Source organism: Pseudomonas sp. NPDC088885 (genome assembly GCF_044750025.1).
Taxonomy (GTDB): domain Bacteria; phylum Pseudomonadota; class Gammaproteobacteria; order Pseudomonadales; family Pseudomonadaceae; genus Aquipseudomonas; species Aquipseudomonas rustica.
In genome coordinates, this window is the sequence record NZ_JBIVJB010000015.1 from 1 (window position 1) to 55,972 (window position 55,972).

Genomic DNA, 55,972 nt, shown 5'->3' on the forward strand with positions numbered 1-55,972 from the left:
TGAACGCGGCGCTAAACGCGTAGCAAGCCTGGAAAAGGTGTAAACGATGTCCCCGGTCTAATGTGTAAAGGATGTACCGGTCTCTACAGTGAGGGGCTTTTGATCCTGATAATTCACTTTGCGCCCTCGCCCGCTTCTGGTATTTGATTAACGCTTTCCCACCGATAAAAGGATGTCGGCATGAGCTATCGCACACTCGGGCACTCGGGGTTGCAGGTGTCCACCCTCACCCTCGGCACGATGATGTTTGGCGAGCAAACCAGCGCCGAGGATTCGCTGCGCATCATCGACAAGGCCTGGGATCAGGGAATCAATTTCATCGACACCGCCGACGTCTACACCAACGGTCGTTCCGAAGAAATCGTCGGTGAAGCCATTGCCCGTCATCGCCATGACTGGGTGCTGGCGACCAAGGTCGGTTTCGGCCCGGTGGACGGCGTGCCGAACCGCAGCGGTTTGAGCCGCAAACATATTTTCAATGGAATTGATGCGAGCCTGACGCGGCTCGGCACCGACTACCTTGACATCTATTACCTGCACCGCGAAGACCACAACACGCCGCTGGAAGTGACCGTGTCAGCGATTGGCGATCTGATTCGTCAGGGCAAAATTCGCTACTGGGGCCTGTCGAACTACCGTGGGTGGCGGATTGCCGAGGTGATTCGCATCGCCGACCAACTCGGCGTCGATCGCCCGGTGATCAGCCAACCGCTGTACAACATCGTCAATCGTCAGGCCGAAACCGAACAGATCACTGCCGCGCAAACTTACGGCCTCGGCGTGGTGCCTTACAGCCCGCTCGCCCGTGGCGTGCTCAGCGGCAAGTACGCACCGGACGTAACGCCAGACGCCAACAGCCGCGCCGGGCGTCAGGACAAACGCATTCTGGAAACCGAATGGCGCGTGGAATCGTTGCGTATTGCTCAACAAATTCAGCAGTACACAGAACAGCGTGGCGTCGGCATGGTTGAGTTTGCGATTGCCTGGGTGTTGAACAACAGTGCGGTGACCTCGGCGATTGTCGGGCCTCGGACTGAAGAGCAATGGGATGCGTACACCAAGGCGCAGGCGGTGAAGATTACGGCCGAGGATGAAGCATTTATCGATTCGCTGGTGACACCGGGACATGCGTCGACGCCGGGCTTCAACGATGTGAGCCATTTTGTGTCTGGCCGCAAACCGCATCAGGCCTAAAAAATACACTTGGCTTCAACACAAATCCAATGTGGGAGCGGGCTTGCTCGCGAAAGCGGTGTATCAGGCAACCAAGATATTAATCTTGTCGACGCATTCGCGAGCAAGCCCGCTCCCACAGGTTCTATGCTTACACTCAAGATGTGGGAAATATTGAGCGCTTGCGCAATATTCAGCACAAAAACCACGTATCCTTCGCGCCCCGTTTGATCACCCACCCGCGAGGACAGTTTGTCTAAAGGTATCGCTTTATCGGTTTCGGCCTCGGTGCTGTTTGCCGTCATGTATTACTACACCTCGCTGCTCACCCCGTTGAGTGGCGTGGAAATCTTTGGCTGGCGGATGCTGCTCACTGTGCCGTGCATGACCGTGTTCATGCTGGTGTCCGGTGAATGGCGGCGGGTGGTGGAGCTGGTTCGGCTGATGGCCGCGAAGCCAAAGTTGATCGCCGGACTGATCGTCTCGGCCGCCCTGCTCGGCGTGCAACTGTGGCTGTTCATGTGGGCGCCGCTCAACGGCTACAGCCTCGATGTCTCGCTGGGCTACTTCCTGCTGCCGCTGGCGATGGTGCTGACCGGGCGAATTGCCTACGGCGAAAGTCTGTCTTACCTGCAAAAGATTGCGGTGTTCTTCGCCAGTCTCGGCGTGTTGAACGAGTTGTATCAGGTCGGCGGGTTTTCCTGGGCGACGCTGGTGGTCGTGATCGGCTATCCGCTGTACTTCGTGCTGCGCAAATACCTGAAGACCGATCACCTCGGCGGTTTGTGGGTCGACATGACGCTCATGCTGCCAATTGCCTACTGGTTTGTGCAGGGTGGCGAGCAAGGTTTCGGCGTGTTCGATCAATACCCGGGGCTGATGTGGCTGATTCCGCTGCTCGGTTTGATCAGTGCCTCGGCGTTGGTGGTGTACATCATTGCCAGCCGTTTGCTGCCGTTCAGTCTGTTTGGATTGTTGAGTTACGTTGAGCCGGTGTTGTTGCTCGGCGTGGCGTTGTTGCTGGGTGAGAGCATCAAGTCAGGGGAATGGCTGACGTACATTCCGATCTGGCTGGCGGTGATTGTGCTGGTGTTCGAAGGGTTTAAACACCTGATGCGTCAACGCCGTCCCTGAGCCCTGCACAGTTCAAAATGTGGGAGCGGGCTTGCTCGCGAAAGCGTCGTGTCAGTCGCCATTTAGTTCAACAGGCACGCCCCCTTCGCGAGCAAGCCCGCTCCCACAATGGATTTGTGCGAATCAAAAAAAAATCCCGGCCCTGCATCTCTGCAGGCCGGGATTTCTCATTTTGTCAGCGGATTACTCAGTCGCAAGCACACCACGACGCACCTGGTCACGCTCGATCGATTCGAACAGCGCCTTGAAGTTGCCCTCGCCGAAACCATCATCGCCTTTACGCTGGATGAATTCGAAGAACACCGGGCCCATCAGGGTTTCCGAGAAGATCTGTAGCAACAGACGCTTGTCGCCCGACTCGGACGAACCGTCCAGCAGGATGCCGCGCGATTGCAGTTCATCGACTGGCTCGCCGTGGTTCGGCAGGCGGCCTTCGAGCATTTCGTAATAGGTTTCCGGCGGCGCAGTCATGAAACGCATGCCGATTTTCTTCAGGCGATCCCAGGTGTCCACGAGGTTATCGCTGAGGAACGCCACGTGCTGAATGCCCTCGCCGTTGAACTGCATCAGGAACTCTTCGATCTGGCCGGCGCCCTTGGACGATTCTTCGTTCAGCGGGATGCGGATCATACCGTCCGGCGCGGTCATCGCTTTCGAGGTCAGGCCGGTGTATTCGCCCTTGATGTCGAAATAACGGATCTCACGGAAGTTGAACAGCTTCTCGTAGAAGTTCGCCCAGTAAGCCATGCGACCGCGATACACGTTGTGCGTCAGGTGATCGATGATCTTCAGGCCAGCGCCCACCGGGTTGCGGTCAACGCCTTCGATAAACACGAAGTCGATGTCGTAGATCGAGCTGCCTTCGCCAAAACGGTCGATCAGGTACAGCGGCGCGCCGCCAATGCCTTTGATCGCTGGCAGGTTCAGCTCCATCGGGCCGGTTTCGATGTGGATCGGCTGAGCGCCGAGTTCCAGTGCGCGGTTGTAGGCTTTTTGCGAGTCTTTAACGCGGAACGCCATGCCGCAAACAGACGGGCCGTGCTCGGCCGCGAAGTACGAAGCAACGCTGTTGGGTTCGTTGTTGAGGATCAGGTTGATCGCGCCCTGACGGTACAGGTGCACGTTTTTCGAGCGGTGGGTGGCGACTTTGGTGAAGCCCATGATCTCGAAGATCGGCTCCAGCGTGCCTGGCACCGGTGAAGCGAGCTCGATGAATTCAAAGCCCATCAGACCCATTGGGTTTTCGTATAAATCTGTCATGGTGACGCCTCATCATTTCTTATCAATTAACCAGGGTTATTTGTCAGTCATGCGAGGTCGGTGGGTGGCGCACAGGAGATGCCGCGCACACTGCGGGCGAGGAAGTCACCGTAGATCAGTTGAAACCCGAATATCTTCATTGTCGACCCAAGGCTCTTGCGGGCGAGGCTTCTGCTGCCAGAAGACGATTATTATTGTATGCGTAACCCGATTCTACACAGCGTAAATGGGCTTGTCTGCCCTCCCTATAAAATCCGCTTTTTTGCGCCCGGCGCAAGGGGTTTGTTGCACAGGTAAATGCCCGTCAGGATCAACGCGCCGCCCAGGTACATGGCCAGTGTCAGCTGTTCGCCGAGCAGCAGCGCGCCGAGGATCACAGCGGTCAACGGATTGAGGGCAATAAACACCCCAGAGCGCGTTGCGCCGATTTTACGGATGCCGTCGTAGTAGCCAATGTACGCCAAAGCCGAACCGAGCACGCCGAGGTAGATCAGGCTTAGCCATTGCGCGGTGCCAAGATCGACCAGCGCCGTCCAGCTCAATTCGCCACGAAACGCAGCCAGCGTCCACAGCATGACGGTGCCGATCAGGATCGAATACGTCACGGTTTGAACCGGGCCCAGCGTCTGGTTCAGTTCGCGTGAAAACAGCGAATAAACGCCCCAGCCTGCCACACAGCCGAGAATCAACAGATCACCGATCCACGCATCCGCCGTGGCTGCCAACAGCTGCGGGTTGCGACTGACGATAACTATCCCCGCACCGGCAATGCACATCGCAATGCCGGCCACTTTCAACCGACCCAAACGCTCTTTGAACAACAGCCACGATGCCAGGCCAATCACCGCCGGGTTCAACGCGACGATTAACGATGCGCGCGACGCGTTGATGTAGTGCAGGCCATAAAAGAAACACAGGTTGTAAAAGAAGATCCCGAAGAAACCCAGCAGCGTCAGTTGCAGCCATTGCCGGAGCGTTGGCCGCGCCAGCGGAACTCTCGTTAGCCATACAAAACCAAGCAATGCCGCGCTGGCGAGCAGGAATCGCAGGCTGGCAGCAAACATCGGGCTGAGACTGCCGGCGAGGAAACGCCCGGCGACAAATGTTCCGCCCCAGACCATCGTGACCGCAGCCAAAGTCAGATAGACAGAAATATCAGAGGTTTGCGGATGATATTGCTCAAACGTTTTCATGTCGCACCAACAGTAGAAGTCATCAGATGAAGTATCATTGGATCGATTCGTCATCATCGTAAAATGAGTAATCACTCATGACCCTCACACAATTGGAAATCTTCTCGCTGGTGGCTGAACTGCGCGGCTTTACACTTGCTGCAAATCGTTTGGGCATCTCGCAGTCAGCGGTGTCCCACGCGCTGAAATCCCTCGAGCAAGAATTGGGTGTCGAACTGTTGCGCCGGCATCAGTCGCAAGTCGAACTCAGCGATATCGGCGAACAGCTCTTACTGCGAGCGCGGGCCATGCTCGGGCTGGCCAACACCCTGCGCCAGGAAGCGGCCGATGCGCGCGGCATGCGAACCGGCACATTACGCATCGGGTCGTTCGGGCCGACTTCGTCGATCAAATTGTTGCCAGACATTCTGCGGCGCTTCCGCGAAAAGCATCCGGGCATCGAGGTGCATATAGATGAAGGGCCGGATCGACAGGTTATTCAGTGGCTGGAAGAACGGCGCATCGACATTGGTTTCGTGGTGCTGCCCGAGGAACGTTTCGATACGTTTGCCTTGATCGACGACCAGATGGTCGCCCTGCTCCCCGCCCACCATCCTTTAGCTGCGCGTTCAGAGTTGAGCTTGAAAGAGCTTTGCAATGACCCGTTCGTGCTGACCGAAGCCGGTTCTTCGGAGTTGGTTTCGCGGCTGTTCAACGCCGCTCGCCTGCAACCGAATATTCGCTACCGTTGCTCGCAATTGCTCAGCACCCTCGACACGGTCAGCCGCGGCGACGCAATCACCGTGGTGGCCCAAGGCTCGTTGCCGGAGCAGGAAAATGGCGGCTACGTGCAGATCCCGTTGTCACCCAAGGTTACGCGGCAAGTTGGCGTCGCCGTGCTGGATCAGCGTCAGTCTTCGCCGGCGACATTGGCCTTTATTGAGTTGGCAACACATATGCATCACCGATGAGCGGCGCAAGCGCAATCCGCCATCTATCATCCCTTCTGCCTGATCTCTTTTTCGGCGGCGCACGGTTGCCCGGCCTACATTCAAGAGCTCCACTTTTACGCGACAGGAAGCGCCCATGCCGTTAACCGTCAGACACCGCCGCAAACGCAGCACGCGCCTTATCGTGACGCTGCTCAGCGGTTTGCTTCCCGTGATTCTGGGCAGCGTGATTCTTTACATGCAGGCCGAACGCACGTTGCAACAGAGCACGGCGCACACGGCCGAAGAAGCGTTGCGTCAGTTTGACCTGATGCTTGATAACACTGCGCAAGCGGCGCGACAGCTGCTGCCATTGGCCGGGCAACCGTGCAAGTCGGTCACGCTGGCGTTGCGCGAGCAAGTCACCCGCCGGCCTTTCGTGCGCTCGACTAATCTGGTGTGGGACGACAATCTTTATTGCAGTTCGCTGTTCGGTGAGTTCAGTGAACCCGTCAATGCGGGCGATTACGCGCAGGGCAAATTGTGGTTGATGAATGGCAACCCGGTGACGCCCAACACCGCCCTGCTGATTTATCGCCTCAGTGAGGGGCGCGGTGGTGCTTTGACCACCCTCGATGGTTACCACTTGAGCAATGTGCTGCGCCTCATTGGTCGGGACACGTTGTTGTTGCTGCAAGTCGGCGATAACTGGCTGTCCGCCGACGGCAAAACCCATCAGGGCGCACTGCCGGAATTGCCGGTCGCGCAAAGCATGCGTGACTCTGCTCACTATGCTTTCAGTGTGAGTGCAGGATTCCCCGAGGGTGAAACCTGGCGTTACATGAGTGATGAATATCCACCGTTGTTCAGTTTGCTGATCTTTTTCGGCGTGGTCTCTGGCGCGATTGGCCACATCGTGCAGAAGCGCTCGACCTCGCCTAGCCACGAAATGTTACGTGCGCTGGAGGCCGGTGAGTTCATTCCGTACTTTCAACCCGTGGTGTATGGCGACAGTAAAAAATGGACCGGCACAGAAGTGCTGATGCGCTGGAACCATCCCAAAGAGGGGCTGGTGCGGCCTGATCTGTTTATTCCGTTCGCCGAGCATTCCGGACTGATCGTGCCGATGACCCGTGCGCTAATGCAGCAGACTGCCGCCCTCCTCGGCCCTTTATCGTCGACGTTTGTCGCGCCATTTCACATTGGCATCAACATCACCGCCAATCATTGCCAGGATCTGGAACTGGTCGAGGATTGCCGCGAGTTTCTTTCGGCATTCACTGCGGGCAGCATCACGCTCGTGCTGGAGTTGACCGAGCGCGAACTGATCGAGCCCACCGATATCACTCGTCAGCTGTTCGAGCAATTGCACACTTTGGGGGTGAAGATCGCCATTGATGACTTCGGTACCGGGCACTCGAGCCTCGGTTACCTGCGCAAATTCAATGTCGACTACCTGAAGATCGATCAGAGCTTCGTCGCCATGATCGGTATTGATGCGCTGTCGCGGCATATTCTCGATTTCATCATCGAACTCTCTGCCAAGCTCGATCTGGGTATTGTTGCCGAAGGCGTCGAAACGCAAGCGCAGGCCGATTACCTGACCGCACATAACGTTAACTTCCAGCAGGGCTATCTGTACGGCAAACCCATGCCGGCTGCCGACTTCATTAGTGCATTAACTCATCATTAACTAAATGGGCTTAAGCCGGGTGCGCCGACCGCGCGCACCAAATTGATACAAAAGATCGCTGTTGTTACATGAAGACAACAGCAGGATTTACTCTTGACGCATTAACAACTACAATTTTTGTTGCCTGTGCAGAATTGGCAGGTGAGCCATTATCACCGAGTCGCTACAAGGCTCTTGGCTTATAGCTTTGTTTGCGGTTGGTATCAGCCAAATACATTATTGGAGTAAAGATATTGTCCAGACTCGCTGAATTTCGTGCAGCTGAAAAGGCCCTTCAGGACCAGCTCAAGCAGCTGGAGTCGCTGAAGAACGATGCCGGGCTCAAGAAAGAAATCGAATTCGAAGAAAAGCTCCAGGGGCTGATGAAAACCTACGGCAAAGGCCTGAAGGACATCATCTCCATTCTCGATCCGAACCCGTCAAAATCCGGCCTGCAAACCTCCGCAGCCCCTAAGACCCGCCGTGCACGCGTGGTCAAGGTTTATCAGAACCCGCACACCGGCGAACTGATCGAGACCAAGGGCGGCAACCACCGCGGCCTGAAAGCCTGGAAAGAACAATACGGTGCAGCCACCGTTGATTCCTGGTTGCGCGGTTAATCTCACGCCAACACAAAAGCCCTGCAGAAGCAGGGCTTTTTTTTTGACGATATCTAACAAATGCAACGAATGTCGCCAAGCAAGTTGCGATTGACGTGTAACGCGCACGAGTCAATTGCATCTATTGTTTCTTGGCTGAATGTTGCGAACGCTGCCGGAATCAAACTTTCGGCTTAATGCCTTTGGGTATCTAGCACAGAACGGCGAATTAAAGTTTCAGGCTGTTTCGAGCCGCCGCTATTTCCTCAGCGCTTGCCTTATAAACCTCAGCCTGCCCCGCGTAAGAAAGAACATAAGCCTTGTCCGCATCGACCGCCGCGACCAAAGTTTGCGACAGCACATGACGACCGTTTTCAGTCACCGTACAAGTCGTTTCAAGTGCACTCAACGAGCCTAGATTCGCTGGATGCACGCGGTTGCAAACACTTTGATAGCCGCTCTGAAAAAAGTCCTTCTGTATCGACTTGCGCATTTCCAGCAACACGCCCTGCAGGTTGACCTGATGACCGCTCTCGACTGGCGTCATGGTCAGCTCCATCACCATCACCTGATTGCCGTCGGCGTCATTTTTGACTGCGCGCTGACGTAAAACCTGCGGCGCGGCGTCCGTCAGCGTTTGCACCTCCCAGCCCGCGGGCCAGGTGATGCTCGGCGCATCGGCCAATGCTGCAGCGCTGATCAAGGCTACGCCGAAGAAAACCAACAGGGATTTGCACGGTCGGATCATTACCAAAGGCACTCAAAGGTTGAACCACAAAGTCTGAGGCTCGCCCGCACACAGGGCAAGCCCGCGCTTTGGGTTTGGCGATGCCGTTTGGCATGCGTATCATTGCGCCCATTCACTCGCCCATTGTTATTGGAGGGCCCATGAGCCTGCACGAACTGAACACTTTCCCCGGCGTCACCGCCACGCCAGACAGCGCAACCCGCAACTTCGTTTTTAACCACACCATGCTGCGTGTGAAAGACATCACCAAGTCTTTGGACTTTTATACCCGCGTGCTGGGTTTCTCGCTGGTTGAAAAGCGCGATTTCCCGGAAGCCGAGTTCAGCCTGTACTTCCTCGCACTGGTCGATAAAGCCCAGATCCCGGCTGACGCAGCTGCTCGCACCGAGTGGATGAAGTCGATTCCGGGCATTCTGGAGCTGACGCACAACCATGGCACTGAAAACGATGCCGATTTCGCTTACCACAACGGCAACACCGATCCGCGTGGCTTTGGCCACATCTGCATTTCGGTGCCGGATATCGTCGCTGCTTGTGCACGGTTTGAAGAGCTGGGTTGTGATTTCCAGAAACGTTTGACCGATGGCCGCATGAAGAGCCTGGCGTTTATCAAGGATCCGGACGGTTACTGGGTTGAGATCATTCAGCCTGCGCCGATGTAATCACTGAAAATGCTGACAAGCCCCTCACCCTAACCCTCTCCCAAAGGGAGAGGGAACTGATTGGGGGATATTAAAGGGATACGCCGACTTGAACGATTGGTGTTGAATTCATAATCGACTTGGTCTTTCAAGTCGATGCACCACTTCAGACACCTCGGTCGGCCCCCTCTCCCTCGGGAGAGGGCTGGGGTGAGGGGCCAGATTTCACGCATAACAAAAAACCCCATGATCACTCATGGGGTTTTTTATTTCAGGCCTGACAGCTTACGCCGGCGCCGAAGTCCGGATCAGGTGATCAAACGCGCTCAACGAAGCCTTCGCGCCCTCGCCCACCGCAATCACGATCTGCTTGTACGGTACAGTCGTCACGTCACCCGCTGCAAAGATTCCCGGAATAGAAGTCTCACCACGGTTATCGACAATGATCTCGCCACGCGGGGACAACTCGATGGTGCCTTTGAGCCAATCAGTGTTCGGCAACAAACCGATCTGCACAAAGATCCCTTCCAGTTCGACCGTGCGCAGTTCATCACTGTTGCGATCCTTGTAGCGCAAGCCGTTGACCTTCTGCCCGTCGCCCGTCACTTCAGTGGTTTGCGCACTGGTGATCACGGTGACGTTCTTCAGGCTGTGCAATTTGCGCTGCAATACCGCATCGGCGCGCAACTGGACGTCGAACTCCAGCAGTGTGACGTGAGCAACGATACCGGCCAGGTCGATCGCCGCTTCAACGCCGGAGTTACCGCCGCCAATCACCGCGACACGCTTGCCTTTGAACAGCGGGCCGTCGCAGTGCGGGCAGTACGCCACGCCTTTGTTGCGGTAATCCTGCTCACCGGGCACGTTCATTTCACGCCACCGCGCACCGGTCGCCAGAATCACGCTCTTGGCTTTGAGGGTCGCGCCGCTGGCGAAGTGGACTTCATGCAGCTCGCCGTTTTTGCCAGGGATCAGCTTGTCGGCACGCTGCAGGTTCATGATGTCGACGTCGTATTGTTTGACGTGTTCTTCCAGCGCCGTGGCCAGTTTCGGCCCTTCGGTTTCCTGTACGGAAATGAAGTTCTCGATGGCCATGGTGTCGAGCACCTGACCGCCGAAGCGCTCAGCGGCGACGCCGGTGCGGATGCCTTTACGAGCGGCATAAATCGCTGCCGAAGCACCGGCCGGGCCACCGCCGACGACCAACACATCAAAAGCTTCTTTGGCGCTGATTTTTTCGGCCTGACGTTCAATGGCACCGGTGTCGAGTTTGGCGAGAATCTCCTCCAGGCCCATGCGGCCCTGGCCGAAGTTTTCGCCGTTCAAGTAGATACTCGGCACGGCCATGATCTTGCGATCGTTGACTTCATCCTGGAACAACGCGCCGTCGATGGCGACGTGGCGGATGTTCGGGTTGAGCACGGCCATCAGGTTCAGCGCCTGAACAACGTCCGGGCAGTTCTGGCAGGACAGCGAGAAGTAAGTCTCGAAGCTGAACTCGCCTTTAAGCGAGCGAATCTGCTCGATCACTTCAACGCTGGCCTTCGATGGATGGCCGCCGACTTGCAGCAGGGCCAGCACCAGCGAAGTGAATTCGTGGCCCATCGGGATGCCGGCGAAACGCAGACTGATGTCGGCGCCCGGGCGGTTGATCGAGAACGATGGCTTGCGTGCATCTTCACCGCTGTCGATCAAAGTAATCTGGCTCGAAAGACTGGCGACGTCTTTCAGCAGTTCCAGCATTTCACGGGATTTCGCACCGTCGTCGAGGGAAGCAACGATCTCGATCGGCTGGGTGACCCGTTCCAGGTACGATTTCAACTGGGCTTTAAGATTGGCGTCCAACATACGGGCGATTTCCTTTATTTGAGGCGAAAAAAAGCCCGAGCGAATTTCGCCCGGGCATTTTTTGGGGCGGTGCAGCGTACTTAAGAAGGTGCGGCGTACCGCCCTGAGTTGCGTGTCACAGACTTAGATCTTGCCGACCAGGTCCAGGGACGGAGCCAGAGTGGCCTCGCCTTCTTTCCACTTGGCTGGGCAAACTTCGCCTGGGTGAGCAGCAACGTATTGAGCAGCCTTGATTTTGCGCAGCAGCTCGGAAGCGTCACGGCCAACGCCGCCATCGTTCAGTTCAACGATTTTGATTTGGCCTTCAGGGTTGATCACGAAGGTGCCACGGTCAGCCAGGCCAACTTCTTCGATCAGCACGTCGAAGTTGCGGGAAATGGCGTGGGTCGGGTCGCCGATCATGGTGTATTCGATTTTGCCGATGGCTGGCGAAGTGTTGTGCCAGGCAGCGTGAGCAAAGTGGGTGTCGGTGGAAACGCTGTAGATTTCTACGCCCAGTTTCTGGAAGGCAGCGTAGTTGTCAGCCAGGTCTTCCAGCTCGGTTGGGCAAACGAAGGTGAAGTCGGCTGGGTAGAAGAACACGACCGACCACTTGCCCTTCAGGTCAGCGTCCGACACTTGAACGAAGTCGCCGTTTTTGAACGCGGTAGCTTTGAACGGTTTTACTTGGCTGTTGATGATAGGCATTGATGACTCTCCGTCAGGGTTGTGAATTCGATGGGAGAATCCTAACTACTCGCTCGACGGATGGCTCATTGGCAAACCTGATGCTGCTGATATGTTTTGGCTATTAGGCAACTGTATTAATAGAAGAAATGGATATCTAGGCGGGCACATCGGAAATCCGCGCCATTCCTTGAAACGGGCTGACTTCGACATAGCGCATCGCAGACTTCATGTCCTTCCAGCCGACGTAGCTCATTAACGATTTCAAATCCCAACCACTTTGATGCGCCCAAGTGGCGAAGCCGCGCCGCAGGGAATGGCTGGTGTAGTTTTCGGCAGCGATCCCGGCACGCTGCAAGGCCTGACGCAGTAAAGGGATGATGCTGTTGGCATGCAGGCCCTCCTCGTTCAGATTGCCCCAGCGATCGATGCTGCGAAAAACCGGGCCGCGCACCAGCGCTGCTTCGGTGATCCAGTCGATGTAGGCCTGAACCGGGCACAGCTTTAACAGCGCCGGCGCTTGATAGGTCTGCCCGAGGTTTTCCCGATCGCCCTTACTGCGCGGCAGGTAAAGGGTGATGCCTTTGCCTGCGTGCGCTTGCACATGCTCAATCTGCAAGCGGCACAGCTCATCGCTGCGGAAGCCCCGCCAGAATCCCAGAAGAATCAGGGCGCGGTCGCGGTAAGCCTTGAGCAGCGCCGGGCGATCCTGCTGTTCTTTGGCGGTTTGCACTTCGTGCTCCAGCCAATCGATGACGCGCTGCAAATCCTGCAACTGCAACGGCTCGGCCTGCTTCTCCTGTGCCGGGTGCAGGGCGCGAATGCCTTTGAACACCTTGCGCACCACCGGCGCTTTGGTCGGATCAGCAAAGCCCTGGCTGTTATGCCACTGCGCCAACGCTGACAGACGCAGCTTAAGCGTGTTGATCGATAACTCCCCGGCATGCGCCACCAGATACCGCGCGACGCTATCAGCCGTGGCTGGCAGGAAACCGCCCCACTTCACTTCGAAATGTTCAATGGCTGCGCGATAGCTTCGGCGCGTGTTGTCACGGGTGGCGGCTTGCAGATAGCGATCCAGATCGCTCATGGGCTGTTTTCTCGCTGGCGTACTGATTCAAGGATGCAGATGTGCATTTTGCCGCCTGACACTGGGTAATACCAGTATATCCCGCGTCTTTAATATCAATGATTTAACTTTATTTTCAGCATGGTACACTGCGTACTTAGGTGGCATGTACCACAGTATGAAACCGTAGGAGTTCACATGGCCCGTGGCGGCATTACCAAAGCACTGGTGCAGATCGCGCGCACAGCGATTCTGGCTCGCGGAGAACACCCGAGCATCGATGCAGTACGCATTGAAATGGGCAACACCGGCTCGAAAACCACGATCCATCGCTATTTGAAAGAGCTGGATGATGGCGCTCAGCCGACTGAAGCATCAGCAGAACCCATCGACGATGAGCTGACCGCCCTCGTCTCCCGCCTCGCTCAGCGCCTGAAAGAACAGGCGCAAGAGCCCATCGAACAAGCTCGCGAGCAGTTCGAGGAACAGCGCGAGGCATTGGAAGCGGAGTTGAAGCAGGTTCGTCAGGCGCTGGAAAAAATCGAGCATGAACACGACATTCAAGGCGCAGCGCTCGCGCGCGAATCCGAAGCGCTGAACAACACGCGCTCGATGCTGCAGACCGAACAAACCCGTAATGCCGGTTTGAATCAGGCCTTGGCAGACTTTGAATTGCGCCTGCAGGACAAGGACGAGCAGATTCGCTCGCTGGAAGAAAAGCACCTGCATGCTCGCGACGCACTTGAGCATTACCGCAACGCCACCAGAGAGCAGCGCGAGCAGGAACAGAGCCGCCACGAAAGTCAGGTGCAGCAGATTCAGGCAGAACTGCGCCAAGCACAGCAAAGCGCACTGGTGCGTCAGGACGAGATCACGCAACTGCATCGCGACAACGAGCGCCTGCTCACGGAAAACCGTGGCACCCAGCGCGAATTGAGCCTTACACAGGATCAGCTCAAGCAAAGCAATCAGCGTCAGGATCAGTTACTGGAACAAGCGACGCGCGTGGACAGCGAACGCACCCTCCTCCAGGAACGTTTGCGCGTGGCCACACTGGAAAGTCAGACACTCAAACAGAACGTCGAAGAGCAGGCGCTCCTCAATCAGTCACTGGAAAAGCAATTAAGCAAAACGCAGGCGAGCCTGGAAGAAAGCCAGCGCCTGGCGGCTACCGTTGCGGCAGCGCCAGACTCGGCCAAACCGAAGGACGCTTAAGCGCCGACCGGTGTACGCATGGTGACAAACTCTTCGGCGGCCGTCGGATGTACCCCGATCGTGTCGTCGAAGTCGCGCTTGGTCGCGCCTGCCTTCAGCGCAATCGCCAAGCCTTGGACAATTTCGCCAGCGTCCGGGCCGACCATGTGGCAGCCGAGAACTTTGTCGGTCTTGCCGTCCACCACCAGCTTCATCAGCGTTTTCTCCTGACATTCAGTCAAGGTCAGCTTCATCGGGCGGAAGCGGCTTTCGAACACCACAACATCGTGGCCAGCCTCGCGCGCTTCCTCTTCGGTCAACCCGACCGTGCCAATGTTCGGCAGGCTGAACACCGCCGTCGGGATCATCTTGTAATCCACCGGACGATATTGTTCAGGCTTGAAGAGACGACGCGCTACAGCCATGCCTTCCGCCAATGCCACTGGCGTCAGCTGCACTCGACCAATAACGTCGCCGAGGGCCAGAATTGACGGCTCAGTAGTCTGGTACTGATCATCGACTTTGATGAAGCCTTTGTCGGTGAGCTGCACATCGGTGTTTTCCAGTCCGAGATTGTCGAGCATCGGACGGCGACCGGTCGCATAGAAAATGCAATCCGCCTCCAACTCGCGACCATCCTTGAGGGTGGCTTTGAGGCTGCCATCGGCCTGTTTATCGATGCGCGCGATGTCGGCATTGAATTGCAGATCCAGACCGCGCTTGGTCAGCTCTTCCTGCAAATGTTTGCGCACCGAACCATCGAAACCGCGCAGGAACAGATCACCGCGATACAGCAGCGTCGTGTTCGCGCCGAGGCCGTGAAAAATCCCGGCGAACTCGACCGCGATGTAACCACCACCCACCACTAGCACACGCTTAGGCAGCTCTTTGAGAAAGAACGCCTCGTTGGAGCCGATCGCATGTTCGTGCCCTGGAATCTGCGGAATCTGCGGCCAGCCGCCGGTGGCGATCAGAATGTTTTTCGCGGTAAAGCGTTCGCCATTGACCTCGACTTCATGAGGCCCAACGATCTTGGCGTGCGCCTCATGCAAGGTCACACCGCTGTTGACCAGCAAGTTACGATAAATGCCATTGAGGCGATTGATCTCGCGATCCTTGTTGGCGATCAGCGTCGCCCAATCGAAGTTCGCTTCGCCAAGGCTCCAGCCAAAACCGGATGCTTGCTCAAAGTCTTCAGCGAAATGCGCGCCGTACACCAACAGCTTTTTCGGCACACAGCCGACGTTGACGCAGGTACCGCCCAGATAACGGCTCTCGGCCACCGCCACTTTCGCGCCGAAACCGGCAGCAAAACGCGCAGCGCGCACACCGCCGGAACCGGCACCAATCACATAAAGGTCAAAATCGTAGGCCATTTCTATCTCCTCGGCAGGCGACCAGCATACCTGCCGACGCTCATTGAGCAAGTTTCCAACGGATTTGCCCTGCATTAGCAACGCCAAGACTCCTCCACCGCCTTAGCTTCAGCTATCCGCAAGGTGCGCCAGGTGATCAGCATCGCAACGAGCGCCAAGCCGAAAGCGGCCCATGACACCAGCCCCACACCACCTTCAAACGCCAACGCCGCTTGCAACATCAGCACTTGCGCTTGCTCAGCGGATAACCCGGCGGCGACAGAAAATGCGCCGGAGAGCGTCTCGCTCGCCAACATAAACTGAATGTCGTTCAAGAAGGCCGGCAGTTGCAAAGCGCCGCGGTAGTAGGCCGTGACCAGACCACCAAGCAGAGTAGTGCCCAGCACCACGCCCACTTCATACGCGGTTTCACTGATTGCAGAGGCTGCGCCCGCCTTCGCCGGCGGCGCGGCAGACAAAATCACATCGTTGGTCACTGTCGTAATCGCGCCCACCCCGATATTTAGCAAGGCGAACGCTGCCACCCATACCGCCAGACTGCCGCCCATGCTCGCCACCAGCAGAAACGCCGCGCCGACAAATCCAGTCAGAATCGGAATCAGGACATGCACGGGCACACGTTTCGCAATCGGCACGACAGCCATCCCGACGATGATCGCCATGATTTGCCCGGGCACGAGCGCCAGACTCGCACCCAGCGGCGACATCTGCAGAACGATCTGCAAGTACTGAGTGGTGAAGAAAACAAAACCTACAAGAAAAGCGAGGCTCATCAGATTGATCAGAATTGAGCTGCTGAAAGCGCCATTGCGAAACAGGCTCAAGTCCATCAACGGCTCAGCAAGGCGCGACTGACGCCACACGAACATCCAGCCTGCTAACAGTCCAATCAGAAACGTGATCAACACGACCTCGTCGATACCGTCACTGGCGCCACGCTTGACGCTGTAAACAATAGCTCCCAACGCGACCATCGATTGCACGATGCTCACTGGATCCAGCGGCCCTGACGCATCCCGCTCCGACTCAGGCAGAAACAGCGGCCCCGAAACCAATAACGGTATCAGCACAGGCACCGCCAATAGAAAAATGGCACCCCAATCAAAGAACTCCAGCAGCACCCCGCCGACCAAAGGCCCTAACGCCGAACCCACCGTCAACGTCGTCGCCCAGATCGCCACGGCCAGTCGGCGCTCTTCGCGATCTTCAAATACCCAGCGTATCAACGCCAAAGTCGAGGGCATCAGCATTGCGCCGAAAATCCCCATACAGGCACGCCCGATGATCAGTTGCATGGCTGTTTCGGAATAGGCAGTCAAAACAGAAACGACAGCAAAACCAAAGGATCCCGCGAGCAGTAATTTTCGATGCCCGATCCGGTCACCCAAGCTGCCCATCGACACCAGCAAACCTGCCAGCACCAACGAGTAGGCATCGATCATCCACAGTTGCTGACAAGCGGTTGGGTGCAACGCTTCGGCGATTTTTGGCAGTGCGAATCCCAACACCGTGTTGTCAACGGTCACCAGCAACACTGGCAGCATCAGAACGGCAAGACTCAACCAGCGCGCTTTACTTGCAGGCTTTTCTATCAACACCACGGGCAACTCTCCTTATTGCCAAAAATGGTTCCACGGCAATGCCCTGAAACGCCTCTCCTGCACTCATCCCTGGCAAGAGCCCGTCAGTTCAGCAGTGAATACACCTTCTGACAAACGCTCATTTGTTTCAGTTTGCATCCCAAGAACAAGGTCAGAGACCGTGTCTTTTTTCGGCACAAAAAAAACGCCCCGAACCAGTCGGGGCGTTTTTTGGCCTTCACACAAATGACATCGTGCGAAGGTGCTACAAACGGATCAAGCGCTCTTAGTAAGCCTTGCCAGTCTTGTAGAAGTTCTCGAAGCAGAAGTTGGTCGCTTCGATGTAGCCTTCAGCACCACCGCAGTCGAAACGCTTGCCTTTGAACTTGTAGGCCATGACGCAGCCGTTCTGGGCTTGTTTCATCAGGGCGTCGGTGATCTGGATCTCGCCGCCTTTGCCTGGCTCGGTTTGTTCGATCAGGTCGAAGATGTCCGGGGTCAGGATGTAACGACCAATGATCGCCAGGTTCGACGGAGCGTCTTCCGGCTTTGGCTTCTCGACCATGCTGTGAACGCGGTAAATGTCATCGCGGATCATCTCGCCAGCGATTACGCCGTATTTGCTGGTTTCCTGCGGATCGACTTCCTGGATGGCGATGATCGAGCAGCGGAACTGCTTGTACAGTTTGACCATCTGGGTCAGGACGCCGTCGCCATCAAGGTTGACGCACAGGTCGTCCGCCAGTACCACGGCGAACGGTTCGTCACCGATCAGCGGACGGCCAGTCAGGATCGCGTGGCCCAGACCTTTCATTTCGGTTTGACGGGTGTAGGAGAACGAGCACTCGTCGAGCAGCTTGCGGATACCAACCAGGTATTTCTCTTTGTCGGTGCCTTTGATCTGGTTTTCCAGCTCGTAGCTGATGTCGAAGTGGTCTTCCAGAGCGCGTTTGCCACGACCGGTGACGATGGAGATTTCCGTCAGACCAGCGTCCAGAGCTTCTTCAACGCCGTACTGGATCAGTGGCTTGTTTACCACCGGCAGCATTTCTTTAGGCATGGCTTTAGTCGCTGGCAGGAAGCGAGTACCGTAACCGGCTGCTGGGAACAAGCATTTCTTGATCATATAAGTCCTTGAAAAGGCTGTGTGTACGAGTTTCGGCGCAGTCTAATCAGACGGCGTGCACCTTACAATGCCCCGCGCTGGCTAACCGATGCCATCATAGAGAAATATTCTGGCGGATAGTTCCGCTGGCATCATCGAGCAGCGAAATCAGCGTAGCTCAAAGAATCTACCACCATACGCGCATCATCACCCAGCGCCAGCATTTGCCGGTATCATGGCGACTTTGAAACAGCGAACGAGACAGATAGATGGCCGAACCAAAAATCATCAACGGGTACACCGTCGGCAAGGGCAAAGATGGCCAATGGCACATTACTGCCACCAATGGCGAGGATGTTTCCGGGCCGCTACCTACCGAAACAATGGCGATTGAGGTGGCCTCGGTGCTCGACTACACCCCTCCTGCGCCTAAGCGTCGCGGCAAAAATCAAGACTGATTGACCGCGTTACGCCATAAGCCCTGCCAATACGCAGGGCTTTTTTGTGTCCACGTGCAAACAAGTGGCCAATCGCTATAACCTTTTCACGCCGGCGCTGTCAGAGCGTCTAGTCCCCCTACTCGCTGAAGACGACACCTATGAACATAAACAAATTTTTGCCGCTGATTGCAGTACTGGCATTGGCTGGCTGCGCCACCTCTGAGCCGACGTACCTGAAAACCGGTGAACAGGGCTTGACCATCGATTGCTCTGGCGAAGCCAATTCCTGGGCCACCTGCTATGAAAAGGCTGACGCCTCCTGCGCCGGCACCGGCTACCGCATCGTTGGCACCGACGGAACACCACAACCTAAAGAGAGCGACAAAACGCTGGGCGTTGACGTCGGCAACTACAAAACCCGCAGCGTCGTGGTGGTCTGCAAATAATCGCTACATGTGGATTTCAGCGAACTTGATCCCGAGGCCGCGCACGACTTCGATCAAGTCATCGAGTTTGCTGAACGATTCGACTTCGTCGTTATCGTCGACCAGAAAATAGCTGCGACCGGCGCTTTTCTTGAAAAAGACAATCCATTCACCCGAGTTCGCCGGGTTCTGGATGACATGGGTGGCAGAGATAAGGCCCTCTGCATGGCGCTCCCGCACTTGCTCTCGCTTCATCGCGACTCCAGAAATGAAAATGCCGCCACAGCATGACTGTGGCGGCATTGATGCTGATGACGGTTAGTCTATCAGCCAGAGATGCAGGCGTTGGCCGCGTTACGCACATCGCGAGGGCGTACCGGCACATTGGACATGCGCTCGTGCAGCTTGATGCTGCTGCCGCCGGAGCGGTCTTCGATGTCAAACACTGCTGCTGCACCCGTCGACAATTTGCCCGGAACGATCACCTGGACGCCGTCCTTTTTCGGCTGCACCTGCAGCGCACCACGGCTGTCAGCCAGCTTTTCCGCCAGGCACTGCGCATACTCATGGGGCTTCTTGCCAGAGATCACGCTCATGGTCGGCAGCGTTTCGTTGATTTCAGAAACATTCGCGCAACCACCCAAAGCCAAAACCAACGGCAGACACACCACACCCCACTTCATACAAATCCTCCTTTAAAGACCGTCCGACAGCACAAATGCCGTTTTTCTCCGAGGTCTTCTGCATTTAACCTGCATCCAATCGCGAATATCTGTTCAAAATTGTCAAACCAACGCCCGACGGCCAGATAATAACCCGTGCGGGCTGATAAACTGCGCCCAATCGACAAGCTATCGTTTTGATTTTGTAGAAAAAGCCCTTCTGGAGGCGCCCATGAAATTTATTCACCAGCGCGAGCACCTCAACGAAGACGACATCGTCGTCATCCAGTGCTCGCAAACCTGCAACATCCGTCTGATGAACGACGCCAACTTCCGCAGCTTCAAGAACGGCGGTCGTCACACCTACCACGGCGGCGCTTTCGACACGTTTCCGGCCCGCATCACCGCACCGAGCACCGGTTTCTGGAACATCACCATCGACACCGTCAACCGTCGGCCGATCAGCGTGACCCGCAAGCCGACCCTGACGCACTCGATCAAGATCATCCGCCGCTCCAGCACCAAACTGAGCTGAGCCGATCCCGCCAACGCACACAGGTAAGCATGAACGTGGCCCAAACGACCAAATACGTCATCAAGTACAAACTCAATGGCGAACGCCGCTTTGAGTTCGCGCAGTTGGAAAACGGCACCGCCGAAGAAGCCAAGGCTGCACTCGATGCCCTGCATGGCAGCGAAGATGTGATCAGCGAAATCAGCGTCAGCAAAGCGTTGTAAGGCGCCGCTGCGAATTCGACCGCAAGCGGCGGAGTGTTCTGCCGCAGGGATGTGTCTAGCCTGATCACCTCGACTTTGCGTCCAGGAATCAGCATGCCAATGTCCCCTGCCCGACTGAATTCGCTCGACTGGTCAGCGCTGGAGCAGCAACTGGATCAGGATGGTTTTGTCATCATCCGCTCCCTGCTGCTTGGCCAGACGTGTGATCGTTTGAGTGACTTGTACCCGCAGACCGAACCGTTCCGTTCGCAGGTCATCATGGCCCGCCACGGCTTCGGTCGCGGCGAATATAAATACTTCCGCTATCCATTGCCCACAGCCGTAGAACGGCTGCGCACAGCGTTGTATCCGTATCTCGCGCCGCTCGCGAATCGCTGGCAAGCGCGCATGAATCTGCCCGAGCGTTTTCCGACGACTCACGCTGACTTTATTCAGCAATGTCACGCCGCCGAACAGACGCGCCCTACTCCGCTGTTACTGCGCTATGGCCCGCAGGACTACAATTGTCTGCATCAGGACGTGTACGGCGAACGGTTATTTCCGCTGCAAGTGGCGATTCTTCTGTCAGAGCCTGGCGAAGATTTCACCGGCGGCGAGTTTGTTTTGACCGAACAGCGACCACGCATGCAATCACGCGTACACGTCATGGATCTGAAAAAAGGCGACGCCTTGATCTTCGCGGTGAACCAACGACCGGTCAAAGGCGTACGCGGCGACTATCGGGTGACCATGCGTCACGGCGTCAGTCGCCTGCACAGTGGAAATCGGCATACCCTAGGCATCATCTTTCACGACGCATTGTGAACACCATGCAACCGAGCAACTTCGACCTGTTCGCTGACAACGAACCGCAACAACAGCCTCGCGCAGACCAGATCGGTGAACAATCGTGGGTGCTGAGGGGGTTTGCGCTGCCTGTTGTCGATCAACTTCTACCGGCACTTCAAAACGTACTTGAAGCAGCGCCATTGCGAAGCATGATGACGCCGGGTGGATTCAGCATGTCCGTCGGTACCAGCAGTTGTGGCGCTTTGGGCTGGATCACCGATCGCAGTGGCTACCGTTACTCCAGCGTCGACCCGCTCAGTGGAGCGCCATGGCCATCAATGCCAGAGGCCTTCGCTGAATTGGCCCATTCAGCCGCCACCCAAGCCGGTTTTCCTGATTTTGTGGCAGATTCCTGCCTGATCAATCGCTATATCCCCGGCGCCAAGATGTCTTTGCATCAGGACAAAGACGAAAATGCCTACGCCGCGCCGATCGTTTCTCTGTCACTGGGTTTGCCAGCCATGTTTCTGTTCGGCGGTTTTGCCCGCAGCGACAAGACCCAACGTGTTCCGTTGCTGCACGGCGACATGGTGATTTGGGGCGGCGTCGATCGGCTGCGCTTTCATGGCGTGTTACCGATCAAACAGGGTCGTCATCCGCAACTCGGTGAGCAGCGGATCAACCTGACCTTTCGCGTAGCCGGATAAGCTTAAAAGTTTGACCGCAAGGCCCGGAGTGTTGTCCTCGCCGGCGCTGGATAACCTGAATCAAACAGGCCAACGGATTAACCTTCATGAAAACGCTTTCGACCCACCTCAACATCGAAAACGATCCACGCTGGGCCGCCGTGGTTGCCCGCGACCCACGGGCGGACGGGCAGTTTGTCTACGCAGTGAAAACCACCGGAATCTATTGCCGCCCGAGTAGCCTGGCGCGCCTTCCAAAACCACAGAATGTGGAGTTTTTCGACAACGCTGCCGAGGCTGAAGCGGCGGGTTATCGGCCGAGTAAGCGCGCCGGTAAAGATCAGACGGAGGTCAACGCTCAACACGCGAAAACGGTGGCGCTAGCCTGTCGACAGATTGAGTCGTCTGAAACGTTACCGACGCTGAATGACCTCGCGGAAACAGCAGGCTTGAGTCCGTTTCATTTCCACCGCGTGTTCAAAGCTTCTACCGGACTCACCCCGAAAGGTTACGCCGCCGCGCATCGCTCGCGCAGGGTGCGTGAACGCTTGGCGGACGGCGGCTCGGTGACCGATGCGCTGTATGACGCGGGCTTCAACTCCAACAGTCGTTTCTATGAATCAGCCGATCAGGTGCTCGGCATGAAGCCCGGTGATTACCGCGCGGCCGGGCAGAACAACGATATCCGCTTCGCTGTCGGCGAATGCTCGCTCGGGGCGATTCTGGTGGCGCAAAGTGATCGCGGGGTTTGCGCGATTCTGCTGGGGGACGATCCGCACCAATTGGTGTGTGATTTGCAGGATCAGTTTCGCCGCGCCAATCTGATTGGTGCCGATAGCGATTTTGAGCAGTTGATCGCAAAAGTCGTGGGGTTTATTGAAGCGCCGGCCATTGGCCTCGACTTGCCGCTGGACGTCAGAGGCACGGCGTTTCAGGAGCGCGTCTGGCAAGCGCTGCGGGAAATCCCTGCGGGCAGCACTGCCAGTTATTCCGAGATTGCTCAACGTATCGGCGCACCAACGTCGATGCGCGCGGTGGCTCAGGCCTGTGGTGCGAACCGGTTGGCGGTAGCGATCCCCTGTCACCGTGTGGTGCGCAGCGACGGCAACCTCTCCGGTTACCGTTGGGGCGTCGAACGTAAGCGCCTGTTACTGGATCGCGAAACGCAGGCCTAGCGTCGGCTGATTCTCAGCGATTGACGTCGACCACCACCCGGCCACGAATGCGCCCGGCAAGCAACTCAGGCGCAGCATTAATCGCCTCGCTTAAAGCGATTTCATGGCTGATCAGGGGCAACAAGGCGAAATCCAGATCCTTGGCCAGATGCTCCCAAGCCTGCACGCGACGGGCCTTGGGTTGCGTCACGCTGTTGACGCCCGCGAGGGTCACGCCGCGCAAAATGAACGGTGCAACCGAGCCCGGGAAGTCCATGCCCTGCGCCAATCCACACGCGGCAACGGTGCCTTCGGAACGCGTACTGGCGCAGGCGTTGGCCAATGTATGGCTGCCGACCGAATCAATCACCGCCGCCCAGCGCTCCTTCGCCAATGGCTTACCCGGCTCGGACAGGGTTGCACGATCGATGATTTCGCTGGCGCCGAGTTGCTTTAAATATTCGTGCTCAGAAGCCCGGCCAGTGGACGCCACCACGCGATAACCCAGCGTGTTGAGTAGAGCAATGGCAAAGCTGCCGACGCCACCATTGGCGCCAGTCACCAGCACCTCGCCTTGCTCCGGGGTCACGCCGTTATGCTCGAGCGCGAGAATGCACAGCATCGCCGTGTAACCCGCCGTGCCAATGGCCATGGCTTGTGCAGCGGTGAAGGCTTCGGGCAACGGAATCAGCCAATCGCCATTGAGTCGCGCTTTCTGCGCCAGACCACCCCAATGGGATTCGCCGACGCCCCAGCCGTTGAGCAACACCTTGTCGCCCACTTTATAGTCGGGATGCGAACTGGCTTCGACGGTGCCCGCCAGATCAATCCCCGGCACCATCGGAAACTTGCGCACCACCGGGCTGCTGCCGGTAATCGCCAGACCGTCCTTGAAGTTCAGCGTGCTGTAGGCCACCTGCACCGTGACATCGCCGTCGGGCAACTGATCTTCATTGAGTTGCTGCAGATCGGCGCGGTAACCGCTGTCGTCTTTGTTGATCACAATGGCGTTGAACATGAGTGCCCTCGCATGGCTGGATGTTGAAATGTCGTGCCTTGAAATACCACATCGCAACACGTTGCCACACTCGACTTTGTGTCTGGCTTAAATTTCATCGGGTAATTTCATTGTCGGCGTCTATGCTTTTTCGACTACCCTGCTGATCTTGGCCAAGCCCTCTAGAATCACCTTGTCGATGGAGTTGACGATGTCTCACCCGCGTTCTCTTGTAGTGATGCTGATGCTCAGTCTGCTGGCATTTGGCAGTGCGTGGGCGGCGCCTGCCCCGGCTGCTGATGCGGCAACATCTGCAGCACCGAGTGAGCCGGCGTGGCCACAAGTCATTACCAGCGGCAAATCGAAATTGACTGTGTACCAACCGCAACTCGACAGTTGGGACGGTTACACGCTCAACGCTCGCGCGGCTGTCGAAGCTACCGGCGCTGATGGCAAATCCACTTACGGCATCGTCGAGTTCAGCGCCCACACCCTGGTCGACAAGGCCACCCGTTGGGTCGCGCTCGATCAATACAAAATCATCAAAGCCGATTTCCCGGCCGATGCCAGTCAAGCAGACACTTGGGCGGCAGCGCTGCAAAAAGACGCCGACAAGCGCAAGAAAACCATTTCCCTTGATCAGCTCGAAGCCGCTGTCGGCGTATTGTCGGCAGAACAGAAGGCGGACAGCGCTCCGCTGGAGAACGCCCCGCCGACCATCATCAGTTCCGACGTCCCGGCGATGCTGGTGTACATCGACGGTGATGCGGCGTATCGGCCGGTGGAAGGCACGTCGCTGCAACGAGTGATCAATACTCGCCCGCTGCTGCTCAAGGACGAACAAGGCAAACACTATCTGCACGTGTTTGATGGCTGGATGGTCGCCGACCAGATCAACGGTGATTACACACGTCTGGCAAAACCGCCAGCCGATCTGGAAAAAGCCAAACAGGCCGCCATCAAAAGCCGTCAGGTCGATCTGCTGACCGGGCAAAGTGATCCGAAAGACAAGATCCCCAGCCTGGCCAAACCGCCGCAGCCAAAGATCTTCATTGCGACCACGCCTACCGAGTTACTGGTAACTGATGGCGCGCCGCAATGGCTACCGATTCAGGGCACCGGCCTGCTCTACGTCAGTAATACCACCGGGCATATCTTCAAGGAAATCGGCGATCAGAACAGTTATGTGTTGATCTCCGGGCGCTGGTTTCGCGCCAGCGACATGAAGGGCCCATGGACGTTTACCCCGGCGGATAAACTGCCGGCAGACTTCGCCAACATTCCCGACGACAGCCCGAAAGAGAACGTTAAAGCCTCGGTCGCCGGCACTCCGCAGGCGAAAGAAGCGGCGATTGCAGCGACCATTCCGCAGACCTCGGCGATCAAGAAAAGCGCGGTGAAAATGACCGCACCGCAGTTCGATGGCGAGCCGCAGCTCAAAGCGATCAACACCACGCCGTTGCAATATGTAGTCAACAGCGCCACACCGATCATCCGGGTCGACAACAACAGTTGGTACGCCGTGGAAAATGGCATCTGGTTTACCGCCACGTCGGTGAACGGCCCGTGGGTCGTGGCCAGCTCGGTGCCGGCGGTGATCTATTCGATTCCGCCGAGTTCGCCGATGCATTACCTGACTTACGTGAAAGTCTATGAGTCCAGCGGCGATACCGTGGTGGTCGGTTATACCCCGGGTTATCAGGGCTCCAATATTGATCCGGTGACTAATGTCGTGGTTTACGGCACCGGTTATCCGTACACGCCGTGGGTCGGTAGCGTCTGGTACGGGCCGCCGGTGACTTACGGTTTCGGCGTCGCGATCCGCTACACCCCGTGGACTGGATGGACATTCGGATACGGTTTCGGCTGGAGTTGGGGCGGCAGCACCGTGGCGATGGGCTGGGGCTGGGGCGCTTATCCGTGGTGGGGAAATTATGGCTGGGGTTACGCCTGGGGCCCGCGCTTGTATCCAGCGCCACTGGCCTGGGGCGGCGCTGCTTATGGTTATCGTGGCGGCGCAGTGGCGTGGGGCCCGGGCGGATGGGCCGGCACCACCGGCAATATCTATCACCAGTGGGGTGACCGCGCGACGGTCAGCCGCTACGGCGCCGGTTACAACGCCTGGACCGGCAATCGCTGGGCAGGTCAGGTCGGCTCCTCCTACAACTCACGCACCGGTGTGGCGGCCGCCGGTCAACGCGGCGCAGTACACAACGTCTACAACGGCAATTACGCGGCCGGCCGCAGCGGTGCGGTCGTCGGGCCGAATGGCGGCGCTATCGCCGGCGCGCGCCTGACAGAGGGTAATACGCGCACCGGTACGCAGGTCACTGCCAATCGCGGCGCGGTGTACAACCCTAATACCGGCAAGACCACCCAATATGGCGCTATCCACGGCCGCAACGGTGGCGCCGCGCAGGTCGGCAACAACGTTTATGCCGGGCGCGACGGCAACGTCTACAAAAAAACCGACAGTGGCTGGCAGTCGATGGTCGGCGGTGGTGGCAGCACACGCGCGGCGCCGCTGAACAACAACCCACAGCTGCAAAATCTCAATCGCGATTCCGCTGCGCGTAATTTCGGCAACCAGCGCACCAACAACTTCCACAACTCCTCGCAATTCATGAATCACTCCTTCGGTGGTGGTGGAGGCGGCGGATTCCATCGACGTTAACGGCTTGTGAATTTCGGACTGGCCCTGAGTCCGGTTTAGCTGTTAAAAAACCGGCTCAGCCGTCCCTGCCCGTTTCAACGTTCGGAGTACCGCTTTCATGAGGCAATGGCCAGACACCCGCATTCTTGACCTGTTCGGCATCGAGTTGCCGATCATCCAGGGCCCGATGGCCGGCGCCACGAACTCGTCGATGGTGATTGCCGTGTGCAACGCTGGTGGCTTGGGTTCGATGCCCGCCGCGATGCTCAGCATTGAGCAGTTACGTGAAGAACTGAAAACAATCCGCGAGCACACCGACAAACCTTTCAACGTGAATTTCTTCTGCCATCAGCCACCGGCAGCCGATGAACAGCGCGCGCGTGAATGGAAGAATTTGCTGGAGCCTTATTACCGCGAACTGGGCGTCGACTTTGATGCACCGACGCCGGTGTCCAACCGGGCGCCGTTTGATGCGGCCGCTTGCGAGGTGCTGGAAGAGTTTCGCCCTGAAGTGGTGAGCTTCCACTTCGGTCTGCCGGAAAAATCTCTGCTGGATCGGGTCAAGGCCACAGGCGCGAAAATCATCTCCTCGGCCACCACCGTCGATGAAGCCGTGTGGCTGGAGCAAAACGGCTGCGACGCGATCATTGCCATGGGCTATGAAGCCGGCGGCCATCGCGGGATGTTTCTCAGCGATGACCTGAGCAGTCAGGTCGGCACTTTTGCTTTGGTACCGCAGGTGGTTGACGCGGTGAAGGTTCCGGTGATTGCGGCCGGTGCGATTGCCGATACTCGCGGGGTCGCAGCGGCGCTCATGCTCGGTGCGTCAGCGGTGCAGGTCGGCACGGCGTATCTGTTTACCCCGGAAGCGAAAGTCAGTGCCTCGCATCACAAGGCTTTGCGTACAGCCAAGGAAAGTGAGACGGCCGTCACCAACATTTTCACCGGGCGCCCGGCGCGTGGGATTCTCAACCGTGTGATGCGCGAACTCGGGCCGATGTCGGCGAAGGCGCCGGCCTTTCCGTTAGCCGGTGGCGCGCTGATGCCGCTGCGAGCGAAGGATGATGCGCAGTTTGCCAATCTTTGGGCGGGTCAGGCGTTTACGCTGGGGCGGGACGTCAGTAGTGCGGAATTGACGAGGCAGTTGGCTGAGGGGGCGTTGGCGAAACTTGTGAGGTAGCGGACGGATTTCGCAGCAATTGGAAAGAGGGCGTGCTGCGCGCGCCAACGGGGATAAATCCCCTCGCCACAGGGGAGTATTTCGCTATATATTTCGCTATATAGCGAAACCACCCTCGCATCGGCGCAGTCCACCGCCAACAATAACTGCCCTCTGCACTTGCCAACAACGGAGCTGTTACATGACCACTCGTGCCTCACGTTTTGCCCCAACTTGCCTGGCCGCTTTGCTGGCGACCTTCGCCATCGGGGCTGCTCAGGCTGATGAAGTGCAAGTGGCAGTTGCTGCCAACTTCACCGCACCGATTCAGGCGATCGCGGCAGATTTCGAAAAAGACACCGGGCACAAACTGGTCGCAGCCTACGGCGCCACTGGCCAGTTCTATACCCAGATCAAGAACGGCGCGCCGTTCGAAGTGTTCCTCTCGGCCGACGACACTACCCCGGAAAAACTCGAGAAGGAAGGCGATACCGTTAAAGGCTCGCGCTTCACCTACGCCATCGGCACCCTGGCGCTGTGGTCGGCAAAAGAAGGCTATGTCGATGCCAAAGGCGATGTGCTGAAGAAGAACGAGTACCAGCACCTCTCCATCGCCAACCCGAAAGCTGCGCCTTACGGCCTGGCCGCCACCCAGGTGCTGGAAAAACTGAAACTGACCGAAGCCACCAAAGCCAAGATCGTTGAAGGCCAGAACATCACTCAGGCCTACCAGTTCGTTTCCACCGGCAACGCTGAGCTGGGTTTTGTAGCGCTGTCGCAGATCTACAAGGACGGCAAAGTCAGCAGCGGTTCCGCGTGGATCGTTCCAGCCAGCATGCACGACCCGATCAAACAGGACGCCGTAATCCTCAACAAAGGCAAAGACAACGCCGCCGCCAAAGCACTGGTTGAATACCTCAAAGGCCCGAAAGCCGCTGCGGTGATCAAGTCTTACGGCTACCAGCTCTAAATGTCGCTGACGAGTGCTGATTTCGCGGCTATCTGGCTGACCCTGAAACTGGCGTCCCTGACCACCGCGATACTGCTGGTTGTCGGCACTCCGATTGCCCTGTGGTTGTCGCGCACCCAATCGTGGTTGCGCGGCCCGATCGGGGCGATTGTCGCCCTGCCCCTCGTGCTGCCGCCGACCGTTATCGGTTTCTATTTGTTGCTGATGATGGGGCCGCACGGTTTCCTCGGCCAGTTCACCCAGTGGCTCGGGCTTGGCACGTTGACGTTCAGCTTCACCGGACTGGTGATTGGCTCGGTGATCTATTCCATGCCGTTCGTGGTGCAACCGTTGCAAAACGCGTTCTCGGCGATCGGCACCCGCCCATTGGAAGTGGCGGCGACCTTGCGCGCCAATCCGTGGGACACTTTTTTCAGCGTGATTCTGCCGCTGGCCCGTCCCGGTTTTATCACGGCGGCGATCCTCGGATTTGCGCATACCGTCGGTGAATTCGGCGTCGTGCTGATGATCGGCGGCAATATTCCCGACAAGACCCGTGTGGTCTCGGTGCAAATCTACGACCACGTCGAAGCCATGGAATACGCGCAGGCCCATTGGCTCGCCGGTGCCATGCTGGTGTTCTCGTTCCTCGTGTTGCTGGCGCTCTACTCCAGCCGCAAAACCCGCGCAGGCTGGAGCTGATCGATGATCGATGCACGTCTGAAAATCGCTTATTCGGGCTTCAGCCTGGATGTCGATCTGCACTTGCCGGGGCGCGGCGTTTCCGCTTTGTACGGACATTCCGGCTCGGGCAAAACCACCTGCCTGCGCTGCATTGCCGGCCTGGAGCGCGCCGAGCAAGGCTTCGTGCAAATCAACGACGAAATTTGGCAGGACAGCGACAACGGCATTTTCGTCCCGCCGCATAAACGCGCATTGGGTTATGTGTTTCAGGAAGCCAGTCTGTTTCCGCATCTGTCGGTGCTGGCCAACCTGCAATTCGGCCTCAAACGTATCGCCAAATCGCAGCGCCGGGTTGATCTGGCACAAGCCACCGAACTGCTCGGCATCGGCCACTTGCTCGAACGCCATCCGCAGCATTTGTCCGGCGGTGAACGCCAGCGTGTCGGCATCGCCCGCGCACTGCTGACCAGCCCGAAACTGTTGCTGATGGACGAACCCCTCGCCGCCCTCGACAGCCAACGCAAAAGCGAAATCCTGCCTTATCTGCAACGGTTGCATGACGAACTGGACATTCCAGTGCTGTATGTCAGCCACGCGCAGGACGAAGTCGCGCGACTGGCCGACCATCTGGTGTTGCTCAGCGACGGCAAAGCGCTGGCCAGCGGCCCGATTGGCGAAACCCTCGCGCGTCTGGATCTGCCGATGGCAATGGGTGATGACGCCGGGGTAATCATCGAAGGTCAGGTCAGCGCTTACGATGCGCAGTACCAGCTGCTGAGCCTGCAACTGCCGGCCACGGACATGAGCATTCGCGTGACCCACGAGCCGATGGCCGTCGGTCAGGCCCTGCGCTGCAAAGTGCACGCGCGGGACATCAGTCTGGCGCTGCACAATGACGCCTCCAGCAGCATTCTCAATCGCTTGCCCGTCACGGTGGTCAGCGAACAAGCGGCGGACAATGCCGCCCATGTGCTGATTCGTCTCGACGCCGGCGGCACCCCGCTGCTCGCGCGCATCACCCGCTACTCGCGCGATCACTTGGCGATCCATCCGGGCCAGCAACTCTGGGCGCAAATCAAGGCAGTTGCAGTGCTCGCATAAATCATTCGGCACCACGGCGAGAGCGCGCGGTCAATCGTTTACAGACCGCCGCGCCACTTAAGGAAGTCGCCATGTCCGAAACCGAGCTGACCGATGCACTGCCATCCGACCTGCACTACGTCGATGACACGCAGCCCGGCATCACCCGTAAAAAACTGCGCGGCAAGTTCGCCTATTTCGAGCCGTCCGGTCAGCGCATTACCGACCCGGACGAAATCAAACGCATCAACGCCCTCGCGGTTCCGCCGGCCTATGTCGATGTGTGGATTTGCGCCGACCCGCGCGGTCATCTGCAAGCTACTGGCCGCGATGCCCGGGGTCGTAAGCAGTATCGCTATCACGCTCGCTGGCGCGAAGTGCGCGATGCCGACAAATATTCGCGGCTGCGCGAGTTCGGTCTGGCACTGCCGAAACTGCGCAAACAACTGGAAACACTACTGGCCGCGCCCGGTTTTAGCCGCGATAAGGTTATGGCCACGGTGATCACTCTGCTCGACGCCACGCTGATTCGCGTCGGCAACACGCAATACGCCCGCGATAATCGCTCTTACGGGCTGACCACCCTGCGCAGCCGCCATGTCGAAGTGAATGGCAGCGCGATCCTCTTTCAATTTCGCGGCAAGAGTGGCATCGAACACCAGATCACCGTCAAGGATCGACGCCTCGCGCGGATTATCAAACGCTGCCTGGAGCTCCCCGGCCAGAATCTGTTTCAGTACCTGGACGAACACGGCGAGCGCCACACCGTCAGTTCTTCCGACGTCAACAGTTACCTGCAAACCCTGACCGGCGCCGATTTCACCGCCAAGGATTACCGCACCTGGGCAGGTAGCGCTCTGGCATTATCGGTACTGCGCGAGTTGCAATGGGAGTCGGAAACCGAAGCCAAACGGCATGTGGTCGACATGGTCAAAGGCGTCGCGAAACAGTTGGGCAACACGCCAGCGGTGTGCCGCAAGTGCTACATCCACCCAGCGGTGGTGGAAAAATTCATGCTCGGCGCCCTCGCCGAACTACCGCGCCCACGCGTGCGCAAGGGGCTGCGCAGTGAAGAAGTGGCCCTGGCGATGTTTCTCGAACGGATGAGCGAGATGGCCGTCGCACCTTGATCGTCCGGGCATCGTCGTCTAGGCTAGCCACCTTCCCCTCTTCAGGATGACCGCAGAAGTGAACAATCAGGCTCTCTAAAAATGTAATCGCGACAGCCGCCGCTGGGTGATTGTCAGTCTTCACGACATTTTTTGGAGGTGCCGATGACTCACGTCTCGCGTACGCCTGCCCTCGTCTCGCTCAATCAGCTGAGTTTCCAATTCGCCAATGGCGAGACGATTTTCAACGCACTGAATCTGCAGTTCGATCATGTCCCGACCGCGATTGTCGGTCGCAACGGTGTCGGCAAAAGCCTGCTCGCGCGGCTGATTGCCGGGCAGCTACAGCCCACATCCGGGAGCGTTTCAAGCGCAGTGCCTGTGATGTACGTTTCCCAAATATTTGTCGGTGCACCCGGCCAAACGGTGGCGGACGCGACGGGTACAGCCCAAGTACTTGAAGCACTGCAGCGCCTCGACCAGGGCAATGCCAGCGCCGACGATTTCGACATCATCGGCGATCGCTGGGATTTGCCGGAACGCTTACGGCAGATGCTTGATGAGTGCGGACTCACCGATATCGCTGATACCGACCTCACCGAAAACCTCAGCGGTGGCCAACAAGTCAGAATCGCCCTGATCAAAGCGCTGTTGAGCCAGGCGCAGTTGCTGGTGCTGGATGAGCCGACCAATCATCTGGACAGCGCCGGTCGCCACTGGCTGCTGAAGACACTCAATCACTGGCGCGGCGGTCTGATCGTCATCAGTCACGATCGACAGTTACTGGAGCGGATGCAGCGGATCGTCGAACTGACGCCGTTGGGCGTAAATGTTTTCAGCGGCTCCTACTCAGCCTTTACCGAACAACGGCGTCTACAACACGCAGCCGCTCAGGCACAACTCGACCAAGCCAGAACCGAACGCCAGCGCGAGCGTTCCCGCCTGCAGCGCGAGCACGACACGATCCAGCGCCATGCCGCCAACAGCCGGCGCAATGCGCAAACCGCGAACGTTTCCAGCATCGAACGCGCCGGCATGAAAGGCGCGGCGCGAGACATCATGGGACATGTGCGCGTTGGCCATCAGGCGCGTAAATCCGAGCTGGATAACCGCGTGCGTGAGGCATTTACAATGGTGTTGCCCGAAGACAGCGTGCTGATCAATCTTCCGGGCAGCGTGGTGCCGAACAGCCGCCAAGTCTGCACGCTCGTGGACGCGTGCCTGCCGTGGTTATCGCCGGCGAGCCGACTGAGTCTCGCGATCCAGGGGCCGATGCGCATCGCCGTCAGTGGCCCTAACGGCTGCGGTAAATCGACCCTTCTGAACATGCTCGCCGATGAACTGGAACCGGCCAGCGGTACCTGCACGACTCATGTACCGATGGCATTTCTCGATCAACAACTGCGTCTGCTTGATGACGGAAAATCCATTGTTGACCAGTTGCTGGCTCAGCAAACACCGTTGAGCGAAGGCACCCTGCGCAGTTATCTGGCGCACCTTCAACTAAATGCCCAGCGTGCGACGCAGCCCTGCGCTTTGCTCAGCGGCGGCGAACGCCTGAAGGCTGCACTGGCATTGGCGGTGTGGCGCCAGACTCCGGCGCAATTGCTCTTGCTTGATGAACCGACCAATCATCTCGACCTAGCCTCGGTGGAAGCTTTCGAACAGTCATTACAGAGTTTTCCCGGCGCCATTGTCGCGGTTTCCCACGACCAGACGTTTCTACAAGCGTTGAATCCAAGCCATCGGCTAACGTGGCAGCCAAGCGGTTGGCTGCTGCAACCGACGAGTTGAGCTGACTATTTTTTGCACGATTGCCACAGGCTTCTATAGTTGATCTGACACGAATCAGCTGCGGTGACGCCATGGAAGACATTTTCGTTGTGAAGCGTTGCAACAAGATCATCATTCATGGTCGTCGCGCCGAGGACAGCCAGCACGAACCCGCCGAAGCCATCGGCTGGTTTCGCATTTGCGATACACGCACAGGCGGTTTCATCGGCGATGGCTACGACCGGGAGGAAGACGCACGGCGCGAATGCCTGCGTCTCAACGCAGCGAGTTCGATATTGCCGGCTCGCGAATCGTCAGCCTGATGCTGATCATTTGCGGGTCTATACTGAAACCAGCTGAAGGAGCAGCGCCCCAACGGCATAAAGCTCGCAGTTCGCGGGCTTTTTGCTGCCGCTCAGCGGTTTCACCGAACGGAGGTGTTCCATGTCCGAAAAAGAGTCCATCACCACCCTCCTCACCTTGCTCGACGCCCGGCAGGCGCGCCTCGCGGCCGCTTGCAAAGAGATCGCCGACTGGGTTGATCATCAAGGCGGTCACCCCACCGCCCTGCGTATTCGCGATCGCCTGAATGACATCGAGAAAGACGCGCCGTTGATTCGCAACACGCTGTCGGCGCTCAGACCCATTGACCGGCCTCTGCCACGGTTTAGATAACAAACGCGAATAGCACGAACGCCCCGCTGCGATTTTCGATCGGGGCTCTAGAGCGGCGACGGCTGTGTTACCGAGGGATTATCTGTCCGGCGTTTATATTTTCCTCGTTGATTTGTTTATTTTTCACAAAATCATCACATCTACGCGCTTACTGTGAAGTCACTCCTTTGGAGATCACACTTAACACCCGCCCGCATGCGGGTGTTTTTTTGCCTGAAATTTGGCTCGGCGAACACTCGCGGCTATCAGTGGTCACAATTTAGTACACGTCACAAAGGAGACGATTCATGGTTATCCATTTCAACGTCGATGGTCATTTAGCCTGCGGGCATAAAGGCAAACATCTCACTGCCAGCCGCGAACTCAATCGCGTGAAGTGCCGCAGCTGCCGTAATACCGATGCGTACAAGCAAGCCAGAAAAGATCAGCGTAACGCGGCTCGACGCGCAACACGCCAGGCCAAAACCACACACCACGCCGTCAACTGGCGCTCCTCATGGGTAGAGCGTTTGGCTGCGATGCCTGGGCGTCAACGCCTGCCTCGCGGCTTTGCCGGACAAGCCTTCGTTTAGTCCGCAATAAAAAATGGGCCGGCGAGTGCCGGCCCATTGCTTTCTAGTTGTTGCCCTGAACATCCTTCACGGTCTTCAAAGCCCGGTTCGTTAAATCAATACACTTCTGTTTGTCGCCTGCCTTTTGCGCGGCCTCGGCATCTTTACGGTCTTGCTGGATATTGCCCAAAGCAGGCTGTCCCATCACTGCCGTCTGTTTGAGGTCGTGCAGTTTCTGCAAGTTAATGGCGCACAAGTCATCAGCGGCAAACAGCGGTGTTGCAACAACCAAAGACGCGAAGAACAGACCTAATCGTTTCATGACGAATTCCACCTGTTTGGACTTGGGAATTTGACTATAGATGCTGAATTGAAAGAGCGACGGCCAAGGCATGTGACACGCTGAAACCAAGAGCCGAGCAATAAACCCAGGCACAAAAAAGGGCCTGCATGAGATATGTCATGCAAGCCCTTGATATTTATGGTGCCCGAAGCCGGAATCGAACCGGCACGCCCTTACGAGCGGGGGATTTTAAGTCCCATGCGTCTACCAGTTTCGCCATTCGGGCGGTAGCGCGGTGTTGCTGTCTCCGACTGTTCAGTCGCGATCCTGACAGGATGCAGGCTTGAACAGCCGAGCGGGAAATATATACATCACTCCCCGGTGAAGCAAGTTCGCATTGGCTGTTTTAAAGACTAAATCTTACAGCGCAATGCAAATAAAAAAGCTCCGTAAATCATGGATCTACGGAGCTTGTTTATAGTGGAGGCCGAGGTCGGAATCGAACCGGCGTAGGTGGATTTGCAATCCACTGCATAACCATTTTGCTACTCGGCCTCAAAACGTTTGCTATCAGTAGCACAACAACAAACGCGTTTTAAACTTGGAGCGGGAAACGAGACTCGAACTCGCGACCCCGACCTTGGCAAGGTCGTGCTCTACCAACTGAGCTATTCCCGCTTGGTGATGCGCATTCTATAGAATTAAGAAGCTCCGTCAACCCCTTGATTCAAAAAAGTTTTATTTCTTTTCAACATCGGTCTTCAGATGCGGCCAGGCAGCGCGAAGGTATTGAACCATCGACCACAACGTCAGGCCTGCGGAGATCATCAACAGCGAATAACCCAGAATGACCCAAAAGGTAAAGTCCTTCGGATTGGCCAACAGGATCACCAGCGCGAGCATTTGTGCGGCGGTTTTCCATTTGCCGAGATTGGACACGGCGACATGCGCGCGGGCACCCAGCTCGGCCATCCACTCACGCAGTGCCGACACGACAATCTCGCGACCGATGATAACGGCGGCTGGCAGAGTCAACCACAGGTTGCCGTGTTCTTGCACCAACAACACCAATGCGACGGCGACCATCAGCTTATCGGCAACCGGGTCGAGAAATGCACCGAATGGCGTGCTTTGCTCCAGGCGACGGGCCAGATAACCATCCAGCCAGTCCGTTGCAGCGGCAAAAGCAAACACCGAAGCGGACGCCATGTAGCTCCACTGGTACGGCAAATAGAACAGCAAAATGAAGATCGGGATAAGCAGGACGCGTAGAACGGTAATCAGATTAGGGATATTCATCGGCACAACTGGCTACGAGGTGAGGGGGCATTCTACTCGCTATGCAGGTTCGCATAAATCGACTCTGCGAGCTTTTTACTGATCCCCGGGGCTTTGGCGATCTCTTCGATGCTGGCACGAGTCAGCTCCTGCAATCCACCAAAATGTTTGAGCAAATCTCGACGCCGGGTAGGCCCGACACCGGCAACGCCTTCCAGCGTTGAGGTACGCCGGGTTTTGCCGCGACGTGCGCGGTGCCCGTTAATTGCAAAACGGTGCGCTTCATCGCGGATCTGCTGGATCAGATGCAGCGCCGGCGAGTCGCCGCGCAGCGTGAACTCGTGCGCCGCATCATTCAGATACAGAGTTTCGAAACCAGCCTTGCGCGTTGCGCCTTTTGCAACGCCAAGCAAGATCAGATCCGGCACCGCCAATTCGTTGAGCACGTCACGCGCCATCGACAACTGACCTTTGCCACCGTCGACCAGCAGAATGTCCGGCAGCTTGCCCTCGCCTTCCTTCAGCTTGCTGAAGCGTCGGGTCAAGGCCTGGTGCATGGCGGCGTAATCGTCGCCCGCTGTCACACCTTCGATGTTGTAGCGGCGGTAATCCGACTTGATGGCGCCTTCCGGGCCGAACACTACACATGATGCGACGGTCGCTTCACCACTGGAGTGACTGATGTCGTAACACTCCAGACGCTGCGGCGGCTCGTCCAGATTGAGCACTTCGGCCAATGCTTCAAAACGCGCGGCGGTGTGTTGACGGTTGGCCAGACGCGCACTCAGTGCCTGTTCGGCGTTGGTGACCGCCAACTGTTGCCAGCGCGCTCGCGTGCCACGCACCCGATGGCTGATGGCCAACTCACGACCGCGCAACTTGTGAATGGCTTCGATCAGCGTCGGGAAGTCTTCGTGGACGACGTTGACGATCAACTCGCTCGGCAGATCGCGTTCCGGGCTGCTGATGAAGTACTGTCCGAGAAACGCCGCCATAACCTCAGAGACATCTTCTTCAATCCCGACCTGCGGGAAGAAATTCTTGCTGCCGAGCACGCGCCCGCCACGGACACTGATCAGATGCACGCAGGCACCGCCCGGATTGACGAACGCGGCGATGACGTCGATATCTCCCGTACCGCCTTCCATGCTCTGCTGATCCTGAACCCGGCGCAGCAAGGCGATCTGATCGCGCAATTCGGCGGCGCGCTCGAATTCGAGGTTGATCGCTGCCTCCTCCATCGCCGTCGACAGTTCATTGGTCAGCGCGTGGCTACGCCCTTCAAGGAACATCACCGAGTGACGCACGTCTTCGGCGTACACCTCAGGCTCGACCAGGCCGACGCACGGCGCTTTGCAGCGTTTGATCTGATATTGCAGGCACGGACGGGTGCGGTTCTTGTAATAGCTGTCTTCGCACTGACGAACGAAGAAAGTCTTTTGCAACAGGCTGAGGCTTTCGCGAATCGCCCCGGCGCTCGGATATGGCCCGAAGTATTTACCTTTGGCCTTTTTCGCGCCGCGATGAATGCTCAGACGCGGGAACTGGCCGTCCGACAAAAACACGTAGGGATAGGATTTATCGTCGCGCAACAGAATGTTGTACGGCGGCCGCCATTCCTTGATCAGTGTCTGCTCAAGCAGCAGCGCCTCGGTTTCGTTGGCGGTGATGGTCGTTTCGACCTGAGCGATACGCCCGACCAGCGCAGCGGTTTTCGGCGCCAGCCCGGTCTTGCGGAAATAGCTGGCCAAGCGCTTCTTGAGGTTTTTGGCCTTGCCGACGTAAAGCAGACGCGCCTCGCTGTCGAACATGCGATAAACGCCGGGGCGCCCACTGACGGTAGAGAGAAAGGCGCCGGAATCGAATACTTCAGTCATGGTCAGGCGCTGGCATCGACCATGCCGTGTCGGACTGCCAGAAGGGTCAACTCAACATCGCTGCTGATCGAGAGCTTCTCGAAAATACGGTAACGGTAGGTGTTCACGGTTTTTGGCGACAGGCACAATTTGTCGGAAATGATCTGCACTTTCTGACAACCGACAATCATCAACGCAATCTGGATTTCGCGCTCGGACAAGGCATCGAACGGCGAGTCGTTGGTTGGCTGGAAAGACTTGATCGCCAACTGTTGAGCGATCTGCGGGCTGATGTAGCGCTGACCAGCAAAGACCAGGCGAATGGCCTGAACCATCTCCGGCAATCCCGCGCCCTTGGTCAGGTAACCGGCGGCACCTGCTTGCAGCAACCGTGTCGGAAAGGGATCCTCTTCGCACACAGTGACGGCAACCACCTTGATATCCGGATGACTGCGCAGCAGCTTGCGGGTGGCTTCAAGCCCGCCGATGCCGGGCATCTTGACGTCCATCAGCACCACGTCGGGCTTCAACTCACGCGCCTTGATCAGGGACTCTTCCCCGGACTCGGCCTGGCCAACCACTTGCAGGCCATCGATATCGGCCAGCATCCGTGTAATGCCTGTACGAACGAGATCATGGTCATCGACCACTAGCACCCTAATCAAGCAGACACCTCGCGATATGGTCTTATTGGGATGCCCGACACCTTAGCAAAAAGAGCCAGACAGACCTAGCGGAAAGGCGCATTTAAAAAGTTTCAATTCATCTTTGAGGTCTTGCCAGCCGTGGCTTTCAGAGCACAGGCGTGCTCAAATCGAGCTGCATGCGCAGGAAACACTCGTCCTTTCCATGAAGCTGTAGTCCTTTTCGCTGATACAAATTTTTTGCCGGATTGTTTTCGAAGACCGTCAGACGCAAAGCTGTACGCTTCTCATGGCGAGCCATCTCGATAACCTGATCAATTGCCCAGGATCCCGCGCCCTGCCCCTGAAACGCTTCAGCCAGCTGCAATTCGCGTATGTACAGTGCCCGCGAATCCCGGCTCAGACTCAGAAAGCCCAACGACACGTCATCGCGAATCAGCAGCCAGTTCTCACGGCCCGACCAGGCCACATCGAACGCGTCATCCTGCCAAAGCAGATCGTATTGAATGTAATAGCGCAGCATGTTGCGGCAGGTAAGATCTCTGGCGAACGCCAGATCCGCCGCCGTCGCACGACGCAACTGGAAGCTCATCAGGCCTGCTCCAGCGCAATAACCCGGCCCTTCCAGGCTCCGTCATGACGTTGTGCAACCACCAGACAATCGCCCGCACCCGAAGCAGAAATAACCAGGGCGCCCTCCTCCGACCAGATCGCACTGCGTCCTGCCGATTGCCAGCCACCCGAGACACCGCCATGGTTGGCCATCAGCACCGCCATCGAATGCTCGCGCGCATAACCTTGTAGCAACGCGCAATCCGCTACATAACCTTTTTCGCTGATCAACACGCCCGCCGCATACAGGCTGGCGCCTTGATCAGCGGCGGCAGCGGCGTGGCTGGCGTGGTTAAAGTCGGCACAGACCGCCAGCGCCACAATGTCATCACCCATATTGAGTGGTGCGCCGCCGACGCCGGGGGCGAAGAATCGATCTTCGCCCGTGTGCAGATGTTGCTTGCTGTAAACACCGAGCGAGCTGTCGGCGCCCAATACCAGCGCACCGATCCAAACCTGGTCACGCTGTGGAACCCGAACCGGCATACCGACGACCGTCGTGACGCCCAGCATTCGTGCTTGATCCCGCAACGGTTGCAGAATCGCGTCTTGCGGATCAATCGCCAACGCCGCCGCCACTTCATTTTCGTAGCCAGTCAGTGACAACTCCGGAAATACCAAGAGCTCGACGCCCTGCTCCGCAGCCACTTCGATGAAGCGCAAATGGCGTTGGATATTCGCCGCAAGATCCCCCGCAATGGAGATGGATTGGGCGGCAGCAATGGTCAGCGTCGACATGGTTCATCCTTGGGTTCAGGCAAAACGCTGAGTTTGTCACAACTGTTGCTACGCTCAAGCGATAGGCAAAATGTTCTTCACGCCATAGCATTTTCTGATTGCTGAGGCGCATCGGCCTCTAGTAAGCTCGGCGCATTCATTGGAGACAGACCATGTTCAACGCCCTTCCACAGCTTCGTATCGTCAGCGCCCTGCGCTCGATGGCGGCTGCGTGGGCGAAAGACGTTTGTGCTCCGGTCAGCTTTTATTTTGGGTATTGGTTTAGCCACTAGCGCGCCTGATACCCAAACGGCGCCCATGTAAAACGGGTCGCCTACCAGAGATTTCTCAACCCCCGGTCGGCCTCCCGACCGGGGGTTTTGTTTTTTCAGGCCCCGAATTTTTCAGCAATGCACCAGACACTTTTGAGGATTTACGCGATGAACTACGCCACTTATTACCGTTACGACACTTTTACCGCATGGCGATTTACCAGCCTCCGCTCGGGACAGCCTGCCGCCTCCGATCGGTCACCTACAGGTGGCAAACGCACACACGTAGCCAATCCGGCCAATTGTCGAACACCCCAGTAGGGCCGAGCGAGCGGGAAGTACCCGCCGCCAGCCCAGGAATTGTGAATATGAACTCGTCCGTTTCTGCTCTGCCACTGTCCAGCCTCAACTCTGCCAACGAAGCGCTGACCCTGCGTCTGCCCAGCTCGTTGCAACTCAAGCAGCAAATGCCCCTGAGCACGGCCTTGGGCCAGCAAGTCGCCGCCCACCGTCAAGCGGTACGCGCCATTCTCAACGGTGAAGACCAACGTTTACTGGTCATCGTCGGCCCTTGCTCAATCCATGATCCTCAGTCCGCTCTGGAATACGCCGACAAACTTGCCCGCCTCGCCCATCAGGTCAGCGACGAAATGCTTTTGGTAATGCGTGCCTACGTCGAAAAACCGCGTACTACTGTCGGCTGGAAAGGCCTGGCCTACGACCCGCATCTGGACGGCAGCGATGACATGGCTCGCGGCCTGACCCTGTCGCGTGAATTGATGCTGGAAACGATTCGCCTTGGTCTGCCAGTCGCAACCGAATTGCTGCAACCCATGGCCGCCGGTTACTTCGATGATCTACTGAGCTGGGTCGCCATTGGCGCGCGCACCACCGAATCGCAGATCCACCGCGAGATGGCGAGTGGACTGGGCATGCCGGTCGGCTTCAAGAACGGCACGGACGGTGGCGCCGCCGTCGCAGTCGATGCTATGCGCTCAGCCGCCCACCCGCATCGGCATTTCGGGGTGGACAGCCAGGGTCATCCGGCAATCATTCAAACGCCGGGCAACCCCGACACACACCTGGTACTGCGTGGCGGCCACAAAGGCCCCAACTACGACCGCGATAGCGTGACGACCATCAACACCGAGCTGACCCGACTGAAAATTCCCGGCCGGATCATGGTCGATTGCAGCCACGCGAACAGCGGCAAGGATCCCCTGCGCCAACCGGCCGTTTTCAACGACGTGCTTGAGCAACGTCTGCAAGGTGATCGCTCGCTGATCGGCATGATGCTCGAGTCGCATCTGTTCGAAGGTTGCCAGCCGCTGAGTCCATCGCTGCGCTACGGCGTGTCGATTACCGACGGTTGCCTGGGTTTCGACGCTACGGAGCGTTTGCTTCTCGACGCGGCCCAACGGCTGAGCGCTCAGGCGCAGATCTGACGATCCTCCCTCCGGTGCTCAACGCCGGAGGGGCTCGATGCTATTCCACCCGCAACAGCGTCACCGCTGAGGCCTGACTGTCATCATCCGAACGTTCCACCGAGTAGGCGATACGCACCGTCGAACCTTGGTGCTCGCGCCAGAACCGGTGCGGAACGATGAACACCAACGGCTGGCCTACTGAATCCCGGGTGATCTCGCGCTCATCACGATGGTTGAAATAATCACCATCGCACTTGAGATAAACCAGATCACCTTCCTGCGCCTGAGCATTGCCGATCACCACGGTGACGCCGTCCGTTGAGTCCACTGTATCCAGTTCACCATCCTGAGCTTCGAGCACGTCCGGTGCTTCAAGCAATCCGCGAATCAAGGGTGCTATCACAAATGTCGCGGCGTCGGAATCTCGCGCTTCACCGATCTTCGGCTCGACCCGATAGCGGGCGGTCACCTCGTCGCCGACTTGCCCGACGATGTGCTCCGCCCCTACCCAGAAGGAAAGCACAGCGCCCACGGCAAACTTCTCAAGCGTCAATGCATCACTAAAAACGTCAGCCGCGCCCTGCCATGTCAGCAGCACTCGATCGCCTTCCGCCATACGCGCATAAGGTCGAAGCGTGATGCATGCACCCTCGGTGATGCGTTCAGGATCAAGTACATTGCCGACCGCCTCGTCAACGTAAGGTGCCAGCAGATTCGGGCGCACGTCGCCGACATCCAGTTGCAGGCGTGCCGAGGTCATGGGTTGCAGCTGCGTAGCACTGTAGAGCGTCCAGTAGAGCTCCAGCGATCCGCCATCAAGCGCAGCAACATGCACGCCCTTGATGACAAAAACGATTGCCTTGCCGACCTGCGCTTCGCTGACGAAACGGCTGACTTCATGCTGATAGGCCAGACCTTCGATATCCAGCCCTTCCCAGCGCAAAAGCACTTTATCGCCGCAGGCCATGCCCGGGTAAGGCGCAATCCGTACGGTGGCTCTTTTCAAGGACGGATCAAGTACAGCGGCTGTCGTCGAGTCCACGCTCGGCGCGAGCAGTTGGCAGGCTGCGAGGCAATCATCCGGAGGATTTTCCGCTCGAAAAGACAACTCCAGGGAAGTCTCATTGGCTTTGATGTTAAGCGTCCCTTGCCTGTCGAGTGCTATCCAGCGGTCGTGAAAAAGTGCTGTCAGCTGCTGCGATGAAGTGGCTGCTGCCTTTGCGTCCTGAGTAGTCATTGATGCCTCCATTCCTTGGATAAAACGCGGTCTTCACTGACCGCGTCGACAGTCCATATTTAACGCGTTCAAACAACGGGCGGCTATCAGCCAAATACCTTGTAGAGGCGAGGCAAAGGCAGCACGGAAAGTAGGCAAGTACACCGAAACCGATGCTCGGATCGCGGTAGACGTCCGGATATTCGGAGCTGGCTCTCAGCACTCTCCGAAATTTCGTACAGCTTCTAGTCCAGATTCAAACAACCAGCGAGGCTTATTCGTACTTCGCCGAGAGAATGACTGTTTTAGAGTGGCACGCAGATTTCACCCCGAACCTCTGCGAAAAGGTAATAAACATGCAACGGAATGCTACAACTCAGTACCCGATCCTGCTGATCCATGGTCTGTTCGGATTCGAGCGTATCGGTCACTTCGAACTCTTCCATGCCGTCAAAGAGGCGCTTCAAGCGGTTGGCTGTCGAGTGTTTGTGCCGCACCTTTCAGCCACCCATGACAACGAAGTGCGCGGTGAACAACTGTTGCTACAAATCGACCGTGTACTCAGAGGCACAGGTTCGAACAAAGTCAACCTGATCGGCCACAGCCAAGGCGCATTGGCTGCCCGCTACGCTGCTGCGCTTGCGCCACACACCGTCGCTTCAGTGACCTCGGTCAGCGGCCCCAACCACGGTTCAGAACTGGCTGATGTTTTACGTCAGGCACTGATTCCGGGTGAGCTACCCGAAAAAGTCGCGCAGAACGTTGTCACCCTGTTTGCCGACTTTTTATCTGTACTCAGTGGCAGCGTCGCGATGCCACAAAATGCCCTTGCGGCATTGGGCGCGTTGACGACGCAAGGGGCGGCGCGCTTCAACCAACAGTATCCGCAAGGCCTGCCCGAAAGTTGGGGCGGTCAGGGACCGGATTGCGTCAATGGCGTTCGCTACTATTCATGGAGTGGGACGCTGCCCGATCACAGCCAGCCATCACTGGATCCGGTGGAGCACATCTGCCGGAAGCTCTCGAAATACTTCAAAAAAGACGCCGGACAAAACGATGGTTTTGTCGGTCGCTTCAGCTCTCACCTGGGAATCGTGATCCGTTCGGACTACCCGTTCGACCATCTGTCCATTCTGCGTGGCGTCAGCCCTGCGCGCGCAGTATCACCGAACCCGATTGAGCTGTACGTAGAGCACGCCCGCCGCCTGCAAGCGGTGAACCTGTGAGATTGGCGCCTGCACATGAACGGAACTTTGCCGAGAAATCGCCCACTGAATCCGGTAGGCTCCGCACTTTACTGATATTGATTGGAGATTTTCCCCATGGCTAAAGCCACTGCCCGTCACATCCTTGTTGCCAGCGAAGACAAGTGCAACGAACTCAAAGCCCAGATCGAAGCCGGTGCTGATTTCGCCGAAGTGGCCAAGGCCAACTCCACCTGCCCTTCCAGCCGTCAGGGCGGCGACCTCGGTTCGTTCGGTCCTGGCCAGATGGTCAAGGAATTCGACACCGTAGTATTCAGCGCACCGGTCAACACCGTGCAAGGCCCGGTGAAAACCCAGTTCGGTTATCACCTGCTGGAAGTGACCAGCCGTCAGGACTGATCCTTCGCATTGAATGAAACATAACGGCCCGCCTTTTGGTGGGCCGTTGTGTTTCAGTTACACGATACGGCTGGCGAGCCGCGCGTTGCTCGCGTACAAATTACGCTTATCGATCACCCGGCTCTAAGGCTGACAATGCGACTGGCTTTCCCCACATTGATGTTCACTGCCGTGACGCTGCTGTTGAGCGCCGTTGGTGTGAGCGCGGCACCGCAACATGCATTGACCGTATATGGCGAGCCGGCGAAGTATGCCGCCGGTTTCAGCCACTTCGACTACGCCAATCCGCAGGCGCCCAAGGGCGGAACGATGCGCCGCTCGGCGATCGAGATCGGCCACTTCGACCATATCCTTCCTTATATAGACAAAGGCATCGGCGTCACCCAGATCGACGGCATGCTCTATTCGCCGCTGGCGCAGCGCTCGATGGATGAGCCTTATACCGTCTACGGCCTCGTCGCGCAAAAAATCGAGCGCGCTGACGATGGGTTGTCCTTGCGCTTTTTCATCAACCCCAAAGCGCGTTTCGCCGACGGTACGCCGATCACCGCCGAGGACGTGCGCTACACCTACGATTTGTTGATGACCCAAGGCAGCCTGCGCTATCGCACGCAATTCGCCGACGTCAAAGGTGTCGAAATCGAAGCGCCGCTGACGGTACGCTTCGATTTCAAGAGCAATGAAAACCGCACTCTGCCACTGGATATCGCCACCCTGCCGGTGTTTCCCGAGCATTGGTGGAAGACCCGTGACTTCGCTGGCGGTGGCGGCTATGAAGCGCCATTGGGCAGCGGCCCGTATCGCGTCGGCAAGGTCGACTCCGGACGCAGTATCACTTTTGAACGCAATGCCAACTGGTGGGGCAAGGATCTGCCGGTCAGCCGCGGCTTGTACAACTTCGATCACTTCAGCATCGAGTATTTCGGTGACACCGACGTCGCCCGTCAGGTGCTGCGCGGTGGCGCGTATGACTACAACCGCGAATTTTCGGCCACCGGTTACTCGATCGGTTACGACAGCCCGGCATTGAGTGACGGGCGCCTGCAAAAGGCTCATTTGGCCACTGAGGCGCCGCAATCGGCGCAAGGTTTCGTCTTCAACCTGCAGAAGCCGATGTTCCAGGATCGTCGCGTGCGTCAGGCACTGGCCATGCTCTGGGATTTCGAGTGGAGCAACCGGCAGATGATGCGCAACCTGTACATCCGCCAGCAAAGCTACTTTTCCAACACTGAGCTCGCCGCGTCAAAACTGCCCGATGCGCAGGAGCTGCAGATCCTTGAGCCGCTGCGTGGCCAGGTGCCTGACGAAGTCTTCAATCAAGTGTTCGAGGCGCCGAAAACCGATGGAAGCGGGATGATCCGCGATAAACAGCTGCAAGCCTTGCAGCTGCTGCAACAGGCTGGCTGGAAGCCGGATGGCGACCAGTTGGTCAACGCCGAGGGCGAGCCGCTGAGCTTCACTTTTCTGGTCAGCCAGAACGGCATGGATCGCTTGCTCCTGCCTTATAAACGCACGCTGAAACAAATCGGCATCGACCTCAACATCCGCCGCATCGATTCCTCGCAATACGTCAATCGCCTGATGAGTCGCGACTACGACATGATCGTCACCGGCTACCCGGTCAGCACTTCCCCCGGCGGCGAGCTGCTCAACTATTTCGGCTCGGCCTCGGCCAACGACCCCGGCGCCAACAATTACATGGTGCTGAAAAACCCGGCCGTCGATACGCTGATCAACGGCCTGATCCGTGCCTCGACGCAATCCGACATGCTGCATTACGCCCACGCACTGGATCGGGTGCTGCAATGGAATTATTACTGGATTCCCAACTATTACCCGCCTGGCACTTCAACCGTTTGGTGGAACCGCTTCGGCATGCCGGCGGTGCAAGCGAGCAATGACGAAGCGATCGAGAGTTGGTGGGAAATCAGCAGCACACCGCTGACCAACCAACAGATGACGGCCGAGAAAATCGGACGTGGCAAACCCGGAGGGCCGCACTGATGTGGGATTACATACTGCGGCGTCTGCTGCTGATCATTCCGACACTGGTGATCATTCTGCTGGTCAACTTCGTGATCATTCAGGCCGCGCCCGGTGGCCCGGTGGAACAGGCCATCGCTCACTTGCAAGGCATCGGCGGCGGCAATGTCGGTGGTGGTGCCAGTGAAGCCATTAGCAGTACATCGCGCGCCAGTCGCGGCCTCGACCCGCAACTGATCAAGGACATCGAAAAACAGTACGGCTTCGACAAACCCGCGCATGAACGGCTGTGGCTCATGCTGAAGAATTACGCGCAACTGGACTTCGGCAAGAGCTTCTTTCGCGGCGCCACGGTGACCGACCTCATCCTCGAAAAAATGCCGGTGACCATTTCCCTTGGGCTCTGGGCGACGCTGATCACCTATCTGGTATCGATTCCGCTGGGCATCCGCAAAGCCGTGCACCACGGCAGTCATTTCGATATCTGGAGCAGTACCGCAATCATCATTGGTTACGCGATGCCGGCGTTCCTCTTTGCGATGTTCCTGATCGTGGTGTTTGCCGGCGGCACTTCGCTGAACTGGTTCCCGGTGCGCGGTCTGGTCTCGGACAACTTCGAATCGCTGTCGACACTCGGCAAGATCGCTGACTACTTCTGGCATCTTGCGCTGCCAGTGACGGCGCTGGTGATCGGCGGATTCGCCACGCTGACGATTTTGACCAAAAACTCGTTCCTCAACGAAATCACTCGCCAGTACGTGGTGACTGCCCGGGCCAAAGGCTTGAGCGAGCGACGCGTGCTCTATGGGCATGTGTTTCGTAACGCGATGCTGCTGGTGGTGTCAGGCATTCCTCAAGCGTTCATCAGCGTGTTCTTTGCCGGTTCGTTGTTGATCGAAGTGATCTTCTCCCTCGACGGTCTCGGGCGCATGAGCTACGAAGCGGCAGTCTCTCGTGACTATCCGGTGGTATTCGGTTCGCTGTTCATCTTCACCCTGTTTGGCCTCCTGATAAAACTGATTGGCGACCTCTGCTACACGCTGGTGGATCCGCGCATCGACTTCGCCGCGAGGAACGCCTGATGTTCAAGTTTTCGCCGTTGGGCCGTCGCCGCTTCGAGCGCTTCAAGAAAAACCGTCGCGGCTGGTGGTCGTTGTGGCTGTTTATCGGTCTGTTTGCGTTGACGTTGGGCGGCGAGTTGATCGCCAACGACAAACCGCTGATGGTCAGCTATCAGGGTGAATGGTATTTCCCGGTGTTCAAGCGTCACACCGAGCAGGAGTTCGGCGGGCAACTACCGTTTCAGGCCGATTATCGTAGCGAGTACGTGCAGAATCTGATCCGCAAGGACGGTGGCTGGCTGCTATTCCCGCCGATTCCGTTCAGCGATGACACGCCCAATTACGACCTCAACAAACCGGCGCCGAGCCCACCGACAACGGTGAACTGGCTGGGCACCGACGATCAGGCGCGGGACGTACTGGCGCGGGTGATTTTCGGTGCGCGGGTGTCGATACTGTTTGCGTTGATGCTGACGTTTGTCAGTGCGCTGATCGGCATTGCGGCCGGTGCGCTGCAAGGCTATTACGGCGGCTGGGTCGACTTGATCGGGCAACGCCTGCTGGAAGTCTGGTCGGGGTTGCCGGTGCTGTATCTGCTGATCATCCTCTCCGGTTTCGTCGAGCCGAATTTCTGGTGGCTGCTGGGGATCATGGCGCTGTTTTCGTGGCTGGCGCTGGTCGATGTAGTGCGCGCCGAGTTCCTGCGTGGGCGCAATCTGGAATACGTCAAAGCCGCGCGGGCCTTGGGGCTGACTGATCGCAAAGTGATTGTCCGGCACATCCTGCCCAACGCGATGAACGCCACGTTGAGTTATCTGCCGTTTATTCTGACCGGTGCAATTTCTACCCTCACCGCGCTGGATTTTCTCGGTTTTGGCATGCCCGCCGGCAGCGCTTCGCTGGGTGAACTGATCGGTCAGGGCAAACAGAATCTGCAGGCGCCATGGTTAGGTTTGACGGCGTTTTTCACCTTGGCACTGATTCTGTCGTTGCTGGTGTTTATCGGCGAAGCGTTGCGAGACGCCTTCGACCCACGCTCTTGAAGCAGAGATTGACGATGACTGACAACCTGATCGAAATCCGCGACCTCAACGTCGCCTTCAATGGCCAGACCGTGGTGCGCAACCTGTGTCTGGACATCCGCCCAGGCGAGTGCCTGGCGCTGGTCGGCGAGTCGGGTTCGGGCAAATCGGTGACCGCGCATTCGATCCTGCAATTGCTGCCCGAGTGTGATGCCCGCACTACCGGCAGCATTCGTTATCGTGACCAGGAACTGGTCGGCGCGGATCTCAAGGTCTTGCGCGAACTGCGCGGCAATCGCATTGCGATGATTTTCCAAGAGCCGATGACTTCGCTCAATCCACTGCACACCATCGAAAAACAGATCGGCGAAACCCTGCTGCTGCACCGTGGCCTCGGCGGCAAAGCGGCGCAGTCGCGCATTCTGGAATTGCTGCAACTGGTTGGCATCAAAAAGCCTGAAGAACGCCTCAAGGCTTATCCGCATCAATTGTCTGGCGGGCAACGGCAGCGGGTGATGATCGCCATGGCGCTGGCGTGCGAACCAGAATTGCTGATCGCCGACGAGCCGACGACCGCGCTGGACGTGACGGTGCAGCGCAAGATCCTGCTGCTGCTCAAATCCCTGCAACAACGCCTCGGCATGTCGCTGCTGCTGATCAGCCACGATCTGAATCTGGTGCGCAGCATCGCTCAGCGGGTTTGCGTGATGAAGGCCGGGGAAATAGTCGAGCAGGCGCCGTGCGAGATTTTGTTTACCGAACCGAAGCATCCGTACAGCTGCGTCTTGCTCAACGCCGAGCCCGAGGGCGAAGCACTGCCCCGCGATGAGCGTGAGAACGTGCTGGAAGTCGAGGATCTGCGGGTCGATTTTGCCTTGGGCGGCGGTCTGTTTCAGCGCAAGCAGTATTTGCGCGCAGTGGACGGTATCAGCCTGACCATTCAGCGTGGCAAAACCTTGGGAATCGTCGGCGAGTCCGGTTCGGGCAAATCAACGCTGGGTCAGGCGATTCTGCGCTTGCTCGACTCCGAAGGCAGCATCCGTTTTCAGGGCGAAGCGCTCGACGGGCTCAACCAGAAGCAACTGCGGCCATGGCGTCGGCAGATGCAGGTGGTGTTTCAGGATCCGTTCGGCAGCCTCAGCCCGCGCATGTCGGTGGCGCAGATCATCAGCGAAGGTCTGGAAGTGCATTGCGAATCCACCGCCGATGAATGCGATGCGCAAGTGATCCGTGTGCTCAAGGAAGTCGGTCTCGACCCGGAAAGCCGTCATCGTTACCCTCATGAGTTTTCCGGTGGTCAGCGTCAGCGTATTGCCATCGCGCGGGCGCTGGTGCTGAAACCGGCGCTGATTTTGCTGGATGAGCCTACCTCTGCGCTGGATCGCACCGTGCAGAAACAAGTGGTCGCCCTCCTTCGCGATTTACAGGAAAAGCACGGTTTGACCTATTTGTTCATCAGCCATGATCTGGCGGTGGTGCGCGCCTTGGCGCACGACATGATCGTGATCAAGGACGGCAAAGTGGTCGAGCGCGGCGCCAGTCATGATGTGTTTGATTCGCCGCAGCATCCGTATACCAAAGAGCTGTTGGCGGCGGCACATCCGGGGTAGGCGTTTTAGCTTAAAAAACCGCGTCGCGGCCATCGCGAGCAAGCTTTGCTCCTACAGATAACGCGAATTCTGTAGGAGCAAGGCTTGCCCGCGAAGAGGCCAGCACAGAAAACCAGAACATCCAGGATCCACCCCATGAACACCACCGAAAGCCTCAAGGACTACCAACGCGTGCGCACGCTGGCGATCCGCTCGTTGTTCGAGATCATCGAGCAGTCCAGCGAAGGCACGGTGATCGTTGATCGTGATGCCAATATCGTCTGGATGAATGAGCGTTACGCGCGCCGATTTGGCCTCGATTCCGCTGAAGGCGCCATCGGCAAACCCTGCGAAAGCGTGATCCCCGGCAGCCTGCTGCGTGAAGTGGTGCGCACCGGGCGGCCGATCCTGCTCGACATGCAAGACACGCCAAAAGAACCGTTGGTGGTGATGCGCCTGCCGATCCATGACGACGCCGGCACCGTCATTGGCGCCATCGGTTTCGCCCTGTTCGACGAGTTGCGCACGCTATCGCCGATGCTCAAGCGCTACCTGAGCATGCAGGAAGAATTGGCCTCGACTCGTTCACTGCTGCGCGCACGACAGACCAAATACAACTTCGCCCACTTCATCGGTACCAGCGCCGCCAGCCTTGAAGTCAAACGCCGCGCACGTCGCAGCGCGAGTGCCGAGTCGCCGGTGTTGCTGCTCGGTGAAACCGGCACCGGCAAAGAGTTGTTGGCGCAGGCCATTCACAGTGCTTCGCCGCGTGCGCACAAGGCGTTCGTCAGCATCAACAGCGCGGCGATTCCTGAAGCGCTGCTGGAAGCGGAATTCTTCGGCACAGCGCCGGGCGCGTTCACCGGCGCCGACCGCAAGGGCCGCACCGGCAAATTGCAAATCGCCCAGGGCGGCACGTTGTTTCTTGACGAGATCGGCGACATGCCGCTGCCGCTGCAAAGCAAACTGCTGCGGGTTTTGCAGGAAAAGGAGTTTGAGCCAGTGGGCTCGAACGAGGTGATTCAAAGCGATGTGCGGGTGATAGCTGCTACTTCGACCGATTTACAAGCGGCGATCAAACGCGGCGAGTTCCGTGCCGATTTGTATTACCGCCTCAATGTCCTGCCGATTCAGGTGCCGCCGTTGCGCGAGCGTCTTGATGATCTGCCGGCGCTCAGTGAGGCGATTCTGGAGGAGCTGCGTAGTCAGCACGAGCTGCATCGCGATGCGCTGGAACTGCTCGGGCAGCACGCCTGGCCGGGGAATATTCGCGAGTTGCGTAATGTGCTCGAGCGCGCGGCGTTGCTCAGTGATGACTTGATGCTGACGGGGAGTGACATTCGTGCAGCAATCGGGCCGCTGAGCCCGGTTGAGCGTGCGTCGGCGCCCACACTTGAAGCGCCAAGTGAGGAGACATTCGCTCAAGCGCGGGAGCGGTTTGATCGGCAATTGATTGAGGCCGCCCTTGCGCAATGTGCGGGGAAAGTGCCGGAGGCGGCGGCTCGGCTCGGGCTTGGGCGGTCGACGTTGTATAAGAAAATGGTGGCACTGGGCGTTGCATAGTCTCATTTAAGAGATATTTATCTCCCTAATAAGACAAGATCAAAAGCTTCGTGAGCAAGCCCACTCCCACAGGGGAACGCATTCCAAAGGTGGGAGTGGGCTTGCTCACGAAGAGGCCCTCACAGACAGCGACCATCTCAAAAAAGAGACAACACTTCATAAGCTCGCGCCAATTACTACGACAAACCCATATATATCAATAACTTAAACACCTGGCACAAATCTGGCTATATCCTCTCCCACACCGCACCACCCACAAAAATAACAACTCCGGAGAGACACACCATGAGTGTGATCATTGCCTTGGCAGCCCTCGCGCTGCTGATGCTCGCCGCTTACCGTGGCTACAGCGTTATCCTTTTTGCCCCGATCGCCGCACTCGGCGCCGTCCTGCTCACCGACCCGTCCGCCGTCGCTCCTGCGTTCACCGGGGTGTTCATGGAAAAAATGGTCGGGTTCATCAAACTCTATTTCCCTGTATTTCTGCTTGGCGCCGTTTTCGGCAAGCTGATCGAACTCTCGGGGTTCTCGCGCTCGATCGTCGCCGCCGCGATCAAGTTCCTCGGCACCAAACAGGCGATGCTGGTCATCGTGCTGGTCTGCGCCCTGCTCACTTACGGCGGCGTTTCGCTGTTCGTGGTGGTGTTTGCCGTCTACCCGTTTGCGGCGGAGATGTTCCGCCAGAGCAATATTCCCAAACGGCTGATTCCGGCGACCATTGCCCTCGGCGCATTTTCCTTCACCATGGACGCCCTGCCCGGCACCCCGCAAATCCAGAACATAATCCCCAGCACCTTCTTCAACACCACCGCGTGGGCCGCGCCCTGGCTGGGTCTGATCGGTACGATTTTCGTGTTCTGCGCCGGCATGCTGTTTCTGCAGCGTCAGCGCAACAAGGCGCAACGGGCTGGTGAAGGTTACGGCACCGAACTGCGTAACGAACCGGAGACTGCTGAGGATCTGAAGCTTCCTAATCCGTGGATCGCGCTGTCGCCGCTACTCGCGGTGGGCATTATGAACCTGCTGTTCACCCAGTGGATTCCGCAGTGGTACGGCAAAACCCACAGTCTCGCGTTGCCGGGGATGGCCACGCCAGTCACCACTGAAATCGCCAAATTGACGGCGATCTGGGCGGTTCAGGCGGCATTGTTGGTGGGCATTCTGATGGTGCTCGCCTTCGGCTTTAAAGCGATTCGCAGCAAACTTGCCGAAGGCAGCAAAAGTGCGGTCAGCGGTGCGTTACTGGCGGCGATGAACACTGCTTCGGAATACGGCTTTGGTGCGGTGATCGCGTCCCTGCCTGGTTTTCTGGTGCTGGCAGACTGGCTCAAAGGCATTCCCAATCCGCTGGTCAATGAAGCGATTACCGTGACCCTGCTGGCCGGCATCACCGGCTCCGCCTCGGGCGGCATGAGCATTGCGCTGGCGGCGATGTCCGAGCAATTTATCGCAGCGGCGCATGCGGCGAATATTCCGCTGGAAGTGCTGCACCGCGTGGCCGCGATGGCCAGTGGCGGCATGGACACCCTGCCGCACAACGGCGCGGTAATCACGCTGCTCGCGGTCACCGGCCTGACCCACCGTGAAGCCTATAAAGACATTTTCTGTATTACGCTGATCAAGACCCTCGCGGTTTTCGTAGTGATCGGCACTTTCTACGCCACTGGCATTGTGTGAGGTATTCATGACCACTCTTACGGGCAAGACCGCACTGGTTACCGGTTCCACCAGCGGCATCGGTCTGGGCATCGCGCTGAGCCTGGCCAAGGCCGGCGCCAATCTGATTCTCAACGGTTTCGGTGATGCCTCCGCCGTGATTGCCGAAGTCGGCCAGTTCGGCGGCAAGGTCGGCCATCACCCCGCCGATGTCAGCGACCCGGCGCAGATCGCCGACATGATCGCCTACGCCGAGCGCGAGTTCGGTGGCGTGGACATTCTGGTCAACAATGCCGGCATCCAGCATGTCGCGGCGGTAGAAGAGTTTCCGGTGGAGCGCTGGGATTCGATTATTGCGATCAATCTGTCGTCGGTATTTCACAGCACTCGCCTGAGCTTGCCGGGCATGCGCACCAAGGGTTGGGGCCGGATCATCAACATTGCGTCCGTGCACGGCCAAGTCGGCTCGACGGGCAAAGCGGCGTATGTTGCGGCCAAGCATGGCGTGATTGGTTTGACCAAAGTGGTCGGCCTGGAAACCGCGACCAGTAACGTCACCTGCAACGCGATCTGCCCGGGCTGGGTGTTGACGCCGCTGGTGCAGAAGCAGATCGATGATCGCGCGGCCAAGGGTGTTGAACCGCAGCAAGCACAGCACGATTTGCTGGCCGAAAAGCAACCGTCGCTGGAGTTTGTGACGCCGCAGCATCTGGGTGAGTTGGTGCTGTTTTTGTGCAGTGAGGCAGGCAGCCAAGTACGTGGGGCGGCTTGGAATATTGATGGTGGCTGGCTAGCGCAGTGACCCTGTAGGAGTGAGCCTGCTCGCGATGGCAGTGTCTCAGTCGACAAATGTGTGACTGCGATTGAGCCATCGCGAGCAGGCTCACTCTTACAGTTAGCGGTCTATTACCTGAACATCGTTTGCGAACACCAAAACAAGAGGCAATCCATGTCCGACATCCTCTGGGAACCCGATGCCACCCGTATTGCCCAATCGCGGATGGACACCTTCCGCCGCTCGATCAATCAGCGTCATGGCTTGAACCTCGACAGCTACGCCGACCTGCACCAATGGAGCGTCGAGCTGCGCGCAGAATTCTGGCAAGCCATCGTTGATTTCTTCGATATCCGCTTCCATACGCAACCTGATGCGGTGCTGCGTGAAGGCGCAAAAATGCCCGGCGCGGAATGGTTTCCGGGCGCCACATTGAATTTCGCCGAGCACCTGCTGCGCCGTCGCGACGATGCCGTCGCCGTTGTTGCGGTGGCTGAAAATGGCCAGCGTGAACAACTGACGTGGGCCGAACTGGCGCAACAGGTCGCCGGATTTCAAGCCAGCCTGCAAGCCGTCGGGGTGGTCAGTGGCGATCGTGTTGCCGCGTGTATGCCCAACACCTGGCAGACGCTGGTGGCGATGTTGGCCACCACCAGTCTCGGTGCCATCTGGTCGTGCTCGTCGCCCGATTTCGGTACCCATGGCGTGATTGATCGTTTCGGGCAGATTGAACCGAAAGTATTGATCACCTGCGCGGGCTACCGATATGCCGGTAACGAAATCGACCAGACCTCCAAGCTCAATGAAATCCTCGAACAGTTGCCGACGTTGCAACAGTTGATTGTCGTACCGTACGCTCGGCCACATGCCCGCGCCGAGGATTACCATACGTTGGCAAACGTCACGCTATGGGATGAGTTTTACGTGACTGGCGGCGCGCCGTTTTTTATACCGGTGCCTTTCGCCCATCCGCTCTACGTGTTGTATTCCAGCGGCACCACCGGTGTGCCGAAATGCATCATCCACGGTACCGGCGGCGTTTTACTGCAACACGTTAAAGAACATGGCCTGCACGTCGATCTAGGTTCCGGCGACCGTTTGTTCTACTACACGACCTGCGGCTGGATGATGTGGAACTGGCTGGTGTCCGCGCTGGCGGTCGGCAGCGCGGTGGTGTTGTACGACGGTTCACCGTTTCATCCCGACAACGAACGCTTGCTGGATCTGATCGACGATGAGCGCATCAGCGTGTTCGGCACCAGCCCGAAATTTCTTGCCACGCTGGAAAGCAGCGGCATTAAACCCCGCGAAAGTCATGACTTGAGCAGCCTGAAAACGCTGCTGTGTACCGGCTCGGCGTTGGCGCCACGTAGTTACGACTTCGTCTACCGTGACGTCAAAGCCGATGTGTGCCTGAGTTCGATGTCCGGTGGCACCGACATCGTTTCATGCTTCGTCAACGGCAATCCCATGTCACCGGTGCGCCGTGGCGAAATGATGGGCAAAAGTCTGGGGATGGCGGTCGAGGTGTGGAATGACGATGGCCAAGCGGTGATCGGTGAAAAAGGTGAGCTGGTGTGTACCCGGCATTTCCCGGCGATGCCCATTGGTCTGTGGAATGATGCGAATGGCGAAAAGCTCCGGCAATCGTATTTTGAGCTGTTTCCCGGCGTGTGGGCACAGGGCGATTACGCCGAAGAACTGGCCCATGGCGCGATGCTGATTCACGGCCGCTCCGACGCCGT

54 protein-coding genes and 3 tRNA genes (1 of these 57 cut by a window edge) are annotated in these 55,972 nt (G+C 57.8%); 35 read left to right on the forward strand and 22 right to left on the reverse strand.

Features of this window, described 5'->3' with window-relative positions; translation table 11 throughout:
- Window positions 1-180: 180 nt before the first annotated feature.
- Both ACIP1X_RS09720 and rarD read left to right on the forward strand, forming a co-directional pair.
- Entirely contained in the window at window positions 181-1,194 is a 1,014-nt protein-coding gene (locus ACIP1X_RS09720) for an aldo/keto reductase (RefSeq protein WP_400751488.1), read from the forward strand.
- 231 nt (window positions 1,195-1,425) lie between these two features.
- Window positions 1,426-2,307 carry an EamA family transporter RarD gene (gene rarD / locus ACIP1X_RS09725; RefSeq protein WP_400751490.1) on the forward strand — a complete coding sequence of 294 codons (882 nt, stop codon included), beginning with the start codon at window positions 1,426-1,428 and terminating at the stop codon, window positions 2,305-2,307.
- 183 nt (window positions 2,308-2,490) lie between these two features.
- Here the strand turns inward: rarD and hppD are convergent, their stop codons facing one another.
- Both hppD and ACIP1X_RS09735 read right to left on the reverse strand, forming a co-directional pair.
- Window positions 2,491-3,567: a 4-hydroxyphenylpyruvate dioxygenase gene (hppD, locus tag ACIP1X_RS09730; protein WP_053120348.1), complete on the reverse strand. Its 1,077-nt coding sequence runs from the start codon at window positions 3,565-3,567 to the stop codon at window positions 2,491-2,493.
- A gap of 245 nt (window positions 3,568-3,812) precedes the next feature.
- A complete protein-coding gene (locus ACIP1X_RS09735) occupies window positions 3,813-4,760 on the reverse strand; it encodes a DMT family transporter (protein ID WP_400751493.1) in 948 nt (315 codons plus the stop codon).
- Window positions 4,761-4,837: 77 nt separating this feature from the next.
- On the opposite strand from ACIP1X_RS09735, the gene ACIP1X_RS09740 reads away from it, so the two are divergent.
- The 3 genes from ACIP1X_RS09740 (at window position 4,838) to ACIP1X_RS09750 (ending at window position 7,960) form a co-directional block, all read left to right on the forward strand.
- Window positions 4,838-5,710: a LysR family transcriptional regulator gene (locus ACIP1X_RS09740; RefSeq protein ID WP_400751495.1), complete on the forward strand. Its 873-nt coding sequence runs from the start codon at window positions 4,838-4,840 to the stop codon at window positions 5,708-5,710.
- Between the two features lie 115 nt (window positions 5,711-5,825).
- The gene (locus ACIP1X_RS09745; RefSeq protein ID WP_159812349.1) at window positions 5,826-7,361 is read left to right on the forward strand and encodes an EAL domain-containing protein; all 1,536 of its coding nucleotides are present in this window, start codon (window positions 5,826-5,828) and stop codon (window positions 7,359-7,361) included.
- Between the two features lie 233 nt (window positions 7,362-7,594).
- Window positions 7,595-7,960, forward strand: a complete 366-nt coding sequence (locus ACIP1X_RS09750; protein ID WP_400751498.1) for a histone-like nucleoid-structuring protein, MvaT/MvaU family — start codon at window positions 7,595-7,597, stop codon at window positions 7,958-7,960.
- Window positions 7,961-8,168: 208 nt separating this feature from the next.
- Here the strand turns inward: ACIP1X_RS09750 and ACIP1X_RS09755 are convergent, their stop codons facing one another.
- A complete protein-coding gene (locus ACIP1X_RS09755; protein WP_400751501.1) occupies window positions 8,169-8,687 on the reverse strand; it encodes a DUF4946 domain-containing protein in 519 nt (172 codons plus the stop codon).
- Between the two features lie 140 nt (window positions 8,688-8,827).
- Here ACIP1X_RS09755 and gloA point away from each other — a divergent pair, with 140 nt between their 5' ends.
- A complete protein-coding gene (gene gloA, locus ACIP1X_RS09760) occupies window positions 8,828-9,349 on the forward strand; it encodes a lactoylglutathione lyase (RefSeq protein ID WP_400751504.1) in 522 nt (173 codons plus the stop codon).
- A gap of 264 nt (window positions 9,350-9,613) precedes the next feature.
- On the opposite strand, the gene ahpF is transcribed toward gloA, so the two are convergent.
- The 3 genes from ahpF to ACIP1X_RS09775 all read right to left on the reverse strand — a co-directional run bounded on the left by ahpF (window position 9,614) and on the right by ACIP1X_RS09775 (window position 12,932).
- The gene (gene ahpF, locus ACIP1X_RS09765; RefSeq protein WP_400751507.1) at window positions 9,614-11,176 is read right to left on the reverse strand and encodes an alkyl hydroperoxide reductase subunit F; all 1,563 of its coding nucleotides are present in this window, start codon (window positions 11,174-11,176) and stop codon (window positions 9,614-9,616) included.
- Window positions 11,177-11,299: 123 nt separating this feature from the next.
- Window positions 11,300-11,863, reverse strand: coding sequence for an alkyl hydroperoxide reductase subunit C (gene ahpC / locus ACIP1X_RS09770; RefSeq protein WP_007912224.1), 564 nt, complete (start codon window positions 11,861-11,863; stop codon window positions 11,300-11,302).
- 136 nt (window positions 11,864-11,999) lie between these two features.
- Window positions 12,000-12,932, reverse strand: coding sequence for a site-specific integrase (locus ACIP1X_RS09775; RefSeq protein WP_400751510.1), 933 nt, complete (start codon window positions 12,930-12,932; stop codon window positions 12,000-12,002).
- Window positions 12,933-13,109: 177 nt separating this feature from the next.
- Here ACIP1X_RS09775 and ACIP1X_RS09780 point away from each other — a divergent pair, with 177 nt between their 5' ends.
- Window positions 13,110-14,126 (forward strand): DNA-binding protein, encoded by a 1,017-nt coding sequence (locus ACIP1X_RS09780; protein WP_400751513.1) that lies wholly within the window; start codon window positions 13,110-13,112, stop codon window positions 14,124-14,126.
- Here ACIP1X_RS09780 and gorA read toward each other — a convergent pair.
- From gorA to galU, 3 genes are all read right to left on the reverse strand, one after another.
- Entirely contained in the window at window positions 14,123-15,481 is a 1,359-nt protein-coding gene (gorA, locus tag ACIP1X_RS09785) for a glutathione-disulfide reductase (RefSeq protein ID WP_282354006.1), read from the reverse strand. The genes ACIP1X_RS09780 and gorA overlap by 4 nt on opposite strands.
- Before the next feature lie 74 nt (window positions 15,482-15,555).
- Window positions 15,556-17,082, reverse strand: coding sequence for an MFS transporter (locus ACIP1X_RS09790; protein ID WP_400751609.1), 1,527 nt, complete (start codon window positions 17,080-17,082; stop codon window positions 15,556-15,558).
- 265 nt (window positions 17,083-17,347) lie between these two features.
- Window positions 17,348-18,187 (reverse strand): UTP--glucose-1-phosphate uridylyltransferase GalU, encoded by an 840-nt coding sequence (gene galU, locus ACIP1X_RS09795; protein ID WP_053120371.1) that lies wholly within the window; start codon window positions 18,185-18,187, stop codon window positions 17,348-17,350.
- A gap of 248 nt (window positions 18,188-18,435) precedes the next feature.
- Here galU and ACIP1X_RS09800 point away from each other — a divergent pair, with 248 nt between their 5' ends.
- A complete protein-coding gene (locus ACIP1X_RS09800) occupies window positions 18,436-18,624 on the forward strand; it encodes a hypothetical protein (RefSeq protein ID WP_400751515.1) in 189 nt (62 codons plus the stop codon).
- Window positions 18,625-18,764: 140 nt separating this feature from the next.
- On the forward strand, window positions 18,765-19,052 hold the full coding sequence (locus ACIP1X_RS09805) for a hypothetical protein (RefSeq protein ID WP_249342556.1): 288 nt from the start codon (window positions 18,765-18,767) through the stop codon (window positions 19,050-19,052).
- Between the two features lie 3 nt (window positions 19,053-19,055).
- Here the strand turns inward: ACIP1X_RS09805 and ACIP1X_RS09810 are convergent, their stop codons facing one another.
- Window positions 19,056-19,286 (reverse strand): hypothetical protein, encoded by a 231-nt coding sequence (locus tag ACIP1X_RS09810; protein ID WP_053120375.1) that lies wholly within the window; start codon window positions 19,284-19,286, stop codon window positions 19,056-19,058.
- Window positions 19,287-19,357: 71 nt separating this feature from the next.
- Window positions 19,358-19,714, reverse strand: a complete 357-nt coding sequence (locus ACIP1X_RS09815) for a hypothetical protein (protein ID WP_053120376.1) — start codon at window positions 19,712-19,714, stop codon at window positions 19,358-19,360.
- Window positions 19,715-19,925: 211 nt separating this feature from the next.
- Here ACIP1X_RS09815 and ACIP1X_RS09820 point away from each other — a divergent pair, with 211 nt between their 5' ends.
- The 5 genes from ACIP1X_RS09820 (at window position 19,926) to ada (ending at window position 23,060) form a co-directional block, all read left to right on the forward strand.
- Complete coding sequence (locus ACIP1X_RS09820) at window positions 19,926-20,228, forward strand: DUF1883 domain-containing protein (protein WP_007946189.1); 303 nt, start codon at window positions 19,926-19,928, stop codon at window positions 20,226-20,228.
- Between the two features lie 29 nt (window positions 20,229-20,257).
- Window positions 20,258-20,431, forward strand: coding sequence for a hypothetical protein (locus tag ACIP1X_RS09825; RefSeq protein ID WP_400751518.1), 174 nt, complete (start codon window positions 20,258-20,260; stop codon window positions 20,429-20,431).
- A 93-nt stretch (window positions 20,432-20,524) separates the two neighbouring features.
- Window positions 20,525-21,235 carry a 2OG-Fe(II) oxygenase gene (locus ACIP1X_RS09830; protein WP_400751521.1) on the forward strand — a complete coding sequence of 237 codons (711 nt, stop codon included), beginning with the start codon at window positions 20,525-20,527 and terminating at the stop codon, window positions 21,233-21,235.
- Between the two features lie 5 nt (window positions 21,236-21,240).
- Window positions 21,241-21,906 carry a DNA oxidative demethylase AlkB gene (gene alkB, locus ACIP1X_RS09835; protein WP_400751611.1) on the forward strand — a complete coding sequence of 222 codons (666 nt, stop codon included), beginning with the start codon at window positions 21,241-21,243 and terminating at the stop codon, window positions 21,904-21,906.
- 86 nt (window positions 21,907-21,992) lie between these two features.
- Complete coding sequence (gene ada, locus ACIP1X_RS09840; RefSeq protein WP_400751524.1) at window positions 21,993-23,060, forward strand: bifunctional DNA-binding transcriptional regulator/O6-methylguanine-DNA methyltransferase Ada; 1,068 nt, start codon at window positions 21,993-21,995, stop codon at window positions 23,058-23,060.
- Between the two features lie 13 nt (window positions 23,061-23,073).
- On the opposite strand, the gene ACIP1X_RS09845 is transcribed toward ada, so the two are convergent.
- Window positions 23,074-24,057 carry an MDR family oxidoreductase gene (locus ACIP1X_RS09845; RefSeq protein ID WP_400751527.1) on the reverse strand — a complete coding sequence of 328 codons (984 nt, stop codon included), beginning with the start codon at window positions 24,055-24,057 and terminating at the stop codon, window positions 23,074-23,076.
- A 190-nt stretch (window positions 24,058-24,247) separates the two neighbouring features.
- Here ACIP1X_RS09845 and ACIP1X_RS09850 point away from each other — a divergent pair, with 190 nt between their 5' ends.
- From ACIP1X_RS09850 to ACIP1X_RS09895, 10 genes are all read left to right on the forward strand, one after another.
- Window positions 24,248-26,710 carry an autotransporter gene (locus tag ACIP1X_RS09850; protein ID WP_400751529.1) on the forward strand — a complete coding sequence of 821 codons (2,463 nt, stop codon included), beginning with the start codon at window positions 24,248-24,250 and terminating at the stop codon, window positions 26,708-26,710.
- A 97-nt stretch (window positions 26,711-26,807) separates the two neighbouring features.
- Window positions 26,808-27,869, forward strand: a complete 1,062-nt coding sequence (locus tag ACIP1X_RS09855) for an NAD(P)H-dependent flavin oxidoreductase (RefSeq protein WP_400751532.1) — start codon at window positions 26,808-26,810, stop codon at window positions 27,867-27,869.
- A gap of 181 nt (window positions 27,870-28,050) precedes the next feature.
- A complete protein-coding gene (gene modA, locus ACIP1X_RS09860) occupies window positions 28,051-28,818 on the forward strand; it encodes a molybdate ABC transporter substrate-binding protein (RefSeq protein WP_053120386.1) in 768 nt (255 codons plus the stop codon).
- Window positions 28,819-29,499, forward strand: a complete 681-nt coding sequence (gene modB, locus ACIP1X_RS09865; RefSeq protein WP_212550761.1) for a molybdate ABC transporter permease subunit — start codon at window positions 28,819-28,821, stop codon at window positions 29,497-29,499.
- A 3-nt stretch (window positions 29,500-29,502) separates the two neighbouring features.
- A complete protein-coding gene (modC, locus tag ACIP1X_RS09870; protein ID WP_400751535.1) occupies window positions 29,503-30,582 on the forward strand; it encodes a molybdenum ABC transporter ATP-binding protein in 1,080 nt (359 codons plus the stop codon).
- Between the two features lie 71 nt (window positions 30,583-30,653).
- On the forward strand, window positions 30,654-31,691 hold the full coding sequence (locus ACIP1X_RS09875; RefSeq protein WP_159812365.1) for a DNA topoisomerase IB: 1,038 nt from the start codon (window positions 30,654-30,656) through the stop codon (window positions 31,689-31,691).
- A 144-nt stretch (window positions 31,692-31,835) separates the two neighbouring features.
- Window positions 31,836-33,464: an ABC-F family ATP-binding cassette domain-containing protein gene (locus tag ACIP1X_RS09880; protein ID WP_400751537.1), complete on the forward strand. Its 1,629-nt coding sequence runs from the start codon at window positions 31,836-31,838 to the stop codon at window positions 33,462-33,464.
- Window positions 33,465-33,535: 71 nt separating this feature from the next.
- The gene (locus ACIP1X_RS09885) at window positions 33,536-33,766 is read left to right on the forward strand and encodes a hypothetical protein (protein WP_053120397.1); all 231 of its coding nucleotides are present in this window, start codon (window positions 33,536-33,538) and stop codon (window positions 33,764-33,766) included.
- A 121-nt stretch (window positions 33,767-33,887) separates the two neighbouring features.
- Window positions 33,888-34,118: a hypothetical protein gene (locus ACIP1X_RS09890; protein WP_053120399.1), complete on the forward strand. Its 231-nt coding sequence runs from the start codon at window positions 33,888-33,890 to the stop codon at window positions 34,116-34,118.
- A 287-nt stretch (window positions 34,119-34,405) separates the two neighbouring features.
- Window positions 34,406-34,690 carry a hypothetical protein gene (locus ACIP1X_RS09895; RefSeq protein ID WP_053120401.1) on the forward strand — a complete coding sequence of 95 codons (285 nt, stop codon included), beginning with the start codon at window positions 34,406-34,408 and terminating at the stop codon, window positions 34,688-34,690.
- 43 nt (window positions 34,691-34,733) lie between these two features.
- Here the strand turns inward: ACIP1X_RS09895 and ACIP1X_RS09900 are convergent, their stop codons facing one another.
- From ACIP1X_RS09900 to ACIP1X_RS09940, 9 genes are all read right to left on the reverse strand, one after another.
- Window positions 34,734-34,991: a hypothetical protein gene (locus ACIP1X_RS09900; RefSeq protein WP_053120488.1), complete on the reverse strand. Its 258-nt coding sequence runs from the start codon at window positions 34,989-34,991 to the stop codon at window positions 34,734-34,736.
- Window positions 34,992-35,151: 160 nt separating this feature from the next.
- Window positions 35,152-35,238 (reverse strand) — tRNA-Leu (locus ACIP1X_RS09905).
- A 195-nt stretch (window positions 35,239-35,433) separates the two neighbouring features.
- Window positions 35,434-35,507: transfer RNA gene (locus ACIP1X_RS09910), tRNA-Cys, on the reverse strand.
- 47 nt (window positions 35,508-35,554) lie between these two features.
- A tRNA-Gly gene (locus ACIP1X_RS09915) sits at window positions 35,555-35,630 on the reverse strand.
- Between the two features lie 60 nt (window positions 35,631-35,690).
- Entirely contained in the window at window positions 35,691-36,251 is a 561-nt protein-coding gene (gene pgsA / locus ACIP1X_RS09920; RefSeq protein ID WP_053120408.1) for a CDP-diacylglycerol--glycerol-3-phosphate 3-phosphatidyltransferase, read from the reverse strand.
- Window positions 36,252-36,283: 32 nt separating this feature from the next.
- Window positions 36,284-38,107, reverse strand: coding sequence for an excinuclease ABC subunit UvrC (gene uvrC / locus ACIP1X_RS09925; protein WP_400751540.1), 1,824 nt, complete (start codon window positions 38,105-38,107; stop codon window positions 36,284-36,286).
- Window positions 38,108-38,109: 2 nt separating this feature from the next.
- Window positions 38,110-38,751 (reverse strand): UvrY/SirA/GacA family response regulator transcription factor, encoded by a 642-nt coding sequence (gene uvrY, locus ACIP1X_RS09930; RefSeq protein ID WP_024012761.1) that lies wholly within the window; start codon window positions 38,749-38,751, stop codon window positions 38,110-38,112.
- 127 nt (window positions 38,752-38,878) lie between these two features.
- Window positions 38,879-39,322 (reverse strand): GNAT family N-acetyltransferase, encoded by a 444-nt coding sequence (locus ACIP1X_RS09935; RefSeq protein ID WP_400751542.1) that lies wholly within the window; start codon window positions 39,320-39,322, stop codon window positions 38,879-38,881.
- On the reverse strand, window positions 39,322-40,080 hold the full coding sequence (locus tag ACIP1X_RS09940) for a carbon-nitrogen hydrolase family protein (RefSeq protein WP_400751545.1): 759 nt from the start codon (window positions 40,078-40,080) through the stop codon (window positions 39,322-39,324). The genes ACIP1X_RS09935 and ACIP1X_RS09940 overlap by 1 nt, the downstream gene beginning before the upstream one ends.
- 619 nt (window positions 40,081-40,699) lie before the next feature.
- Between ACIP1X_RS09940 and ACIP1X_RS09945 the strand changes: the two genes are divergently transcribed.
- Window positions 40,700-41,776, forward strand: a complete 1,077-nt coding sequence (locus tag ACIP1X_RS09945; protein WP_400751548.1) for a 3-deoxy-7-phosphoheptulonate synthase — start codon at window positions 40,700-40,702, stop codon at window positions 41,774-41,776.
- A gap of 40 nt (window positions 41,777-41,816) precedes the next feature.
- On the opposite strand, the gene ACIP1X_RS09950 is transcribed toward ACIP1X_RS09945, so the two are convergent.
- Window positions 41,817-42,995: a hypothetical protein gene (locus ACIP1X_RS09950; RefSeq protein ID WP_400751551.1), complete on the reverse strand. Its 1,179-nt coding sequence runs from the start codon at window positions 42,993-42,995 to the stop codon at window positions 41,817-41,819.
- A 335-nt stretch (window positions 42,996-43,330) separates the two neighbouring features.
- Here ACIP1X_RS09950 and ACIP1X_RS09955 point away from each other — a divergent pair, with 335 nt between their 5' ends.
- The 10 genes from ACIP1X_RS09955 to ACIP1X_RS10000 all read left to right on the forward strand — a co-directional run.
- Entirely contained in the window at window positions 43,331-44,200 is an 870-nt protein-coding gene (locus ACIP1X_RS09955) for a lipase family alpha/beta hydrolase (protein ID WP_400751612.1), read from the forward strand.
- 96 nt (window positions 44,201-44,296) lie between these two features.
- Window positions 44,297-44,578 carry a peptidylprolyl isomerase gene (locus ACIP1X_RS09960; RefSeq protein WP_053120421.1) on the forward strand — a complete coding sequence of 94 codons (282 nt, stop codon included), beginning with the start codon at window positions 44,297-44,299 and terminating at the stop codon, window positions 44,576-44,578.
- Window positions 44,579-44,713: 135 nt separating this feature from the next.
- Window positions 44,714-46,582 (forward strand): extracellular solute-binding protein, encoded by a 1,869-nt coding sequence (locus tag ACIP1X_RS09965; protein WP_400751554.1) that lies wholly within the window; start codon window positions 44,714-44,716, stop codon window positions 46,580-46,582.
- Window positions 46,582-47,643: a microcin C ABC transporter permease YejB gene (locus ACIP1X_RS09970; protein WP_400751556.1), complete on the forward strand. Its 1,062-nt coding sequence runs from the start codon at window positions 46,582-46,584 to the stop codon at window positions 47,641-47,643. Before ACIP1X_RS09965 ends, ACIP1X_RS09970 begins: the two co-directional genes overlap by 1 nt.
- Window positions 47,643-48,665: an ABC transporter permease gene (locus ACIP1X_RS09975; RefSeq protein WP_212550751.1), complete on the forward strand. Its 1,023-nt coding sequence runs from the start codon at window positions 47,643-47,645 to the stop codon at window positions 48,663-48,665. Before ACIP1X_RS09970 ends, ACIP1X_RS09975 begins: the two co-directional genes overlap by 1 nt.
- 14 nt (window positions 48,666-48,679) lie before the next feature.
- Window positions 48,680-50,254, forward strand: coding sequence for an ABC transporter ATP-binding protein (locus ACIP1X_RS09980; protein ID WP_400751559.1), 1,575 nt, complete (start codon window positions 48,680-48,682; stop codon window positions 50,252-50,254).
- A gap of 135 nt (window positions 50,255-50,389) precedes the next feature.
- Window positions 50,390-51,796: a sigma-54 interaction domain-containing protein gene (locus tag ACIP1X_RS09985; protein ID WP_400751562.1), complete on the forward strand. Its 1,407-nt coding sequence runs from the start codon at window positions 50,390-50,392 to the stop codon at window positions 51,794-51,796.
- 285 nt (window positions 51,797-52,081) lie between these two features.
- On the forward strand, window positions 52,082-53,473 hold the full coding sequence (locus ACIP1X_RS09990; RefSeq protein ID WP_400751564.1) for a GntP family permease: 1,392 nt from the start codon (window positions 52,082-52,084) through the stop codon (window positions 53,471-53,473).
- A gap of 7 nt (window positions 53,474-53,480) precedes the next feature.
- Window positions 53,481-54,254, forward strand: coding sequence for a 3-hydroxybutyrate dehydrogenase (gene hbdH, locus ACIP1X_RS09995; protein ID WP_400751567.1), 774 nt, complete (start codon window positions 53,481-53,483; stop codon window positions 54,252-54,254).
- Window positions 54,255-54,401: 147 nt separating this feature from the next.
- Window positions 54,402-55,972, forward strand: partial view of an acetoacetate--CoA ligase gene (locus ACIP1X_RS10000; RefSeq protein ID WP_400751569.1) — the 5' portion only. The gene runs 385 nt beyond the window's last position; 1,571 of the gene's 1,956 nt are visible here — the first part of the coding sequence; it begins with the start codon at window positions 54,402-54,404; its stop codon lies beyond the right edge, outside the window.

What these genes read in the sequence shown, in the direction of transcription:
- ACIP1X_RS09720 (WP_400751488.1), top strand. Translation starts at nt 181, where the DNA reads ATGAGCTATCGCACACTCGGGCACTCGGGGTTGCAGGTGTCCACCCTC.
- hppD (WP_053120348.1), bottom strand. Translation starts at nt 3,567, where the DNA reads ATGACAGATTTATACGAAAACCCAATGGGTCTGATGGGCTTTGAATTC.
- ACIP1X_RS09735 (WP_400751493.1), bottom strand. Translation starts at nt 4,760, where the DNA reads ATGAAAACGTTTGAGCAATATCATCCGCAAACCTCTGATATTTCTGTC.
- ACIP1X_RS09740 (WP_400751495.1), top strand. Translation starts at nt 4,838, where the DNA reads ATGACCCTCACACAATTGGAAATCTTCTCGCTGGTGGCTGAACTGCGC.
- ACIP1X_RS09745 (WP_159812349.1), top strand. Translation starts at nt 5,826, where the DNA reads ATGCCGTTAACCGTCAGACACCGCCGCAAACGCAGCACGCGCCTTATC.
- ACIP1X_RS09755 (WP_400751501.1), bottom strand. Translation starts at nt 8,687, where the DNA reads ATGATCCGACCGTGCAAATCCCTGTTGGTTTTCTTCGGCGTAGCCTTG.
- gloA (WP_400751504.1), top strand. Translation starts at nt 8,828, where the DNA reads ATGAGCCTGCACGAACTGAACACTTTCCCCGGCGTCACCGCCACGCCA.
- ahpF (WP_400751507.1), bottom strand. Translation starts at nt 11,176, where the DNA reads ATGTTGGACGCCAATCTTAAAGCCCAGTTGAAATCGTACCTGGAACGG.
- ahpC (WP_007912224.1), bottom strand. Translation starts at nt 11,863, where the DNA reads ATGCCTATCATCAACAGCCAAGTAAAACCGTTCAAAGCTACCGCGTTC.
- ACIP1X_RS09775 (WP_400751510.1), bottom strand. Translation starts at nt 12,932, where the DNA reads ATGAGCGATCTGGATCGCTATCTGCAAGCCGCCACCCGTGACAACACG.
- ACIP1X_RS09780 (WP_400751513.1), top strand. Translation starts at nt 13,110, where the DNA reads ATGGCCCGTGGCGGCATTACCAAAGCACTGGTGCAGATCGCGCGCACA.
- gorA (WP_282354006.1), bottom strand. Translation starts at nt 15,481, where the DNA reads ATGGCCTACGATTTTGACCTTTATGTGATTGGTGCCGGTTCCGGCGGT.
- galU (WP_053120371.1), bottom strand. Translation starts at nt 18,187, where the DNA reads ATGATCAAGAAATGCTTGTTCCCAGCAGCCGGTTACGGTACTCGCTTC.
- ACIP1X_RS09800 (WP_400751515.1), top strand. Translation starts at nt 18,436, where the DNA reads ATGGCCGAACCAAAAATCATCAACGGGTACACCGTCGGCAAGGGCAAA.
- ACIP1X_RS09805 (WP_249342556.1), top strand. Translation starts at nt 18,765, where the DNA reads ATGAACATAAACAAATTTTTGCCGCTGATTGCAGTACTGGCATTGGCT.
- ACIP1X_RS09810 (WP_053120375.1), bottom strand. Translation starts at nt 19,286, where the DNA reads ATGAAGCGAGAGCAAGTGCGGGAGCGCCATGCAGAGGGCCTTATCTCT.
- ACIP1X_RS09815 (WP_053120376.1), bottom strand. Translation starts at nt 19,714, where the DNA reads ATGAAGTGGGGTGTGGTGTGTCTGCCGTTGGTTTTGGCTTTGGGTGGT.
- ACIP1X_RS09820 (WP_007946189.1), top strand. Translation starts at nt 19,926, where the DNA reads ATGAAATTTATTCACCAGCGCGAGCACCTCAACGAAGACGACATCGTC.
- ACIP1X_RS09825 (WP_400751518.1), top strand. Translation starts at nt 20,258, where the DNA reads ATGAACGTGGCCCAAACGACCAAATACGTCATCAAGTACAAACTCAAT.
- ACIP1X_RS09830 (WP_400751521.1), top strand. Translation starts at nt 20,525, where the DNA reads ATGCCAATGTCCCCTGCCCGACTGAATTCGCTCGACTGGTCAGCGCTG.
- alkB (WP_400751611.1), top strand. Translation starts at nt 21,241, where the DNA reads ATGCAACCGAGCAACTTCGACCTGTTCGCTGACAACGAACCGCAACAA.
- ada (WP_400751524.1), top strand. Translation starts at nt 21,993, where the DNA reads ATGAAAACGCTTTCGACCCACCTCAACATCGAAAACGATCCACGCTGG.
- ACIP1X_RS09845 (WP_400751527.1), bottom strand. Translation starts at nt 24,057, where the DNA reads ATGTTCAACGCCATTGTGATCAACAAAGACGACAGCGGTTACCGCGCC.
- ACIP1X_RS09850 (WP_400751529.1), top strand. Translation starts at nt 24,248, where the DNA reads ATGTCTCACCCGCGTTCTCTTGTAGTGATGCTGATGCTCAGTCTGCTG.
- ACIP1X_RS09855 (WP_400751532.1), top strand. Translation starts at nt 26,808, where the DNA reads ATGAGGCAATGGCCAGACACCCGCATTCTTGACCTGTTCGGCATCGAG.
- modA (WP_053120386.1), top strand. Translation starts at nt 28,051, where the DNA reads ATGACCACTCGTGCCTCACGTTTTGCCCCAACTTGCCTGGCCGCTTTG.
- modB (WP_212550761.1), top strand. Translation starts at nt 28,819, where the DNA reads ATGTCGCTGACGAGTGCTGATTTCGCGGCTATCTGGCTGACCCTGAAA.
- modC (WP_400751535.1), top strand. Translation starts at nt 29,503, where the DNA reads ATGATCGATGCACGTCTGAAAATCGCTTATTCGGGCTTCAGCCTGGAT.
- ACIP1X_RS09875 (WP_159812365.1), top strand. Translation starts at nt 30,654, where the DNA reads ATGTCCGAAACCGAGCTGACCGATGCACTGCCATCCGACCTGCACTAC.
- ACIP1X_RS09880 (WP_400751537.1), top strand. Translation starts at nt 31,836, where the DNA reads ATGACTCACGTCTCGCGTACGCCTGCCCTCGTCTCGCTCAATCAGCTG.
- ACIP1X_RS09885 (WP_053120397.1), top strand. Translation starts at nt 33,536, where the DNA reads ATGGAAGACATTTTCGTTGTGAAGCGTTGCAACAAGATCATCATTCAT.
- ACIP1X_RS09890 (WP_053120399.1), top strand. Translation starts at nt 33,888, where the DNA reads ATGTCCGAAAAAGAGTCCATCACCACCCTCCTCACCTTGCTCGACGCC.
- ACIP1X_RS09895 (WP_053120401.1), top strand. Translation starts at nt 34,406, where the DNA reads ATGGTTATCCATTTCAACGTCGATGGTCATTTAGCCTGCGGGCATAAA.
- ACIP1X_RS09900 (WP_053120488.1), bottom strand. Translation starts at nt 34,991, where the DNA reads ATGAAACGATTAGGTCTGTTCTTCGCGTCTTTGGTTGTTGCAACACCG.
- pgsA (WP_053120408.1), bottom strand. Translation starts at nt 36,251, where the DNA reads ATGAATATCCCTAATCTGATTACCGTTCTACGCGTCCTGCTTATCCCG.
- uvrC (WP_400751540.1), bottom strand. Translation starts at nt 38,107, where the DNA reads ATGACTGAAGTATTCGATTCCGGCGCCTTTCTCTCTACCGTCAGTGGG.
- ACIP1X_RS09935 (WP_400751542.1), bottom strand. Translation starts at nt 39,322, where the DNA reads ATGAGCTTCCAGTTGCGTCGTGCGACGGCGGCGGATCTGGCGTTCGCC.
- ACIP1X_RS09940 (WP_400751545.1), bottom strand. Translation starts at nt 40,080, where the DNA reads ATGTCGACGCTGACCATTGCTGCCGCCCAATCCATCTCCATTGCGGGG.
- ACIP1X_RS09945 (WP_400751548.1), top strand. Translation starts at nt 40,700, where the DNA reads ATGAACTCGTCCGTTTCTGCTCTGCCACTGTCCAGCCTCAACTCTGCC.
- ACIP1X_RS09950 (WP_400751551.1), bottom strand. Translation starts at nt 42,995, where the DNA reads ATGACTACTCAGGACGCAAAGGCAGCAGCCACTTCATCGCAGCAGCTG.
- ACIP1X_RS09955 (WP_400751612.1), top strand. Translation starts at nt 43,331, where the DNA reads ATGCAACGGAATGCTACAACTCAGTACCCGATCCTGCTGATCCATGGT.
- ACIP1X_RS09960 (WP_053120421.1), top strand. Translation starts at nt 44,297, where the DNA reads ATGGCTAAAGCCACTGCCCGTCACATCCTTGTTGCCAGCGAAGACAAG.
- ACIP1X_RS09965 (WP_400751554.1), top strand. Translation starts at nt 44,714, where the DNA reads ATGCGACTGGCTTTCCCCACATTGATGTTCACTGCCGTGACGCTGCTG.
- ACIP1X_RS09970 (WP_400751556.1), top strand. Translation starts at nt 46,582, where the DNA reads ATGTGGGATTACATACTGCGGCGTCTGCTGCTGATCATTCCGACACTG.
- ACIP1X_RS09975 (WP_212550751.1), top strand. Translation starts at nt 47,643, where the DNA reads ATGTTCAAGTTTTCGCCGTTGGGCCGTCGCCGCTTCGAGCGCTTCAAG.
- ACIP1X_RS09980 (WP_400751559.1), top strand. Translation starts at nt 48,680, where the DNA reads ATGACTGACAACCTGATCGAAATCCGCGACCTCAACGTCGCCTTCAAT.
- ACIP1X_RS09985 (WP_400751562.1), top strand. Translation starts at nt 50,390, where the DNA reads ATGAACACCACCGAAAGCCTCAAGGACTACCAACGCGTGCGCACGCTG.
- ACIP1X_RS09990 (WP_400751564.1), top strand. Translation starts at nt 52,082, where the DNA reads ATGAGTGTGATCATTGCCTTGGCAGCCCTCGCGCTGCTGATGCTCGCC.
- hbdH (WP_400751567.1), top strand. Translation starts at nt 53,481, where the DNA reads ATGACCACTCTTACGGGCAAGACCGCACTGGTTACCGGTTCCACCAGC.